The organism is Priestia sp. YIM B13551 (assembly GCF_042787905.1).
In the GTDB taxonomy this organism is placed as follows: Bacteria; Bacillota; Bacilli; order Bacillales; family Bacillaceae_H; genus Priestia.
In genome coordinates this window covers 1,181,116-1,238,786 of record NZ_JBHZOX010000002.1, presented here as the reverse complement: position 1 = coordinate 1,238,786, position 57,671 = coordinate 1,181,116, and the positions used below count along the sequence as shown (strand labels likewise).

Sequence of the window (57,671 nt, the reverse complement as noted above, 5' to 3'; positions counted from 1 at the left end):
ACACAGAGCATAAAAACCAGCTTTTAAAGAAAACGCTAAAGCATTCTTTAAAGAAAAAGCAAATGGTTTCTCAAATCGAACTAGACCATGAAGCCTGTATAAGCTGGGTTCGTGATGTATTTCAAACGTTTAACGAAACGGCGCATACAAACCAGGTATTACACTTTGTTTTAGAGGCGTTAGATAAATCACGTACCTATGTCGATTTCTTTGCTCATTTGGTTACCACAATGTTCGCAGAGTCAGGTCTTATTTTAATGGATGCAGCCTCTAAAGAAGTGCGCAGCATTGAATCTTCTTTCTTTGTGACGTTAATTGAACAAAATGACAAATTATCGTCAGCCGTCATGGAACAGCAAACAGAGATTCAAAAACAATACGGACGAATGATTGAAGTGGGAGAAGAAACGGCTCATCTCTTTTATTCACACAACGAAAACAGAGTACTTTTAGAAAGAGATGCAGAACAAGAGCAGTTTGTTGGAAAGCAAAATGAACTCGCGCTGTCTAAAGAAGAGCTGGTTCAAATTGCTAAACAAACGCCTGAGCTTCTTAGTAACAACGTTGTGACTAGACCCCTTATGCAGGAGTACTTACTTCCTACCCTTGCGTTTATTGCAGGTCCCGGGGAAGTAGCGTATTGGGCAGAGCTTGAAAAAGCATTTTCTTTATTTAGCTTTAAAATGCCTCCCGTGGTCCCTAGGTTATCCTATGCAATCGTAGAAAGACATATCGAGAAGTATATGGATGAACTTCAGTTAGACCTTTCGAACGTAGTGAACGAAGGCGTAGATGCAGAGAGGGAGCACTGGCTTAAGACGGAAGTTCACAACCCATACGAAATGTATTTTGAAAAAGCGAAAGAAGATTTCGAAAAAATTCATAAAACTCTTCGTGAAAATATTCAAAAAGAAGACAAAACATTTGATGAAGTCATGCTTAAAAATCGAGGGATTATTCAAAAGCAGTTTGAAACCATTCAAAAGATTGTCGAATCCAAACAGCTAATTAAGCACGATGTGAAGCATTCAAAATATGCTCAAGTTGAACTTGCTCTTCGTCCCTACAACGCTCCACAGGAACGCATGTGGAATATTATGTATTATTTAAACGGTTATGGTATGCAATTTGTGTCAGATTTACTAAGTGCTGAAGTCGAATTAAATCACCAGTTAAAAGTCTGTTATGTCTAATAAAATCCTGCTGAAAAGCAGGATTTTTATTTTGGAAAAGAGAAAAAGTCTACAAGGTGAATGTCAACCAATTGAATCCTTATAAGGTATTTATTTCTAATTGCGCAAAAAAACCTTATATTCCTTACATTTTATTCTACGAATATGTCCTACTTTTAACAAAATGACACTATTTGTGACAAAAAGACAAAATTCTACTTAATTCTTATATAAATAGCTGAAATAATGTTGAACTTTGATATATAATATAAACGTGTATATATATCAAAGAAAAACACCGTTTTTTGCTTTTTGTATACATAACTAAGTAGTTTAGAAAGAAGTAGGTGTCATAATGTTTAATCACACAACTGTTTTGCTTAAAGAAGCAGCGGAAGGCTTAAATATTAAGCCGGATGGAGTATATGTCGACTGCACGCTTGGCGGAGCAGGTCATAGTGAATATATCGTAAAACAGCTATCAGAAAAAGGGAAATTAATTGCGTTTGATCAAGACGATGTCGCTCTTGCAAATGCAAAAGAGAAATTGGCCCCGTATCTAGACAGAGTTATTCTAATCAAAAGTAATTTTCGCTATTTAAAAGAGCAGCTAATGAAACATGGAATTGAAGAAGTAGACGGAGTATTGTTTGACCTCGGAGTCTCGTCTCCTCAGTTGGATACACCAGAGCGAGGGTTCAGCTTTCATCATGATGCCCCGCTTGATATGCGCATGGATCAAAACTCAATGTTTTCTGCGTACAACGTAGTAAATGAATGGCCTTATGAAAAACTTGTAAAAATCTTTTTCCAATACGGAGAAGAAAAGTTTTCGAAACAAATTGCCCGCAAAATTGAAGCGTATCGAGAGTCTAAACCAATTGAAACAACGCTAGAGCTGGTTGATCTTATTAAAGATGGTATTCCAGCGCCAGCTAGACGAACGGGTGGACATCCGGCAAAACGAATTTTCCAGGCTATTCGAATTGCTGTAAATGATGAGCTTCAAGTATTTGAAGATGCAATTGAACAGGCTATGGATGTGATCAAAAAAGGTGGACGTGTAAGTGTTATTACCTTCCACTCACTTGAAGATCGAATTTGTAAAGTTGCGTTTAAAAATGCAAGCACGGTTCCGCAGCTTCCGCATGGACTGCCAATTATTCCAGAAGAATTTAAACCTAAAATGAAAGTTATTACAAGAAAACCTATTTTACCTTCAGAAGAAGAGATAGAAGAAAATAAGCGCGCGCGTTCGGCAAAGCTTCGAATTGTTGAGAAATTAGTGTAATTAAAGGGTTTTATCAAAGAGGAGGGGACGAGAATGAACAATGTAGCATACAAAGTAAGAGAGCAAGATCAGCAGCAGAAGCAGCAAAAGACGGTACGTCAAGTTGTTCGGAAGACAAAAAGAAAAATCACGGTTGGTGAAAAAATTGTGTATTCTGGATTTGTCGCACTCATGCTGTTTGGGTCTGTGCAAATCATTTCAAATCAATCTTCGCTTTATAGCATCAGTGAAGAAGTGCAATCACTCGATGGAAAGATTGACAAGCAAGAAGCAAAAAACAATGAGTTAAAATTACAGGTAACAGAGTTAAGTGCATACGATCGTATTTGGACAAAAGCAAAAGAACTTGGACTAAAATTGAATGAAAATAACGTAAAAGTCGTTAACGATTAATTGCGATGACTACGCCAAGAAAAAATAGCAATATTAGTACAGGAGCAGCAATATTAATTTTAATATTTGCATTGCTCTTTTTTGTATTAGCCATCAGGTTCTTTTACATCCAAGCGACGGGCAAAGCAGACGGAGAAGCTTTAGCCGAAATTGCACAAAAACAGCATACGCGAACGTCTAAAATTGAAGGACAGCGCGGTACGATTTACGATCGAAACGGAGAAGCAATCGCCCAAGACACGGGTGCTTATACGGTTGTGGCGATTTTAGATAAAAAACAAACAAAAGACAAAGATCATCCGCAGCACGTGGTAGACCCTGAAAAGACGGCTGAAAAATTAGCCCCATTATTAAAGATGGACGAATCGAAAATTGACAGCATGTTAACGAGAGGAATTAAACGTGGTACCTTCCAAGTCGAACTTGGCCCAGGCGGACGTGACATTGATAACGTGCTAAAGCAAAAAATTGAAAAACTAAATCTCCCAGGCATCACGTTTTTACGCGATTCGAAGCGCTTCTATCCAAACGGTGTATTCGCCTCAAGTATTTTAGGATACGCACAAAAAGATGATACGGGTAAAATCGTAGGGAAAATGGGAATTGAAAAAGTATTTGATAAGCAGCTTTCTGAAGAAGATGGATATGTAAAATACGAAGCTGCTAAAAATGGAATTAAGCTTCCGGATCCAAAAGAGTCAATTGTAGCTCCAAAAAATGGAGACAGCGTCACGCTTACAATTGATGAAAAAATTCAAACGTTTTTAGAGGATGCAATGACAGCTGCTGCTAAAGAATATAAACCAGAAGAGCTAATGGCAACGGTAGTGAATCCGAAAACCGGTGAAATTTTGGCAATGTCAAACCGCCCTTCATTTGACCCAAATATTCGTGATATCACGTCTTATCGTAATCCGTTTGTCGAAAACAGCTATGAACTTGGTTCAACGATGAAAATCTTTACGCTAGCAGCCGCGATTGATGCAGGGGTCTATAACGGCGAAGACCGCTATCAGTCGGGATCTTATAAAGTAACGAAAAACAGCGTTCCGATTAACGATCACAACGGCGGAGTCGGCTGGGGAGCTATTACATTTAATGAAGGAATTCAAAGGTCTTCAAATGTAGCGGTTGCCATTTTAGCCAACGAAAAATTAGGTACCGACCGTTTGTATAAATACTTGGACAAGTTTGGCTTTATGGATAAAACGGGAATTGACTTGCCAAACGAAGCTTCTAGCAAGTTAGTGACGAAGTACCCGAGAGACCGCGTAACCACTGCGTTTGGACAGGCGTCTGCTTTTACGCCTATTCAAGAAATTCAAGCGGCTACTGCGATTGCAAATGACGGGAAAATGATGAAGCCTTACGTGATTAAACAAGTAGTCGATGAAACAAATAAGAAAACGATTAAGAAAACGAAACCTACCGTAGTGGGACAACCTATTTCTAAAAAAGCAGCGAACGAAACGCTAGATATTTTAGAAACCGTTGTTTCTTCTGATGACGGAACAGGGAAACCTTACGCGATTGAAGGATACGATGTCGCTGGAAAGACGGGAACAGCTCAAATCCCTGGTCCTAACGGAGGCTACTTGCATGGACACGGGAAAAATTTCATTTCCTTTATGGGCTTTGCACCTGCTAAAGATCCAAAGCTGCTTGTCTATGTAGCTGTTAAAAATCCAACTCTCACGCCTCAAGAGACGGGTACTGCACCGCTTACAGCCGTATTTAATCCGGTGATGAAAAACAGTCTGCAGTACTTAGGGGTGGAGCCTGAAAAAACAGACGAAGATGGAAAGAAAACAGAAGAGAAAAAGGTAGATTCAGAAATTACGCTTAAATCTTACGTTAACGAATCAGTTGACAGTGCCGTGAAAGACTTAAAACAAAAAGGACTTGTTCCTGTTGTAATAGGTAAAGGAGATACGGTAGAAAGCCAATCACCTACTTCTGATACCATTGTCACTGGTCAACGCGTGTTCATTAAGACAAATGGAAAAGCCACAATGCCTGATTTAACAGGTTTTTCACATCGTGATGTTATTCGCTTTAGTGAATTTGTCAACGTTCGACCTAGCGCACTTGAAAATGGTTATGTTGTAAGTCAAAGTATTAAAGCAGGCGATCCGCTAAAAGCAGGAACGTATCTGAAAGTGGAACTTGAAACGCCTAAAGAGTTTTCAAGCACGTTAAATAAGTTAAAAGAAACGGAAAAAAGTGAGTCTGATAGTAAAAAAGACGATAAGCAACTTGACTAGAAAATAAGTTCTAGTGAATCCTGTACAAGCATATATTGGAACGAGCCGATTCAGAGGAGGTTCTAATATATGCGGGTATCAGGAGTCACAGTTCGTAAAAGGCTAGCCATTGTTTTGTTTGTCGGTTTTATTGTGTTTTTGATTATTGATACAAGGCTTGGATATGTACAGTTGCTGACTGGGGATACGCTAACTGAAAAAGCCAAAGACTTATGGAGTCGGAATATTCCTTTTGAACCTGAAAGAGGAAAGATACTAGATCGCAATGATGTGGCACTTGCTACAAATAAAAGTGCACCGACCGTTTTAGTTATGCCAAGACAAGTTGAAAATCCAGCTGTTACGGCTGAAAAGTTAGCAAAAGTGCTGGGAGCATCAAAAGAAAAAGTATATGAACAAATAACAAAAGCTTCTTCTAGCGTGTATTTGCGTCCTGAAGGAAGAAAAATTTCACATGCGAAAGCAAATGAAGTGCGAAATTTAAATTTAAAAGGCGTATATATAGCTGAGGATTCGAAGCGGTACTATCCGTTTGGAAGTTATTTGTCGCATGTATTAGGCTTTGCGGGAGTAGATAATCAAGGGTTAACAGGCCTTGAATTATATTATGATAAAGAGCTAAAAGGACAAAAAGGTTCAGTTAAATTGTATTCTGATGCTAAAGGTAAAAAGATGCCCAATATAGCCGATGACTACACAGCACCTGTGGACGGGCTGGATTTGAGATTGACCATTGATTCACGTGTGCAAACGATCATGGAGCGTGAGTTGGATAATGCTCAGACAGCCTATAATCCAGATGGTATGATTGCTATTGCCATGAATCCTAAAAACGGTGAAATTTTAGGTATGTCAAGTCGTCCGGGCTTTGATCCTACGGATTTTAAAAATGTGAAGCCTGAGGTGTATAATCGCAATCTTCCAATCTGGAGCGTATATGAGCCCGGATCAACGTTTAAGATTATTACACTGGCAGCTGCTCTTGAAGAAAAGAAAGTGGATTTACTAAAAGATCAATTTTACGATGATGGAGCCGCGGAAGTTGGCGGAGCGAGACTTCGCTGCTGGAAAAAAGGCGGACATGGACAGCAGTCTTTTTTAGAAGTTGTACAGAACTCATGTAACCCTGGTTTTGTGGAGCTGGGGGAACGTTTAGGAAAAGAGAAATTGTTCAAATACATTAAAGAATTTGGCTTTGGTCAAAAAACAGGTATTGATTTACAAGGGGAAGCAAAAGGAATTTTGTTCCCGCTTGAGCGAGTAGGGCCGGTTGAACAAGCTACAACAGCTTTTGGGCAAGGGGTTGCTGTTACGCCTATTCAACAAGTAGCTGCTGTTTCAGCAGCCGTAAACGGTGGAACGCTTTATGAACCTTATATTGCAAAAGAGTGGGTGGATCCAACTACCGGAAAAGTTGTAAGCAGTCATAAGCCGGTTGCTAAGCGAAAAGTTATTTCCGAGGAAACGTCTAAGCAAGTGCGTTTTGCTCTTGAAAGTGTAGTAGCACAAGGAAGCGGAAAAGGAGCTTTTGTGGAAGGGTACCGCGTTGGAGGAAAGACGGGTACTGCGCAGAAAGCTCAAAATGGAAAGTATTTAAAAAATAATCACATCGTTTCTTTTATCGGTGTTGCACCAGCAGATAACCCTGAAATTGTCGTGTATGTTGCGGTTGATAATCCAAAAGGCACCATTCAGTTTGGTGGAGTTGTAGCAGCTCCGATTGTAGGTAAAATGATTGAAGACAGTTTGCGTGTGATGGACGTTAAACCGCGTAAAGGACAAATTGAAAAAGAGTTAACGTGGCTGGACACACCAATGATAAAAGTACCAAATGTCGTAGGAATGTCAAAAAAAGAGTTACAAGAACAGCTACTTAATTTAAAATTAGATGTGAGTGGCGAAGGAGATAAAGTGGTCAAGCAGTCTCCTGCAGCCGGAACGAAAGTTAAAGAAGGCGAAACGGTTAGAATTTATATGGGAAAATAAAAATCTCTATAAACCACTATTCTTCCTTGCATGATAATCAGCAGGTTACTCTGCGTGTGAACATGAAATCAACAAATAAGCCTTGGGGGTGTTCCCTCCGGGCTTCTTTTTCTGTAAAATGTAATAGGTTAGGTGCTAGAAAAAGAAGAATAGTTGCCATAGCGTCTTATAACAAACGTTTCACTTTACAAATAGAGAGGACATGGTAGGAATGGATTTACGAGAACTACTAACACATTTACATGATTTTGTTCAGCTTCCTGAACAGAATATTGATATTACGTCAATTGAAATGGATTCAAGAGAAGTTAAGCCCGGAGCATTGTTCATTTGTATAGACGGCTATACAGTTGATGGCCATAGCTTTGCACAGATGGCTGTGGAAAAAGGGGCAGTAGCAATCTTAACGGAAAAGCCTGTGGATGTAGAAGTACCTGTTGTACGCGTAAAGAGTACAAAACGAGCAATGGCAGTGCTAGCGGATGCTTTCTACAATCAGCCCACACAAAAAATGCATTTAATTGGTGTAACAGGCACAAATGGAAAAACAACGATTACACATTTAATTGAGCATATCTTTAAATCACAACATAAAAAGACGGGTCTAATTGGAACGATTGAAATTCGTATTGGTGATACGTCTTATGATGTGAAAAACACAACGCCTGAATCGCTTACGCTCCAAAAAACATTTCACCAAATGGTGGAAGAGAATGTAGAAGTAGCGATGATGGAAGTATCATCTCATGCACTTGACTTAGGACGCGTACACGGGTGCGACTTTGACGTGGCAGTATTTAGTAACTTAACGCAAGATCACCTGGACTATCATCATACAATGGAAGATTATCGTCGTGCGAAAGGGTTGCTATTTGCACAGTTAGGAAACGCTTATAACCATAATCGTCCTAAATTTGCTGTTCTTAATGCTGATGATGCGGCAACCGAGGAATATATTAAAAACACGGCTGCTACAGTGATTACCTATGGCATTGACCGTGACAGTGATATTCGTGCAACAAATATTCAAATTACAAACAGCGGCACAACGTTCGACTTGACAACACCGACAGAAACGGTTCGTGTAGAAATGAAGCTTATTGGGAAATTCAGCGTCTACAACGTATTAGCGGCTACGGCTTCATGTTTAGTGTCAGGTATTCCTCTGTCAGTTATTGTCGAGGAAATAAAAGTGTTAGAAGGCGTGTCTGGGCGTTTTGAAGTGGTTGATGCGGAGCAAGATTTTACGGTTATCGTTGATTATGCCCACACGCCGGACAGCTTAGAGAACGTGTTAAAAACTGTAAAAGAATTCGCAAAACGCAATATATATGTTATTGTTGGTTGTGGCGGAGATCGAGATCGTACAAAACGACCAATCATGGCTCGGATTGCAGCTGAATACAGTACACAAGCTATTTTGACATCTGATAATCCACGAAGTGAAGATCCATTGGCTATTTTAAAAGATATGGAAGAAGGTTTGGATACAGATAACTATGTGACGATTGCTGATCGTGCAGAAGCTATTCGCTATGCAGTGGAAGCAGCGCATGCAGATGATGTTGTTGTCATTGCTGGAAAAGGGCACGAGACCTATCAAATTATTGGTAAAAAAGTATTTGATTTTGACGATCGAGAAGTAGCACGCAAAATGATTGAGGAGCGAAAGTAGTAATGAAATGGGTAGAGAACAAAATGAGTCGGAATGAGTTGGAAGTTAAGGAGGGAACATCGTGCTAGAACAATCAATTTTATTGACAATCGGCGTAGCCTTTTTGATTACGGTTGTATTGTCGCCGATTTTTATTCCCTTCTTAAGAAGATTAAAGTTTGGTCAAAGTATTCGTGATGAAGGCCCGAAATCTCACCAGAAAAAATCAGGTACACCTACAATGGGCGGTATCATGATTTTATTATCTATTATTGTGGCAACTCTTATTATGGTCAATCAGTATGCAGAACTTACATATAAGACGTTTCTATTATTATTTGTCACAATCGGATTTGGTTTATTAGGATTTTTAGATGATTTTATAAAAGTAGTGTTAAAGCGTAACCTTGGATTAACATCTAAACAAAAGTTTTTAGGTCAGGTTGTCATTTCAATTATTTTTTACTTTATTGCAAGACAGTTTGAGTTTTCAACTGAAGTGACGATTCCTGGAATTAAAGACCCAATCGATTTAGGTTGGTTTTATGTTGTTTTCCTCATCATCTGGCTTGTTGGTTTTTCAAACGCGGTTAACTTAACGGATGGATTAGACGGACTTGTATCTGGTACAAGTGCGATTGCTTTTGGTGCATTTGCAGTTCTTGCCTGGAATGCAGAGCAGTTTGAGCTATCTATTTTCTCAGTTGCTGTAGTAGGAGCTGTGTTAGGATTTTTAGTTTTTAATGCCCATCCTGCAAAAGTATTTATGGGAGATACGGGTTCTTTAGCGCTAGGAGGAGCTATCGCTACGGTGGCTGTCTTAATGAAAATGGAATTCTTGCTTGTTATTATCGGTGGTGTGTTTGTTATTGAAACACTATCTGTTATTATTCAAGTCGCATCTTTCAAAACAACAGGAAAACGTGTGTTTAAAATGAGCCCGCTTCATCACCATTACGAGCTAAGCGGCTGGTCGGAATGGCGCGTAGTTATGACTTTTTGGGCTGTAGGACTATTATTTGCAATGCTTGGAATTTATATCGAGGTGTGGATTTAAATGAAATCAGTCAATACGTATCAAGGTAAACAAGTACTTATTTTAGGATTAGCCAAGAGCGGTTTAGCAGCCGCTCAGTTAGTTAAACAGCTTGGTGCTAAAGTAGTCGTTAATGATCAAAAACCGTACGAAGAGAACGTAGCAGCACAGGAATTAGAAAAAACGGGCATTGAAGTTGTCTGTGGACATCATCCGCTTGAGCTTTTAGACAAAGCGGATGTTATTGTAAAAAACCCTGGGATTCCGTATTCAAATGTTTTATTGCAAGAAGCATTAAAGCGAAATATTCCGATTTTAACAGAGGTAGAATTGGCTTATGAAATTAGCGAAGCTCCTTTTATCGGAATTACGGGAAGCAATGGGAAGACAACAACAACAACGCTAATTTATAAAATGTTAGAAGAAGATCAAAAGCAGCCGTTGATTGCTGGAAATATTGGAACAGTAGCTTGTGAAGTGGCGCAAAAAGCAACAAAGGACAATGTAATTGTAACGGAGCTTTCTTCTTTTCAGCTGATGGGAATTGAAAAATTCCGTCCGAAAATCTCTTTATTATTGAATTTGTTTGATGCTCACTTAGACTATCATGGCACAAAAGAGGAATATATCAAAGCGAAAGCAAATCTCTTTAACAATCAAACAAGTGAAGACTTTGCCGTTATTAATGCGGATGATGAGCTAGTGATGAAAGCTAGTGCAGATGTTAAAGCGACAAAAGTACCTTTTTCTGTTACAGCTCAAACGACAGAAGGAGCGTATATTAAAAACGAAACGATTTTCTTTAAAGATGAAGAAGTGATGTCGTTAAAAGATGTGGTGCTGCCAGGCAAACATAATCAAGAAAACATTTTAGCAGCTGTATCCGTTGTGAAGCTGTACGGTTGTTCAAATGAAGCTATCTACCGCGTGCTCACAACGTTTGCTGGTGTTAAACATCGCGTTCAATATGTCACGACAATCAACAAACGTAAGTTTTATAATGACTCTAAAGCTACGAATATGCTTGCTACAAAAGTAGCTCTTTCCGCTTTTTCGCAGCCGACGATTCTACTTGCAGGTGGACTCGATCGCGGCAATGAGTTTGATGATTTAAAAGAAGAGTTTAAAAATGTGAAAGCTGTGATTACGTTTGGTGAAACGGCTCCTAAAATTGAACGCGTAGCAAAAGAAGCGGGAATACAAATTGTAAAACGTGTCGATAATGTTAAACAAGCAGTTTCAGAAGCATATGCTTGTTCAGATGAAGAAGATGTTATTTTATTATCTCCTGCTTGTGCAAGCTGGGATCAATTTAAAACTTTTGAAGAACGTGGTGACATCTTTATTGAATCTGTGCATAAACTGAAATAAGGGCTTGTCTAAACACCTAGAAAATACACTAGCCCTAATCTATTTTTAGAGGTGTGTGACAGTGTCGACAAAAAGGTCTACCCCAGATTTTTTTCTCATAATCGTTACGCTTTCCTTGCTAACCATCGGCCTTATCATGGTATACAGCGCAAGTGCGGTATGGGCTACATACAAGTTTAATGATTCTTTTTTCTTTGCTAAACGCCAGCTCTTATTTGCAGGGCTTGGAGTATGCGCAATGTTTGTCATCATGAATATTGATTATTGGATGTGGCGTACTTGGGCGAAGCCAATTGTAATCATTTGCTTTGTTATGCTGGTACTTGTATTGATTCCGGGAGTAGGGCTAGTACGGAATGGGTCGCAAAGTTGGATAGGAGTTGGAGCGTTTTCGATTCAGCCTTCAGAATTTATGAAGTTTGCTATGATTATATTTTTAGCGAAATATTTATCGGAAAACCAGAAGAAAATTACATCTTTTAGAAAAGGAATGTTACCGGCGTTATTACTGGTTTTCTTACCGTTTGGCATTATTATGATGCAGCCGGATTTAGGAACGGGAACGGTGCTTGTTGGAACTTGTTTAGTCATGATTTTTGTTTCAGGAGCAAAAGTAAGTCACTTTGCAGGTCTTGGGTTGCTTGGCGTTGCCGGTTTTGTAGGGCTTGTTTTATCGGCTCCTTATCGGATTAAACGCATTACCTCATTTTTAAATCCTTGGGAAGATCCGCTTGGAAGCGGGTTTCAAATCATTCAATCTCTTTATGCAATTGGGCCGGGGGGATTGCTTGGATTAGGGTTAGGGCAAAGTAGACAAAAGTTCTTTTATCTGCCGGAGCCTCAAACTGATTTTATTTTTGCTATTCTAGCAGAAGAGCTGGGTTTCATCGGTGGAACGCTTGTTCTGCTTTTGTTTAGCTTATTGCTTTGGAGAGGAATTAAAGTAGCGCTCGGAGCTCCTGATCTTTACGGAACGTTTTTAGCCTTAGGAATTATTTCAATGGTTGCGATTCAAGTCATGATTAATATAGGCGTGGTAACAGGTCTTATGCCTGTTACGGGAATTACGCTTCCATTTTTAAGTTACGGCGGATCATCGCTGACGCTCATGCTGGCAGCAGTTGGAGTTTTGTTAAATGTTAGTAGATATTCTCGCTATTAATTGAAAAAAATTGTATAATGTCAAGTAGGCAATGGTCTACTGAAGTAAACCGTCATCTTAAATCCAAGTGCACGCCGGATTTTGTTGGCGGTTTATTTTCGATTTTTTACAGGTAGATGATATTTTTGTATGAAATGTTTTTAAAATGTAATGTTGTGATAACCAATTTTGAGTCCAACTATGGTATGATGTGTAAGGTTAAATGTTTTATCTTAGTGAGTAAGTGAACGTATGTGCACTTATGAGCGTAGCGTTTTTTTATGACTGTCAGCATGTGTTTAACTTCTAAATGAAAAACGATAAAAAAACAATCAAAATTACTTTATATAGCAGATGAACGTACATTCTATGGGTGAATGTCATACGATAAATAAAAATGATGAAATTGACAACAGAATAGAGTGCCTTCGTAGAAAAAAGGTATCTTACAAGGTGCTGCTGCTTAGTTATGAATCTGTTCTTATTATTCTTATGCATTAGAAGTAAGGGCGCATTGACATGAAAGTTTTATAACAGCAAAGAGGGTTTTAGGAGGTTCTTATGGAAGCGTTAGTAAAAGAGTTAGTCGAAGCGAATATTGGAAAGGTTCGTGAAAATGAACCGCTAGCAAAACATACAACAATGAAAATTGGTGGTCCAGCAGATGTGCTTGTAGAACCTGATTCTGTTGATCACTTAAAAGTTACAATGGATATTATTAAAAAACACGGCGTGAAATGGAGAGCGATTGGTCGAGGATCTAATCTTCTTGTTTCTGATAAGGGAATTGAAGGTGTGGTCATTAAGCTCGGAGCCGGATTAGATGATTTAACAGTAGATGGAGAGACGGTTACTGTAGGTGGGGGATACCCTAGCATCAAGCTTGCAACAGTTATTACAAAACAAGGTCTGTCTGGACTGGAGTTTTCAAGTGGAATTCCTGGATCCGTGGGAGGCGCTGTTTATATGAATGCAGGTGCCCATGGTTCTGATATGTCTCATGTAGTCGAAAAAGCGCTGATTTTATTTGAAGATGGCACTCTTGAGTGGCTGACAAATGAAGAGCTTCAATTTTCGTATCGTCATTCAATTCTACAAAAAGACCGTCCTGGAGTATGTGTAGAAGCCGTGCTGCGTTTGAAAAAGGGAACGAAAGATGATATTGTGGCGGTCATGCAGAAAAATAAAGACTATCGCCGCGAAACACAGCCTTGGAATTTCCCTTGTGCAGGAAGTATTTTTAGAAATCCACTTCCAAATTATGCAGGAGACTTAATTGAAAAGTCCAACTTAAAAGGTTTTTCAGTAGGCGGGGCGCAAATTAGTGAGCAGCATGCGAACTTCATTGTCAACACAGGAGATGCAACGGCTTCAGACGTGCTGAATTTAATTGCTCACGTTAAGAAAACAATTAAAGAGAAATTCGATATTGATATTCATACAGAAGTTGAGATTATCGGTCGCTAATTACCCAGCCCGTGGCTGTATGGTTATGCGTGAAAAGGTAGCTTTTATGTGTTTATTCTATGCTATAATGGGGATATTCTCACGAAGCAAAGATTGGAAATAAATGGATGGTAATTCCTCGTTTATTTTCTCAAATGGATAAGGGTGAAAAAAATGGAAAAAGGTAAGTTAATTGTTTTAGAAGATCGGGTACCGAAGCTGCAAGAACAGCGAAAGCAAAAAGCAAATAGACGGCTTATTTTGTATTTATCACTCTTTTTCATCCTTATTTTATTTATTGTATATTCTCAATCTTCTCTGAGTAATGTTTCTAACATTGAAGTACAAGGGAATAAACATGTAAGTGATAAGGATATTGTCAAAGCGAGTGGTCTGTCCAAAAAAACCAGCTACTGGAAAGCTGATGCTGATCAAATTCAAGAAAAAGTCGAAAAAAACCCTGAGGTAAAGGAAGCTGTCATTCACAAAACATTTCCTAATAAGGTCGTAATCGACGTAAAAGAGTACGCAAGAATTGCATATGTAACCTCGGGGAATAAATATTTCCCTGTGAATGAAAATGGAAAAGTTTTAAAAGAAGTAAGTGCTAAGAAAGTGTCATCCGAAGCTCCGTTGTTAATTGACTGGAAAGACGGAGAAGCTATACAAAGCATGGTTCAAGAATTAGCTAAAACGCCTAAGAGTATAAAAGGGGCTATTTCTGAGATTTACTATGCGCCGACAAAATCAGAACCTCTTCACATAGAGGTATTTATGAATGATACGCGTGAAGTAAGCGGGAAAATTAGTAACTTCTCTGATAAAATTGTTCATTACCCAGCTATTGCAAGTAAATTGAGGGATGATCAAAAAGGTATTATTGATTTAGAAGAAGGATATGCATTTAAACCTTATAAAAAGAGCAAGCAGTAATTATTTTTTATAAGTGTTAATTAAAGGAAATAGATGAGTTGAGACTGGCAAACTAGCCCTTGTACATTGTATAATCACATGCAAGTATTCTGCATACATATGATTTTCTTCTCCGGTGCTGTGAAATGGAAATGTAATATTTGTTCTAGGTAAGTTTCGCTTTTCTCAGTGTACATCTTAGTGTAGACTTGTAGTTAAATAGCTTTTTTTCAGTGAATTTTAGGCTTAAATCTAAAAAAAAGTCAAAACAAGAACGTTTTGTTCTTTGAAAGAGATAAAGTCTGTGAAAAACTTGAAAAAAATTGATTTTACAAAAGGGAAACAGATGTATTTGTTGAATATTTTCATATAATAAAAAATTAATATTGTTGTTCTTCTTAATTTATTAAGATGACATGTGCAGAAAGAAAAAGGAGGTGCCAAAGAATGAACAGCAATGAAATATACGTTAGTTTAGACATCGGTACATCCAGTGTGAAAGTAATCATCGGAGAGATGAGTAACGATTCATTGAATATCATTGGTGTAGGGAATGTTAAATCACACGGACTAAAAAAAGGTTCTATCGTTGATATAGATGCAACAGTTCAATCTATTAGAAAAGCAGTAGAACAAGCTGAACGAATGGTAGGCATTACAATTAAAAAGGTTGTAGTGGGCATAAGCGGAAATCATGTATTTTTACAGGATTGTCACGGAGTAGTAGCCGTGTCAAGCGAGAATCGTGAAATTACAAACGAAGATATTCATCGAGTAATTGATGCTGCTCAAGTCATGTCTATCCCGCCAGATCGTGAAATCATTGATGTTATTCCAAAGCAATTTATTGTAGATGGCTTAGAAGGTATTAACGATCCTAGAGGTATGATTGGGGTACGTTTAGAAATGGAAGGCACAATCATAACAGGATCTAGAACGGTTTTACATAACTTATTACGCTGTGTAGAAAGAGCTGGTTTAGAAATCAGTGATATTTGTTTACAGCCTCTAGCCGCTGGTTCAATTGCATTATCTCGTGATGAAAAAAACTTAGGTGTCGCACTGGTAGATATCGGTGGAGGTTCAACAACGGTTGCGATCTTTGACCAAGGACATTTGAAAGTAACAAATGTACTAGCTGTTGGTGGAGAGCACATTACCAAGGATTTATCGATTGGCCTTCGCACATCGACTGAAGATGCGGAAAATATTAAGATAAAGCATGGACATGCTTTCTACGATCATGCTTCTGAAGAAGAAGTATTTAGTGTACCGATCATTGGAAGCGATCAGCATCAGCAGTTTAATCAGCTCGAAATCTCTGATATTATTGAAGCTAGATTAGAAGAGATTTTAGATATGATTACGCAAGAGGTAAATCGCCTAGGATACAAAGATATTCCAGGAGGATTTGTTTTAACAGGCGGAGTAGTAGCGATGCCTGGTATTCTTGAGCTAGCTCAAGTAATTTTAAAGAATAACGTGCGCATAGCAGTGCCTGATTATATTGGAGTACGTGAGCCGCATTATACAACAGGCGTAGGATTAATAAAATTTGCATACAAAAATGCTAAAATACAAGGCCGGGAAATTGGAGCGCCAGTTGTGGAAGAAGAGCCGATTGAGCAAGAAATGATCAAACCTAGCCCGAAACCACAGCAGCCGCAACAATCAGCTGAGCAGCCGAAAAAGAAAAATGACCAAAATTTAATGAAGAAGTTTTTTGGATACTTCTTTGATTAACGTTACGGATTGGTAATTTCGAAGAATTAGGAGGAACTATCATGTTGGAGTTTGATACAAGTGTAGACCAATTAGCGACGATTAAAGTAATCGGTGTCGGAGGCGGCGGTAACAACGCGGTTAACCGAATGATTGAACATGGCGTCCAAGGTGTAGAATTTATTGCAGTTAATACAGATGCACAAGCATTAAATTTATCAAAAGCTGAAACAAAAATGCAAATCGGCGCTAAATTAACAAGAGGATTAGGTGCAGGTGCTAATCCAGAAGTTGGTAAAAAAGCAGCTGAAGAAAGTAAGGAACAAATCCAAGAAGCACTAAAAGGTGCAGATATGGTTTTCGTAACAGCTGGTATGGGTGGAGGAACTGGAACTGGTGCAGCTCCAGTCATTGCCCAAATTGCTCGTGAGCTAGGAGCACTAACGGTAGGTGTTGTTACTCGTCCGTTTACGTTTGAAGGCCGTAAGCGTTCTACTCAAGCGGCAGGCGGCATTGCGTCAATGAAAGAAGCAGTGGACACGCTGATTGTTATTCCAAATGATCGCTTATTGGAAATCGTTGATAAAAACACGCCAATGCTAGAAGCGTTCCGTGAAGCGGATAACGTATTGCGACAAGGTGTGCAAGGTATTTCAGATTTAATCGCAGTTCCTGGATTAATTAACTTAGACTTCGCTGACGTGAAAACAATTATGTCTAACAAAGGATCTGCACTTATGGGGATCGGTATTGCAACTGGTGAAAACCGCGCTGCTGAAGCGGCTAAAAAAGCTATTTCAAGTCCACTTCTTGAAACATCTATCGATGGAGCTCAAGGTGTATTAATGAACATCACAGGCGGTACAAACCTAAGTCTTTACGAAGTACAAGAAGCTGCAGATATCGTTGCTTCGGCTTCTGACCAAGAAGTGAACATGATCTTTGGATCTGTTATTAACGAAAACCTAAAAGACGAGATTGTTGTTACAGTTATTGCAACTGGCTTTAGTGACCAAGATTTATCACAGCCAAAACCAGGTCGTCCTTCGTTATCGGCGAATCGCATGCAGCAATCGACACAGCAGCCGGCCCCACAGCCGAAGCGTGAAGTAAAGCGTGAAGAACCTGTACAGCAAGAATATACGCGTCCATCTCAGCCACAGTCTGAAGATGCGCTAGATATTCCAACATTCTTACGAAACCGTAATCGTAGACGCTAAGAAAATAAAAAGCCAAGACCTCTGTTTTATACAGAGGTCTTTTTTTATGCCATGAAGCTAGAAAACTCCAAAAGAATATAAAAAACATTCGACATGGTCAATATGATGCCTTCAAAGGGTTTGTGTTTTCTTTCTAAAAGTGGTGTGACAAATATCGAATGATTTCCTCAAAAATACTGCTTGTTTCTCGGCATGAACTGACAGACTTTCTAATAGGATGTACTATATACTAATTTTTAACAGAAAAATTCAGAAAGAATGGAGAGGTTATAAACATTGCCAATCTATTTAGATTTAATATGGATGCTGAATTTTGGGTTAGATACGATTTTACTAATGTTATGTGCAGTTGTACTTAAACGGAATTACAAGTGGTGGCGGCTTTTGCTTGGGGGCTTTATCGGTTCATTGATTGTCCTTCTTATGTTTACGCCTTTTTCTCATCTTATGGTTCACCCTGCTATTAAAATTTTATTCTCTTTTTTTATGGTATTGATGACGTTTGGTTATAAACGACTGCGCTTTTTCTTTGAGAATTTATTAACGTTTTATTTTGCAACCTTTGTTGTGGGTGGAGGATTAATGGGCGTTCACTTTTTATTTCAAGATCAGTTCCTTGTTCTTAATCAAATGGTTGATACGAAATCTCCACAGTTTGGTGATCCTATTAGCTGGATATTTGTTCTTATCGGTTTTCCGCTATTATCTTATTTTTCAAAAACACGAGTTGATGATTTGCGAATGAAAAATATTACATTTGATCAGCTGGTAGATGTGGAAATTATTTTAAACGAACAGACGCTGTCGATGAAAGGACTTATTGATAGTGGAAACCAGCTTGTAGATCCGCTGACGAAAACCCCGGTTATGATTGTTACAGCAGATTCTTTAAAAGAAATATTGCCTGAAGGCTTAATGGAATTAAGCAAAAATGTCCAATCCTTTTCACACAGCGAAGATATTGATCAAGAGTGGTATTCAAAAGTCCGCTTTGTCCCTTATCGAAGCGTGGGCCAAGCCAATCAGCTGCTGCTTGCTCTAAAGCCAGATATGGTAAGGCTTGTGCATCAGTCTAACACGATTGAAGTCACTAAAGTATTAGTAGGTATTAGTCATACAACGCTTTCAGTGGAGAAGCAATATGAGTGTATTGTTCATCCGAAGCTTATTGTTATTGGAGAAGTAAGTTCCGCATCGTAAAAGGTGTGAACAAATAAAGGAGGATACAGAATGGCTACATATCGAATTCGATTTCAATTATGGTGGTACAAATTATTAATTAAACTTAAGCTAAAAACAGATGAAGTGTACTATATAGGAGGAAGTGAAGCTCTTCCACCCCCTTTAACAAAAGATGAAGAAGAAGTGCTCTTAAAAAAACTTCCATCAGGAGATGAAGCAGCACGTTCGCTGTTGATTGAGCGTAATTTGCGACTTGTTGTTTATATTGCCCGCAAGTTTGAAAATACGGGAATCAATATTGAGGATTTAATTAGCATCGGCACCATCGGTTTAATTAAAGCAGTAAACACGTTTAATCCTGAAAAGAAAATTAAGCTAGCGACGTACGCCTCTCGCTGTATTGAAAATGAAATTTTAATGTATTTGCGCCGCAACAATAAAATTCGATCTGAAGTTTCATTTGATGAGCCGTTAAATATTGATTGGGATGGAAACGAACTGTTATTGTCTGACGTGATGGGAACCGAAGAAGATATCATCACAAAAGACCTAGAAGCCAATGTAGATCGAAAACTCTTGTTGAAAGCACTGCACCAATTAAATGATCGTGAAAAGCAAATTATGGAGCTGCGTTTTGGGCTAGCCGGCGGGGAAGAAAAAACGCAAAAAGATGTAGCTGATATGCTAGGCATTTCTCAGTCTTATATTTCAAGGCTTGAAAAACGAATTATTAAACGGCTGCGAAAAGAATTTAATAAAATGGTTTAAGTAAAAAAGCTGATTGTATAAGGGCTGAGAAGCATCTTATACAATCAGCTTTTTTAGTGGAGAATTGTCAGAATTGTAAAAGTGCATATTTTTTCCTTCTGAGGAGATACTGAATTCAGAACATCATCTCCTGTTAGGAGGGAAAGAGTTGACAAGAAATAAAGTAGAAATTTGTGGAGTAGATACTTCGAAACTTCCCGTATTAAAAAATGAAGAAATGCGAAAGTTGTTTAAACAAATGCAGGCTGGAGATGGAACAGCAAGAGAAAAGCTAGTAAGCGGAAATTTACGTCTCGTACTCAGCGTGATCCAACGTTTTAACAATCGTGGAGAATTTGTTGATGACTTATTTCAGGTTGGATGTATTGGATTAATGAAATCCATTGACAATTTTGATTTAAGTCAAAACGTGAAGTTTTCTACATATGCTGTCCCAATGATTATAGGGGAAATTCGCCGCTATTTACGTGACAATAATCCAATCCGCGTTTCTCGTTCCCTTCGTGATATTGCTTATAAAGCTCTTCAAGTTCGTGAAAGGCTTATGAGTGAAACATCCAAGGAACCTACAGCTGAGGAAATTTCAAAAGTCCTAGAAGTACCGCATGAAGAAATTGTGTTTGCTTTAGATGCTATCCAAGATCCGGTTTCTCTATTTGAACCTATTTACAATGATGGTGGAGACCCAATCTATGTCATGGATCAGCTAAGCGATGAACGCAACCGTGATTCAACTTGGATTGAAGAAATTGCTTTGCAAGAAGGTATGAGAAGATTGAACGAGCGAGAAAAATTAATTTTACGAAAGCGCTTCTTTCAAGGTAAAACACAGATGGAAGTGGCTGAAGAAATTGGTATTTCTCAAGCGCAAGTTTCTCGTTTAGAAAAAGCTGCTATTAAACAGATGAATAAAAATATTCAAAGTTAACAAAAGCTATCTAAACTGGCAGCTGCTCGCGTTCATACAATTAATACCATCCACTTTATTTGATGTTCAACTTAATAAGCATCGTGTCTATAAAAACAGACACGGTGCTTATTTTGTATGTATCGATGTATAATACATGACCAAAAGATATTCATATCAGATTTCCTATTGCTGTGAGGACTTCTAGCTACTCATTGAGAATGTCTCTTGCTAAAAAGCTGTGTAATTAGTAAACAAAATGCCTATAGAAAGAGAATGGCAGAGAAAAAATAAGCTTTTCCTTCATGAAATGAAAATTTGAAAATATATATAGGCTAAGGAATAAAGTTGGCTATAGGAGGAGAGAGCATGTTAAAGATTTCAGAATTTCAGCTGAAAGATGTAGTGAATGTAGCTGATGGCAAAAAACTTGGAAATGTAGGGGATATTGATATTGACTTAACAACGGGAAAAATACAGGCCGTCATTATCGGAGGCTCTCGTGTATTGGGCTTCTTTGGAAAAGATGATGAAATTGTGATTCCGTGGAAAAATATTGTGAAAATTGGTTCTGATGTCATTTTAGTACGTTATAAAGACGCATTTCAGCCTGAAGAGAATTAGTTTTTTGTCAACAGCACCTAGCAATCTGTGGTACAATATGTGAGAACAAATGAAACAAGGGATGTGTCACATACATGAATCCTGAGCCATTAAAAAAAAGTCATCACGAGTCGTTTATGTGGCTGAGCCCTTGGGTAGAAAAGAATGATATGCTTGTTGCTGGTTTCACCACAAAAAATGGTGGTGTGAGTAAACCTCCATTTGCTTCTTTTAACCTAGGGCTTCACGTAAACGATAACGTAGAAGATGTTATTACAAATAGAAAAATTTTAGCAGCCGAACTAGACATGTCTTTTGAAAGCTTTGTATGTGCTGAACAAGTACATGAAGCAACTGTTCAAAAAGTAACAAAAGCCGACTGTGCAAAAGGAATCTACAAGTATGAAGAGGGCATAAAAGCAACGGATGGCATTTATACAAATGAATCTGATATTTTGTTAGCTTTATGTTATGCAGATTGTGTTCCGCTGTACTTCTATGCGCCTGATCACCATTTAGTTGGTCTTGCTCATGCTGGGTGGAAGGGAACAGTGAAAGATATTGCAGGAAATATGATTCGACGTTGGGTAGAGCAAGAAAATGTTCCGGTTGAAGATATTTACGTGGCGATTGGCCCTTCGATTGAAGATTGCTGTTATGTTGTCGATAACCGCGTCATTACACAAGTAAACGAAGTAGTTGGCCAAAATGGATATCAAGAAGTAACCCCTGGACAATACGCGCTTAATTTAAAAAAAGTCAATAAGCTGCTGATTCAAAACGCAGGCGTATTGCCGGAACGAATTTTAACATCGTCGTATTGTACAAGCTGTGAAGATGCCCTGTTCTTCTCACATCGCCGCGACCAAGGGAAAACAGGACGCATGTTTAACTTCATAGGCTTTAAGGAGGAGTAATTACATAGTGACAGCTAGCGTAAGTGAAAATCTAGAAGCAGTTCAACAAACAATTGCTGAAGCGTGTAAAAAAGTTAATCGAAATCGAGAAGATGTAGAGCTGATTGCTGTAACAAAATACGTTTCCACAAAACGAGCAGCAGAAGCAGTGGATGCAGGCATTTTACATCTCGGAGAAAACAGGGATGAAGGTCTTCTAGAAAAGTATGAATCAATCGGTGAGAAAGCGACCTGGCATTTTATCGGAAGCTTACAAACAAGAAAAGTAAAAAATGTGATTGATAAAGTTGACTATATTCATTCACTAGACCGATTATCTTTAGCAAAAGAAATTGATAAACGTGCAGAACATCGTATAAAATGTTTTGTACAAGTTAATGTTGCCGAAGAACAATCAAAGCATGGCCTTGCTGTAGAAGATGTAATTCCATTTATTCAATCTCTTGAAGCATTTGCAAATATCCAAGTGGTCGGATTGATGACAATGGCCCCTCACACAGATGATGAGTCTACGCTTCGCAGCTGTTTTAAAGGTCTAAAGAAATTGCAGAATCGCATACAAGAACTAGACTTGCCATATGCACCGTGTACAGAGCTATCAATGGGAATGTCAAACGATTATGCAATTGCAATTGAAGAAGGAGCAACATTCATTCGACTAGGAACCACGTTAGTTGGGAATGAACGTTAAGGAGGTGTAATTCAAGATGAGTATGAAAAATCGCTTTAGAAGTTTTTTTGCTCTTGATGACGATACTGAATATGTAGAAGAACATTACGAAGAAGAAGAGTCGGTAGAAGAGCCTGTACAGCAGTCGAGACCAGCGAAAGCTAGTCAGCAGCCGAATCAGCAGCAAAACGTGATTAGCTTGCAAAGCGTTCAAAAATCATCAAAAATGATGCTTTGCGAACCTCGCGTCTATGCCGAAGCACAAGAAATTACGGATCATTTAAAAAATCGTAAAGTCGTAGTTGTGAATTTACAGCGCATTCAACGAGATCAAGCAGTGAGAATTGTCGACTTTTTAAGTGGTACAGTTTATGCTTTAGGCGGGGACATTCAAAAAATTGGAACCGACATCTTTTTATGTACACCTGATAATGTAGACGTAAGCGGAAGCATTTCAGATATGATGGGAGAACACGATACAACAAACGTAAAGAGGTGGTAGTTTTTGGACATCGTTTTTGGGATTCTTGGGCAATTGATTGGTCTTTACTCATGGGCACTGATTATTTACATTTTGATGTCTTGGGTACCCGATGTAAGGGCATCTAAGTTTGGTCAGCTGCTTGGCAGTATTTGTGAGCCTTACTTAGAGCCTTTTCGTAAAATCATTCCGCCTATTGGCATGATTGATATTTCACCTCTTGTTGCAATCTTTTTACTACGATTTGCGCAAGCAGGTGTACGTTCACTTCACAGTATGGTTGGATTTATTTAAAAAGGAATCGCTGGATTCCTTTTTTACATACCAATAGTAGGAGTAATAATATGTCTATTTATGAACATTTTAGGCAAGAAGAACATGGATTTATTGACCAGGTTCTTCAGTGGAAAGAAGATGTCCTACATCAATACAGCCCAAAATTAACGGACTTTTTAGATCCAAGAGAGCAGCAGATTGTGACGGCTATTGTCGGGACTGAAGGAGAGGTTCAAGTTTCATTTGATGGTGGACAACCGTTTGCTGAACGCAAGCGTGCGCTGCTATACCCGGATTACTATGTACCTGAAAGCGAAGATTTTCAGTTGCATATGTATGAGCTCAATTATCCTAAAAAGTTTGTGACGATTGAACATCCTCAAGTTCTTGGTTCGGCGATGTCCTTAGGACTGCGCCGTTCAAAATTTGGCGATATTTTGGTCGCGGGAGACGATATTCAGCTTGTAGCTGCAGAGGAAATTTCTTCTTATATTGAGATGAATTTAACATCAATTGGAAAAGCCAAAGTTTCACTTTCTTCTATTCAAAGGGAGCAGCTGCATGTGGTAAAAGAAGAGCTGATTGAACACGTTTATACAGTTTCTTCAATGAGGCTTGATGTTTTGCTGTCGACCATTCACAATTTATCAAGACAAAAAGTCCAGCCGTTTATTGCAAATGGAGCGGTAAAAGTAAATTTTAAAGTCATTGAACAGCCTTCTTTTGAATGTCATGAAGGTGATATTTTGTCACTTCGTGGTCACGGCAGAAGTCGTATCGTTTCACTTGAAGGTAAAACAAAAAAAGAAAAATGGCGAATTGTTGTAGGAAAGCAGAAATAAAGAAATCTACTAGCAGGAAATTTTAAAATTATGTCGAATAAACCATTACTAATGACGTAATGAGACAACACGGAGGTGGCCTAGATGCCTTTAACCCCTTTGGATATTCATAACAAAGAGTTTAATCGCGGATTTCGCGGATATGATGAAGATGAAGTAAATGAGTTTCTTGACCAAGTAATTAAAGACTATGAGCTGGTAATGCGTGATAAAAAGGAGTTAGAAGGAAGAGTATCTGAATTAACAGATCGTCTTGGACATTTTACTAACATCGAAGAAACGTTAAATAAATCAATTTTAATTGCTCAAGAAGCAGCGGAAGATGTGAAGCGAAACGCTGAAAAAGAAGCGAAGCTCATTATAAAAGAAGCAGAAAAAAATGCGGACCGTATTATTAATGAAGCACTGTCTAAGTCTCGTAAAATTGCGATGGACATTGAGGAGACGAAAAAGCAGTCTAAAGTATTTAGAACTCGTTTCAAAATGTTAATCGAAGCACAGCTTGAAATGTTAAACAGCGACGACTGGGATCAGTTGATGGATTATGAGATGCCAGCGCTAGAAGAAAAAATTGACTAGTCAAGACATCATCTTGACTTCTCACGTTTTGTTGTCATATAATTTGGTAACAGATGAAATTTCATATCTAACAGTACGGAGACAGGGACAGTAGCTTTTTTAGTTTGTCAAAGCGAATCGAGGATGGTGTGAGCTCGATAACAAACAAAAAAGTGAAAATCACCCTAGAGTACCATTGCTGAACTGATGATAGTAAGCAGTGGCGGTTTATTCACGTTACGAATGCAAAGAGGATTTGCGTGCAGCAAATCTACTAGGGTGGTACCGCGGGAGGCCTTCTCGTCCCTTTTTGGGATGAGGAGGTCTTTTTGTTATGGTACAAAAAGATATGAAATTTACGTTTTTTTTGGAGGGTAAAACATGGAATATAAAGATACATTATTGATGCCAAAAACTGAATTTCCGATGCGTGGAAATTTACCGAACCGCGAGCCTAAAATGCAAGAACAGTGGGCTGAAATGAATATTTATGAAAAAGTACAAAAACGTACGGAAGGCCGTCCGCTATTTGTCCTGCATGATGGACCTCCATATGCGAATGGCGATATTCACATGGGACATGCATTAAATAAAATTTTAAAAGATTTTATCGTTCGCTATAAGTCGATGTCAGGCTTCTGCGCACCTTATGTACCAGGCTGGGATACACACGGTTTGCCAATTGAAACAGCTTTAACAAAAAATAAAAAAGTAAACCGCAAAGAAATGACGGTAGCTGAGTTCCGTAAGCTTTGTGAACAGTATGCTTGGGAACAAGTAAACGGCCAGCGTGAGCAGTTCAAGCGTTTAGGCGTACGCGGAGATTGGGATAATCCATATGTAACGCTTCAGCCACAGTACGAAGCGCAGCAAATCAAAGTGTTTGGTGACATGGCGAAAAAAGGCTACATCTACAAAGGGTTAAAACCTGTGTACTGGTCCCCTTCAAGTGAGTCTGCTTTAGCAGAGGCGGAAATCGAATACTATGACAAGCGTTCAGCTTCTATTTACGTAGCGTTTAACGTAAAAGATGGTAAAGGTGTGCTTGAACAAGATGAAAAATTCATCATTTGGACGACAACACCATGGACAATGCCAGCTAACCAAGGGATTGCTGTCAATCCTGAGCTTCAGTACAGCGTAGTTGAAGCAGATGGAGCGAAATATGTAGTGGCAACTGAACTGATTGAAACAGTTGCTAAAGAAATTGAATGGGCTGACTATAAGACGCTTCGTACGGTAAAAGGTTCAGAACTTGAGCGTGTAGTAGCTGAGCATCCAATCTACAAGCGCGATTCTTTAGTTGTTCTTGGTGATCACGTAACAACCGATGCTGGTACTGGGTGTGTTCATACAGCACCGGGACACGGGGAAGACGACTTTATCGTTGGTCAAAAATACGGTTTGGAAGTTCTTTGTCCAGTCGACAGTAAGGGTCATATGACGAATGAGGCGCCAGGATTTGAAGGATTATTCTATGATAAAGCGAATAAGCCGATTACAGACAAACTAGAAGAAGAAGGCGCGCTGTTAAAATTAAGTTTCATTACCCACTCATACCCACATGACTGGCGTACAAAGAAACCAACAATTTTCCGTGCAACGGCACAGTGGTTTGCGTCTATTAAAGATTTCCGTGAAGATTTATTAAAAGCAGTAGAAAAAACAAAATGGGTGCCTACTTGGGGTGAAACGCGACTTTATAACATGGTGCGTGACCGCGGAGACTGGTGTATTTCTCGTCAACGTGCATGGGGCGTTCCGATTCCGGTATTTTATGCTGAAAATGATGAGCCAATCATTACGGATGAAACAATCGAACACGTATCAAATCTATTTAGAGAGCATGGATCAAACGTATGGTTTGAGCGTGAAGCAAAAGACTTGCTTCCAGAAGGCTTTACTCATGAAGGAAGCCCAAATGGCCGCTTCACAAAAGAAACAGACATCATGGACGTATGGTTTGACTCTGGCTCTTCACATCAAGCTGTTCTTGAAGAGCGTGAAGACTTACAGCGTCCGGCTGATTTGTATTTAGAAGGTTCTGACCAATACCGCGGCTGGTTTAATTCAAGTCTTTCTACAAGTGTAGCTGTAACGGGTGAAGCACCTTATAAAGGGGTACTTAGCCACGGGTTTGCTTTAGACGGTGAAGGTCGCAAAATGAGTAAGTCATTAGGAAACGTTGTAATTCCAGAAAAAGTAATGAAACAACTAGGTGCAGATATTTTACGTTTATGGGTAGCTTCTGTAGATTACCAAGCTGATGTTCGTGTATCTGATAACATTTTAAAACAAGTAGCAGAAGTATATCGTAAAATCCGCAACACGTTCCGTTTCTTACTAGGAAACTTAGCGGACTTTAATCCAACAACTGATGCTGTAGCCGTTGAAGACCTTCGTGAAGTAGACCGCTACATGCTTGTGAAGCTGAACAAATTAATTGATAAAGTGAAAAAATCTTATGATTCATATGAATTCTCAAGCATTTATCACGCAGTGCATAATTTCTGTACAATTGATATGAGTTCATTCTACTTAGACTTTGCAAAAGATGTATTGTACATCGAAGCAGAAAATAATGTAGAGCGTCGCAGCATTCAAACGGTCCTTTATGAAACGTTATTATCGTTAACGAAATTAGTGTCTCCAATTCTTTCTCATACAGCAGACGAAGTATGGGTTCACATTCCAAATGTAACGGAAGAAAGCGTGCAGCTAGTTGATATGCCAGAGGTTCAAGAAATCGAAGGAGCAGATCAATTAGTAGAAAAATGGGATGCATTCATGGAGCTTCGTGATGAAGTATTAAAAGCGCTAGAACAAGCTCGTAATGAAAAAGTAATCGGTAAGTCTTTAGAAGCAAAATTAACGCTGTATCCAACAGCAGATACGAAAGAACTGTTAGCATCTATTTCTGAAAATGTAGGTCAACTCTTCATCGTTTCAGATCTTGAGGTAGCAGAAGGTGAAGCACCTGCTGAAGCACAAAAATTCAGCTATGCTTCAATTGTTGTAAGTAAAGCAGAAGGTGAGAAGTGTGAGCGCTGCTGGGTTGTATCACCAACAGTTGGCGAAGATCAAGATCACCCGACTTTATGTACACGCTGTGCGGATGTTGTAAAAAATCACTACGTTCAGCAGTAATTAACAAAAACACGTCCTTTTTGGGCGTGTTTTTTGCTGTACGAAATTCCCAAATACAATGGTATAAAGCATTTAAAGCCTTAGGAAAAACTTGTGTTGTAGATTCGATGGAAAACTCGGTAAACCTAACATCATTAATACTTCATCTTATCAGCACAGGAGGCGTTTGCATGTATGAAAATTATCTTTCCATTGGACAGGAATTAGCTCTTATTAAAGAAGAATTACAAGATCGCCTAGTGAGATATGCTACAGAACAATCTGGTTATATAGATGAAAAGGAACGTTATGTAATAGAAATGATTAAAGCAGATTTAAAAGATGTAGAACACGCGTTAGCAAAGCTTGACGTTGGTGCGTTCGGAATTGATGAACTAACTGGCGAAGTGATGTCTATTCATAAATTAAAAGTAATGCCGACGGCCCGCACAAACGAAGATTTATTTGTTTTATGGTGAGAAGCGAGAAAAAAAATGAATTATGTGCTAAAATGCTTTAGTATGGATTCGTTTGATTTTATTGCGGGAGGAAAACGTTTGTGTTTTATTATCTTATCGCTTTAGCTGTTATACTTATTGATCAGGTAACAAAATGGATGATTGTAAAAGAAATGTATTATGGACAAAGCATCACCGTAATTGAAAACTTTCTTTACATTACCTCTCATCGTAACAGAGGAGCCGCGTGGGGGATTTTACAAGGACAGATGTGGTTCTTTTATCTCATTACGGTGGTTGTGGTAGTCGGTTTAATAATTTATATTCAAAAGCTCAAAAAACAAGATAAATGGTTCGGTATTGCGCTAGCATTAATGTTAGGCGGCGCCATTGGAAACTTTATTGATCGAGTGGTCCGTAAAGAAGTAGTTGATTTCGTAAATACATACATCTTTACGTATGATTTTCCGATTTTTAACGTAGCTGATTCGGCACTTGTCGTCGGAGTAATCATCATGTTTATTATGACGCTGTTTGAAGGGAAAATGAAGAAGGAGCACAAAGAATGAATGTAATTGAAACAGTTATAAATGAAGAACAAGCAGGAGAACGTATTGATAAAGTACTTTCGACTGTAAATGCAGAATGGTCACGTTCACAAGTGCAGCAGTGGATTAAAGAAGGTCACGCAAAAGTGAACGATAAAACCGTCAAAGGAAACTATAAATGTAAAACAGGAGACGCTATTATTATTGAAGTGCCGGAACTAGAAGAGCTTGATGTGGTAGCGGAAGAAATGGATTTAGATATTTATTATGAAGATCAAGATGTGCTTGTTGTAAATAAACCTCGCGGCATGGTTGTACATCCAGCTCCTGGTCATCATAGCGGCACGCTTGTAAACGGCCTAATGGCTCACTGTAAAGATTTATCCGGTATTAACGGCGTTATGCGCCCTGGTATCGTTCATCGAATTGATAAAGATACATCCGGTTTACTTATGGTTGCAAAAAATGATTTAGCCCATGAATCACTAGTTAGTCAGCTTGTAGCTAAAACAGTGACGCGTCGTTATAAAGCTATCGTTCACGGAGTAATTGCGCACGATCACGGTACAATTGATGCGCCAATCGGCCGAGATAAGCAAGATCGTCAAAGCATGACGGTGACTGATGAAAACAGTCGTGATGCAGTGACGCACTTTACTGTATTGCAGCGTTTTAAAGATTTTTCACTGGTCGAATGTAAGCTAGAAACGGGGCGAACACACCAAATTCGCGTTCATATGAAGTATATTGGCTTTCCGCTTGCCGGGGATCCGAAGTACGGACCGAAAAAAACGCTTCCGATTGACGGACAAGCGCTTCATGCAGGCGTATTAGGCTTTATTCACCCTCGTACAAATGAATATATGGAATTTGAAGCACCGGCTCCAAAAGAGTTTAATGAGATGCTAGAGCTTATTGAAAAAAGAAGTTGACAACTGCCATAAGTGATGGCATACTTGTATTAACTTAATAAGAACCTTTAAGAACAGTCCAGAGAGGCTGAGAAGGAAACGGTGCAGAAAAGGCATACTTATAGCCTTTTTGAAGAAATATGTCTAAAACCAAATCCTCTTGCCTCAAGGCAAGAGGATTTTTTTATGTCAACAACTTGAGGTGAAAAACAGTGAACGTAAAAGCTACCGTACTTGACGAACAGGCTATTCGCCGCGCTTTAACTCGAATTGCACATGAGATTATTGAAAAGAATAAAGGAATCGAAAATTGTGTGCTAGTGGGGATTAAAACGCGAGGTATTTATATCGCAAAACGTTTAGCAGAACGAATTGCACAAATTGAAGGAAATACATTGCCAGTCGGAGAACTAGACATCACGCTTTACCGAGATGATTTATCGAAAGTGACAAGCAATGATGAGCCTCTCGTAAAAGGATCAGATATTCCGACAGATATTGCAAATAAGAACGTCATCTTAGTAGACGATGTGTTATATACGGGCCGTACGGTTCGAGCAGCACTTGATGCACTGATTGATATCGGCCGACCTGAACTCATTCAGCTGGCTGTTTTAGTGGATAGAGGGCACCGCGAGCTGCCGATTCGAGCAGACTATGTTGGCAAAAACGTACCGACAGCTAAAAGTGAAAAAATTGCGGTGCATTTAATGGAAGTAGACGAAAAAGACCACGTGTCTATTTACGAAAAATAAATTATATACCCTTTTAAATGGTAGTCCCGTGAGGCTGCAAAAGGGGGGTCACTATACAAGGAAAACTATACTGCGGTATAGCGTCTTCCTTGTATGCTGAAAACCTCTTTGCCTCTGCGTAAAGAGGTTTTTTAATAGTGATAGGAGGAAAAACATATGAGTCAACAACGAGATTTTGTACTTGATATACATGATAAACCAAAAGCAGTAAATTGGTTAACATTGAGTCTACAGCATTTGTTTGCAATGTTTGGGTCGACGGTGTTAGTGCCGTTCCTAGTCGGGTTCAGCCCGGCAATTGCTTTGATTTCAAGCGGGGTAGGAACGCTTGCTTTCCTGCTCATTACAAGAGGTCAAATTCCTTCTTATCTTGGTTCATCGTTCGCGTTCATCACGCCAATCATTTTCGCAAAAGCTTCGTTTGGACCTGAAGAAACGATGGTTGGCTGTTTCTTAGCCGGACTTGTTTATGGAATTGTTGCTTTGATTATAAAAGGAACAGGAATTAATTGGATTATGAAGCTGCTTCCTCCGGTTGTAGTAGGACCAGTTATTATGGTTATAGGCTTAGGACTAGCTAATACAGCAGTAGGCATGGCTATGAACGATGCAAAAGGAAATTACAGCTTAACTTACCTGATGGTTGCACTTGTGACACTAGCGATAACAGTTGCTTGCTCAATCTTCTTTAAAAATATTATCAGTCTGATTCCGGTACTGATGGGAATTATCGGCGGATACATCTTCGCTTATACACAAGGATTGGTAGACTTTTCAAAGGTAGTGAAAGCAGAGTGGATTGAAGTACCTCACTTCTACGTGCCGTTCGTCACATACACGCCGTCCATTTCATTAGGGATTGTGCTTATCATGGTACCTGTAGCAGTCGTAACACTCTCAGAACATATCGGACACATTCTCGTCTTAAATAAGATTGTGGATCGAAACTATATTGAAAAGCCAGGGCTGCACAGATCGATTTTAGGAGACGGAGTAGCAACTATGCTTGCTGCGCTGATCGGCGGACCGCCAAATACAACATACGGTGAGAACATCGGAGTGTTAGCCATCACAAAGGTGCTTAGCGTATTTGTGATAGCAGGAGCAGCAGTCTTCGCGATTTTGTTCGGGTTTGTCGGCAAAATCAACGCTCTTATTTCAAGTATACCAACGCCGGTCATGGGCGGGATTTCAATTCTCTTATTCGGGATCATTGCTTCATCAGGCTTGCGCATGATGGTGGATGCAAAGGTAGACCTTGGATCAAAACGAAACTTAATGATTGCTTCGATTATCTTAGTGTTAGGAATCGGAGGAGCACACTTAGATATCTCAGAACATGTAAAGATTGATAGCATGGCACTGTCTGCTATCATGGGAGTTCTGCTGAATCTAGTTCTGCCGAAAGAGAAGATAAAAGAAGCAGAAAACGTTCAACAAACGTCAGTACGAAAAATTTCATAGAACGCCTTTTAATTGAAATCCAGAGAGGTTTCTAAGGGTGTGTGAAAAGCGCGTTATAGACGAAGCTTGTTTTCTTACACCCTTTCTAAGTTAGAAAGGGTGTTTTTTATAAAGAAATGCGAGGAAAGCAAAAATGGAGGGAATCGATATGAAACATTTAGTGACAGTCTCAACACTAGAAACAAATGAAATTCTAGAGATTTTAGACAGCGCTGAAAACTATCGAACGAATAAACAAGGATGGAAACCGGAAGAGAAAATGTTTGTTGCCAACTTATTTTTTGAAGCGAGCACGCGTACTCGATGCAGCTTTGAAATGGCAGAACAGCAGCTAGGATTAACAACAATTCCGTTTGAAGTAACAACTTCAAGCGTCCAAAAAGGAGAAACGCTTTATGACACGATTGAAACATTAGCTTCAATCGGCGTTCAGTCAGTTGTTATTCGCCACCCGCAAGATCGTTATTATGAAGCACTGCAGGAAAAAGTATCGATTCCCATCATTAATGCAGGAGACGGATGCGGTCAGCATCCAACTCAGTGTCTGCTTGATCTACTGACGATTCGCCAAGAGTTCGGCTCGTTTAAAGGATTAAAAGTCGCAATAGTCGGAGATTTGCGACATAGCCGCGTAGCGAGATCGAATGCTGAAATGCTGACAAAACTAGGGGCGACCGTATATTTTGCGGGACCTGAAGAATGGAAAGATGAAGAGAACAGACACGGTACATATCTTGATATCGATGAAGCAATCGAAACGGTCGATGTTGTGATGCTGCTGCGTATTCAATTTGAAAGGCATGAAGAGAACACTTCAGAGCTTGCACAGAACTACCACAGCCGCTTCGGATTAACCGTTGAACGAGAGCGGAAAATGAAATCACATAGCATTATCCTTCATCCAGCTCCTGTAAACAGAGGAGTCGAAATTGCAGATGAGCTCGTTGAATGTGAACGATCAAGAATTTTTAAACAAATGCAAAATGGCGTGTACATTCGCATGGCAGTATTAGCAAGAGCGCTACAACCAATTGAAAGGGGACTTAATAATGACAACAATTATCAAAAATGCTACATGGTTAAATGAAGGGGAAATTGAAAAAGTCGAACTGAAAATTGAAAATGGTGTAATTGCTGAAATAGCTTCACACATCGACGTAGAGAATGAAGAAGTCATTGATGCAGGCGGGAACTTCTTATCACCGGGTTTAATCGATGTCCACGTTCACTTGCGCGAGCCAGGGGGAGAAAAGAAAGAAACGATTGAAACGGGTACTCTAGCAGCGGCAAAGGGCGGTTTTACAGCAATTGCTGCAATGCCAAACACGCGTCCAGTTCCGGATACTGTTGAACAAATGGAGTGGGTAAACAAGCGTATTGAAGAAACAGCACATGTTCGCGTATTACCATACGCATCGATTACCACTCGCCAATTAGGAAAAGAACTAACGGACTTTGAAGGCTTAAAAGAAGCGGGCGCATTTGCTTTTACAGATGATGGAGTAGGCGTTCAGTCAACAGGAATGATGCTGGAAGCGATGAAAAAAGCCGCTTCATTAAATAAAGCAATCGTTGCACACTGTGAAGATAATGATTTAATCAACAAAGGCTGCGTCCACGACGGAAAATTTGCAAAAGAACATGGACTAAACGGTATCCCTTCTATCTGTGAAGCCGTTCAAATTGCACGAGATGTACTGCTTGCTGAAGCAGCAAACTGTCACTACCATGTGTGTCACGTAAGTACAAAAGAATCCATTCGCGCCATTCGGGATGCAAAAAAAGCAGGAATTCGCGTAACCGCAGAAGTAACGCCTCATCATTTACTGCTAAATGAGGAAGACATCCCTGGGCTTGATTCAAACTTTAAAATGAATCCGCCGCTTCGAGGAAAAGATGATCAACAGGCATTAATTGAAGCTTTATTAGACGGAACGCTTGATTTTATCGCCACTGATCATGCACCGCACACAGCGGACGAAAAAGCAGCAGGCATGGAGCTTGCGCCGTTTGGGATTGTGGGACTTGAAACAGCTTTCCCGCTTCTTTATACAAACTTGGTATTAAAAGAAGTAATGACGCTAGAGCAGCTAGTATCATATTTAACAAACAAGCCTGCTGGCACGTTCAACCTTCCTTATGGCACCATCGAAGTAGGGAAACCAGCAGATTTAACTATCATTGATCTTGAAACAGAAAAAGCAATTAATCCAGAAGAATTTGTATCAAAAGGTAAAAATACGCCGTTTGCTAACTGGGTATGCAAAGGTTGGCCGGTAATGACATTAGTAGAAGGTAAACGAGTATGGGAGGATGTTAAAGCATGCAACGTCAACTAATTTTAGAAGATGGAACAGTATTTATCGGAAAAGGATTCGGCAGCGACAAAGAAATGACAGGAGAAGTTGTTTTCAACACGGGAATGACAGGATATCAAGAAATTCTATCTGATCCATCATACTGTGCACAAATTGTGACATTAACATATCCTTTAATCGGAAACTACGGTATTAACCGCGATGACTTTGAGTCGATTGAACCAGCTGTACACGGTTTGATTGTAAAAGAAATTTGTGATGCTCCTTCAAACTTCAGAAGCGAACTATCAGTAGATGAATTTTTAAAACAAAAAGATATTCCAGGATTAGCTGGAATCGACACAAGAAAATTAACGAGAAAAATTCGTCAGCACGGTGCGCTTCGCGGACGCGTGTGCAACATGGAAGTCAATGTAGAAGAAGTGGTATCACAGCTTCAAAATCATGAACTTCCGACTGACTCAGTTAAAAAAGTATCAACAGTGAAGCCTTACCCAAGCCCAGGCAGAGGTAAAAAAGTGGTACTCGTTGACTTTGGAATGAAACACGGAATTTTACGCGAATTAACAGCTCGTCAATGCGACGTGATTGTGGTTCCTTATAACGTAACTGCGCAAGAAATTCTTCAATTAAATCCAGATGGCATCATGTTGAGCAACGGACCTGGAGACCCAAAAGACGTACCTGAAGCAATCGAGATGATTCAAGGGGTTTTAGGAAAGGTTCCTCTTTTCGGAATTTGTTTAGGACATCAGCTGTTTGCGCTAGCATGCGGAGCAGATACAGAAAAAATGAAATTTGGTCATCGTGGATCCAACCATCCTGTAAAGGATCTAAAAACCAATAAAGTAGCTCTTACATCTCAAAACCACGGCTATACAGTATGTGAGCCATCTCTTGTCAACACGCCATTAGAAGTGACGCACGTTGCGCTTAACGATGGAACAGTTGAAGGAGTAAAGCATAAAGAATATCCGGCATTTACGGTTCAATATCACCCTGAAGCATCACCGGGACCTGAAGATGCAAACGGATTGTTCAACGAATTTATGGATCTTATGAAAAACAATCAGAAAGTAGGTAATTGCTAATGCCAAAACGTCAAGATATTAACACAATTCTCGTAATCGGATCAGGACCAATCGTCATCGGACAGGCGGCAGAGTTTGACTATGCAGGAGCGCAAGCGTGTATTGCGCTAAAAGAAGAAGGATACAAAGTTATTCTTGTGAACTCCAATCCTGCAACAATCATGACAGACTCAGAAATGGCAGATAAAGTATATATTGAACCTCTAACGGTTGAATTTGTAAGCTCAATTATTCGTAAAGAACGCCCTGATGCACTGCTTCCAACGCTTGGCGGTCAAACGGGACTGAACTTAGCGGTAGAATTACACGAAACGGGTATTTTAGAAGAATTTAATGTAGAAATTCTCGGGACAAAATTATCGGCGATTGAACAAGCTGAAGACCGTGAGCAGTTCCGTTCACTAATGAATGAACTAAATCAGCCTGTCCCAGCAAGTGAAATCATTCATTCGTTAGACGAAGCTTATGCGTTTGTTGAACAAGTAAACTATCCGGTAATCGTGCGTCCTGCTTATACGCTTGGCGGTACGGGAGGCGGAATTTGTAACAACGAGCAAGAGTTGATTGAAATTGTAACAAGTGGATTAAAACACAGTCCTGTAACACAGTGCTTACTTGAGAAAAGCATTGCAGGCTTTAAAGAAATTGAATATGAAGTAATGCGCGATGCAAACGATAATGCGATCGTAGTATGTAATATGGAAAACTTTGATCCGGTCGGTATTCATACGGGAGATTCAATTGTTGTAGCACCAAGCCAAACGCTAAGCGACCGTGAGTATCAGCTGCTTAGAAATGCTTCACTAACAATTATCCGAGCGCTTAAAATCGAAGGCGGATGTAACGTTCAGCTAGCACTAGACCCAGAAAGCTTCCAGTATTACGTAATTGAAGTAAACCCTCGTGTAAGCCGCTCATCGGCTTTAGCATCAAAAGCAACAGGGTATCCAATTGCAAAATTAGCAGCAAAAATTGCGGTAGGCTTAACATTAGATGAAATGATGAACCCGGTAACTGGGAAGACATACGCATGTTTCGAACCGGCACTAGATTACATCGTATCTAAAATTCCACGCTGGCCGTTTGATAAATTTGAATCAGCTAACCGTAAACTCGGTACACAGATGAAAGCAACAGGTGAAGTAATGGCAATTGGCCGCACGTTCGAAGAGTCAATTTTAAAAGCCGTACGCTCACTAGAGTCAAACGTTCATCACTTAGAGCTGAAAGATGCGCATGAATTTGATGATGCAATTATTGAAAAACGTATTCGCAAAGCTGGTGATGAGCGATTATTCTACATCGCAGAAGCGATTCGCCGCGGCATAACGATTCAGCAAATTCACGAGTGGAGCAAAATCGATCTCTTCTTCTTAGTAAAACTTGAAAAAGTGATTGCTTTTGAAAATGTGTTAAAAGAAGAGATTCATAACGTAGAAGTTTTACAGGAAGCAAAAGAAATGGGATTTGCAGACTGTACGATTGCTAAGCTATGGAATCAAACAGAGCGTGAAGTATATGACTTCCGCAAACAAAATGGCGTGATGCCAGTGTACAAAACAGTAGATACATGTGCAGCTGAATTTGAATCTACAACACCATATTTCTACGGTACATTTGAAGATGAAAACGAATCGATTGTTACAGATCGTAAAAGCGTTGTAGTGTTAGGGTCAGGTCCAATCCGCATCGGGCAAGGAATTGAGTTTGACTATGCAACAGTTCACTCCGTGTGGGCGATTAAAGAAGCTGGATACGAGGCGATTATTGTCAATAACAATCCAGAAACAGTATCAACTGACTTCAGTATTTCAGATAAATTATACTTCGAGCCGCTGACGATTGAAGATGTGATGCATATCATCGATTTAGAAAAACCAGAAGGTGTGGTCGTACAGTTCGGTGGTCAAACAGCAATCAACTTAGCAGACGAGCTAGAAGCAAGAGGGGTCAAGATTTTAGGAACGTCGCTTGAAAGCTTAGATGCAGCGGAAGACCGTAAAAAATTCGAAGCGACGCTAGCGCGTTTAGAAGTACCTCAGCCTCTTGGAAAGACGGTTACATCCGTAGAAGAAGCAGTGGTTGTGGCAAAAGAAATTGGTTATCCGGTGCTTGTACGACCTTCATATGTACTAGGCGGACGCGCAATGGAAATTGTGTATAAAGAAGAAGAACTGCTTCACTATATGAAACACGCGGTAAAAGTACACGCTGATCACCCTGTGTTAATCGACCGCTATTTAACTGGAAAAGAAATTGAAGTCGATGCCATTTCAGACGGTGAAACAGTGGTTATTCCAGGGATTATGGAACATGTAGAGCGCGCGGGTGTACACTCAGGTGACTCCATTGCTGTATATCCACCGCAAACTCTGTCACAGGATGTAAAAGATACAATCATTGATTACACAACACGTATTGCAAAAGGCTTAAACATTATTGGACTGCTCAACATTCAGTTCGTCTTATCAAAAGGAGAAGTGTTTGTTCTTGAAGTAAATCCTCGTTCAAGCCGTACGGTGCCGTTCTTAAGTAAAATTACGCGTATTCCGATGGCGAATGTGGCAACAAAAGTTATTTTAGGAACAAGTTTGCGAGAGCTTGGTTATGAATCAGGCATGCACCCTGAAGAAGAAGGTGTCTACGTAAAAGTGCCGGTCTTCTCATTTGCAAAGCTGCGTCGCGTAGATATTACGCTTGGACCTGAAATGAAATCTACTGGAGAAGTAATGGGGCAAGATTCAACGTACGAAAAAGCATTATATAAAGGACTAATTGCGTCAGGTATGTCCATTAAGCCGTACGGTTCAGTACTTATGACAGTAGCGGATAAAGATAAAGAAGAGGCAACAGCGCTAGCGAAGCGTTTTGCTAACATTGGCTACCAGGTGATTGCAACGGAAGGAACAGCTTCAACGTTTACAAAAGAAGACATTCGCGTAAAAGTAGTAAATAAAATTCATCATGAAGATCACAATCTTTTAGATGTGATACGAAAAGGTGAGGCGCAGCTTGTCATCAACACGCTAACAAAAGGAAAACAGCCTGCGCGTGACGGATTTAAAATTCGCCGTGAAGCAGTTGAAAATGGTGTACCTTGCTTAACATCACTTGATACAGCAGAAGCGATTTTACGAGTGCTTGAAACGATCAGCTTCCATACAACACCAATGAAAAAAGTTCGTCCAACTAAAGAGGTGACAACCGTATGATCAAACATGAAATGATGCAAGTCGTCAGTCAGCGACCGTTAACACACAATGTATATGAATTAACCCTTCAAGGCGAGCTTGTTCGTTTCATGAATGAGCCGGGGCAGTTTGTGCATATCCGCGTCAACAACGACTATTTGCCACTGCTTCGCAGACCAATCAGTATTGCAGAAATTGACCAAACGCACGAACAATTTACGATGATTTACCGTGCGGAAGGGGCGGGAACATCGCTGCTTGCCGAAAAACAAGCCGGACAGTCGATTGACGTGTTAGGTCCGCTGGGCCACGGTTTTCCATTAGATACCATAGAGGCAGGTCAAACCGCTTTATTAGTAGGGGGAGGCATTGGAGTGCCTCCGCTCTATGAGCTTTCAAAAAGACTTCGTGAAAAAGGCGTGCAGGTTATTCACGTCTTAGGCTTTCAATCAAAAGCAGACGTATTTTACGAGCGAGAGTTTTTAGCTTTAGGAGAAACATATATTGCAACGGTAGACGGCTCTTACGGAACAAAAGGTTTTGTCACAACGGTGATTGACGAGCAGCAGTTTTCATATGATGTTATGTTTTCATGCGGTCCAACTCCGATGTTGAAAGCACTAGAAAATAATTATACAAACAAGCCGCTTTACATTTCTTTAGAAGAAAGAATGGGTTGTGGAATCGGCGCTTGTTTTGCATGTGTATGCAGAGAAAGTGAAGATTCTACGGCGTATAAAAAAATCTGCAGCGACGGTCCCGTCTTTCAAGCAGGGGAGGTGCTTCTATGAGCATGCTAAAAACGACATTGCCAGGATTAGATTTGAAAAATCCAATTATGCCAGCATCTGGCTGTTTTGGATTTGGACGTGAGTATGCTCAATTTTATTCACTTGATGCACTTGGAGCCATTATGATTAAAGCGACTACTGCTGAAACTCGTTTTGGCAATCCAACTCCTCGCGTAGCGGAAACATCTGCAGGAATGTTAAATGCAATCGGATTACAAAATCCTGGGTTAGAAAAAGTAATGAATGAAGAGCTCGTTTGGCTTCAGCAATATGATGTGCCGATTATCGCGAACGTAGCCGGTGCTTCAATTGAAGAATATGTGCACGTGGCAAAAGAAATTTCAACCGTATCAAATGTAAAAGCACTTGAATTGAATATTTCATGTCCTAACGTAAAAGAAGGCGGAATTGCGTTTGGCGTAGATCCTGTCATTGCTGCTCGTTTAACGAAAGCAGTAAAAGATGTTTCAAATGTTCCAGTTTATGTTAAACTATCACCAAACGTATCCAATATTGTAGACATGGCGATGGCTGTTGAAGAAGCTGGTGCGGATGGCTTAACGATGATCAATACGCTTCTCGGGATGCGTCTGGATTTGAAAACAGCTCAGCCGGTTTTAGCGAACGGCACAGGCGGACTGTCAGGCCCATCAATTAAACCGGTAGCGATTCGAATGGTATATGAAGTGAGCCAAAAAGTGAACATTCCAATTATCGGTATGGGCGGAGTGACGACTGCTGAAGATGCACTTGAGTTCCTATATGCAGGTGCAAGTGCAGTGGCGGTTGGTACAGCAAACTTTGTTGACCCGTATGTATGCCCAACCATCATTGACGAACTGCCAAGGCTATTAACATCATTAGGATACGAGCATGTTTCAGAATGTATCGGAAGGAGCTGGAAAAAGCGTGAAGCAACCGTTAATCATTGCTCTTGATTTTTCATCAATTAACGATGTACAGCAGTTTTTAATGCCTTTTCAACAAGAGTCATTATTTGTGAAAGTAGGCATGGAACTGTTTTATAAAGAAGGGTTATCCATTATTTCTGTATTAAAAGAGCAAAACCACCAAATCTTTTTAGACTTAAAGCTTCATGATATTCCCAATACGGTAAAGCAAGGGATGAAGTCTTTAGCTTCTCTTGAAGTGGATTTGGTTAACGTTCACGCAGCGGGCGGAATGAACATGATGCAAGCAGCCGTTGAAGGACTTGACTTAGGAACCGCTGCCGGCAAAAAGCGCCCGGATTGTATTGCGGTTACTCAGCTAACGAGTACATCTGATGAAATGCTAAAAGAGCAGCAGCTCATTACACATTCGATGCAAGAAGTGGTTACGCATTATGCAGCACTTGCTAAAAAAAGTGGACTTGACGGCGTTGTATGTTCTACTCATGAAGTGCCTTCGATTCGAAAAGCAGCAGGAGAAGACTTTTTGACCGTAACGCCGGGTATTCGTATGGGCACAGATTCAGTAGATGACCAAGTCCGTGTGGCAACACCTCAGCTAGCGAGAGAATATGGCTCAAGTGCCATTGTCGTTGGGCGTTCTATTACTAAAGCAAAAGACCCGCTTAAAGCATATTATGAGATGTTACAGCAGTGGAAAGGGGAGCGTATTACGCGATGACAAAACTACGAAAAGAAATTGCAAAACAATTAATTGATATTGAGGCAGTAAGCCTTCAACCGAACGAGCCGTTTACGTGGGCCTCTGGAATTAAGTCGCCTATTTATTGTGACAACCGTCTAACGCTTAGCTACCCGAAAGTGCGAAAAGAAATTGCAAAAGGTCTGCAGCATTTAATTAAAACGTATTTTGCCAATGCAGAAGTGATTGCTGGTACCGCTACAGCTGGTATCCCTCATGCAGCATGGGTAAGTGAAGCGCTAGAGCTTCCAATGTGCTATGTGCGAAGCAAAGCAAAAGAACATGGCCAAGGAAATCAAATCGAAGGAAAAGTAACAAAAGGTCAAAAAGTTGTTGTGATTGAAGATTTGATTTCAACTGGCGGAAGTGTGTTTACCGCAGTCGATGCATTAAAAGCGCAGGGGTGTGAAGTGCTGGGAGTTGTGTCTATCTTTACATATGAGCTGGAAAAAGCGCGTCAGCTGTTTAAAGAAAAAGAACTTCAAGTTTATTCGCTAACAGACTACTCTACGCTAGTAGAAGCGGCAAACGAAGCGGGATACATTGAAGAAGAAGCTATGGACAAACTATTTAAATGGCGTGAAAATCCTTCAGACCCTTCGTGGATGAACTAAACTAGATCTATATAATAAAAACCCCCTTTCTCTATAGAAAGGGGGTTTTATTATGACTGACGCAGCTTCAGTACAAGTTCTTCGCTAGGCGTTACGTACACCGTTTGCTGGTTATCGTACGTCACAAAACCAGGCTTGGCACCACTTGGTTTTTTTACGTGGCGAATTTTTGTATAGTCCACGGGTACTGAACTTGAATTCTTGGCTTTACTAAAGTAAGCAGCAAGATGAGCCGCTTCTAAAATTGTTTCTTCCGAAGGCTCTTGGCTGCGGATAACAACGTGAGAACCTGGTATATCTTTTGTATGAAACCAAACGTCATCACGAGCAGCAAGGCGATTTGTTAAATACTCATTTTGCTTATTGTTTTTTCCAACTAAAATCGTCGTGCCGTCGCTTGAAACGTATTGTTCAAGTGTAGGCGTGGTGTTTTTTTGTTTTTTCGCTTGTTTTTGCTGACGGTTGCGCAAATATCCTTCTTCCACAAGCTCTTCACGAATCTCTGCAATGTCTTTGTGAGTAGCAGTATCCATTTGCTGAATAAGTGATTCAAAATACTGTACTTCTTCGTTTGCTTTTTCAATTTGTTCGATTACAATCGAAACGGAATTTTTCGCTTTTTGATACTTTGTGAAATAGCTTTGAGCATTTTGAGACGGTGATTTTTGCGGATCTAATGAAATCGTAAGTGTACCGCTATTTTCATCATAATAATTAATAACATCCACTTTCGCATCTCCTTTTTTGACAAGGTGTAAATTTGCGGTAAGGAGTTCACCGGCTAGCTGATAATCAGATGCTTTTTCTGCATTTTGCAGCGTTTGCTCAAGTTTTTTTATTTTTTTCTCATTTTTCTTTTTCTCGGTAGAAATAAACTGTACTAAGTCATGCGCTTGCTGCTTTACACGATCTCGCTCTGCTTTCCCGTAGTAATAGCGGTCAAGCAGCTCGCTGATGGTTGCATACGTTTTTTTCGTACCCTCTAAATGCGTTAATTCCAGTAAATAAAAGTAGTCTTTTTGATTAACGGTTGTCAGAGTTGGTGTAAACTGACCTTCTTTGATCAGCGTCATCGTTTCGACGAATGATTTTGGAAGGGTAGAACGATTCGCTAAGCCAGAGCGAAACACCACTTCATTTGCAATTAAAGGAGAAAGCCCCGAGAAGGTCTGCACTAGCTGGGTGGCTAACTTTCCGCTATTAAAATCAATTTTTTTAACCACGGTTTCTTCATCCGCTTCAAATGGATGAAGCTTATCTTGACTAGGAGGCAGTACGTAAGGTGCTCCAGGTAGAAGCGTACGGTGCCTGTTCAAGGCCATTGGAACGTGTTTAATGCTGTCGATAATCGTTTGTTTTTCTTTATCTACAAGCACAACATTACTATGTCTTCCCATGATTTCAATAATAAGCTGCTTGTACGTCACGTCGCCAATTTCATTTCGTCCTTTTGTTTCAATGACTAAAATGCGGTCTAATCCAAGCTGATATACTTGTTCAATAATGCTTCCTTCTAAATGTTTGCGAAGAAGCATACAAAACATAGGAGGCTCAGATGGATTTTCATAAGGCTCATTTGTAAAATGAACGCGTGAATAGTTAGGGTGAGCTGAGATTAAAAGTTTGCGGTTTTCACCTTTAGCGCGTACTTGTAAAATCAACTCGTTTGGAAACGGCTGATATATTTTTGAAATTCGTCCTGAAACCAAGGTCTCAGATAATTCTTGTAAAATGCCATATGTAAAAATACCATCAAATGACATAGTGCTCACATCCTTAAGTAATTGAAAATTGTCCTATAGAAAAGTATAGCATTTTTTAGGACGAGTCTGAATAAGCATACGATATAAGATTGTAACAATCTAATAGGTGCATTTACAAATAAAAGGGTGTGAAAAGATGCAATGAAATGGTATGAATTAGGTGAAAAAGCAATAGTAGAAGTAACAAAAACAGACAGACAGCATGGTCTTACACACAAAGAAGTAAAAGCACGTCAGCAGCAGCAAGGATTTAATGAATTGACTGAAGGAGAGAAAAAACCGGCCATTCTTGTGTTTGTAGAGCAGTTTAAAGATTTTATGGTGCTGGTTTTACTAGCTGCTACGCTTATTTCAGGTCTTTTAGGCGAATACATCGATGCGATTGCTATTATTGCCATTGTAGTAATTAATGGATTTCTAGGTTTTTTTCAAGAAAGAAAAGCAGAGAAATCTCTTCATGCATTAAAAGAGCTTTCTGCTCCTCAAGTAGCAGCTATGCGTGAAGGGAAATGGGTTAAGTTGCCATCTAAAGAGCTGGTAGTAGGAGACATTGTAAAGTTTTCGAGCGGAGACCGCATCGGGGCTGACCTTCGGATTATGGAAGCCAAAAGTCTAGAAATTGAAGAATCAGCGCTTACGGGAGAGTCTTTGCCAGTTGCCAAGCAAATAAAAGCTTTGCCAGGAGATGAAGTGCCGCTTGGAGATCAGGACAATATGGCTTTTATGGGTACGCTTGTGACGCGAGGAAGCGGAACAGGTATCGTTGTAGGGATTGGAATGAAAACAGCGATGGGACAAATTGCTGATTTGCTTCAAAATGCTGAAGTTATGATTACCCCTCTTCAACGGAAGTTAGAGCAATTAGGTAAAATTTTAATCGTTGTAGCGCTTGCACTTACTGTATTAGTGGTCGGGATTGGCGTGCTGCAAGGCCATGATTTATATAGTATGTTCTTAGCGGGAGTTTCCTTAGCTGTTGCTGCCATACCCGAAGGTCTTCCTGCCATCGTAACCGTGGCGCTATCTCTTGGTGTACAGCGCATGATTAAGCAAAGATCCATTGTTCGCAAACTTCCTGCTGTTGAAACACTAGGATGCGCGTCAGTCATTTGCTCAGACAAAACGGGCACATTAACGCAAAATAAAATGACGGTTACTCACCTCTGGTCAGGAGGAATGACGTGGAGGGTATCAGGGACAGGGTATGAACCTACGGGCGTATTTTCGCGAGAGGAAAGAGAAGTTGATACACGGAGTGAAAAACCGCTTCAGCAGCTTTTGGTGTTTGGTCTGCTTTGCAATCAAACGTCCATTTCGAGAAAAGATAAAGAATATGTCATCGACGGGGATCCTACTGAAGCGGCTTTGCTTGTTGCCGCAATGAAAGCGGGGCTGACAAAAGAAAACATTCAAAAGCAGTTTACGATTATTGAAGAGTTTCCATTTGATTCAACGCGTAAAATGATGAGTGTAGTCATTGAAGACGCATCTAATAAGCGCTATGTCATAACAAAAGGTGCTCCCGATGTGCTGCTTGTAAACAGCAAAAATATTTTGTGGGAAAGCAGACAACAAACGCTGTCGGTAACGGTTCATAATGAAGTAAAAGGAGCGATTGATCAGTTAGCTAGCCAAGCGCTTCGAACCATTGCTATTGCTTATCGTCCGTTAGGAGACCATGAGAGCGTTCATACAGAGAACGAAGCGGAAAAAGACCTGACTTTCCTCGGGCTTCAAGGAATGATTGATCCGCCAAGACCAGAAGTCAAGCAAGCGGTCAAAGAATGCCGAGACGCAGGAATCAAAACCGTTATGATTACAGGTGACCACGTCATTACAGCACAGGCGATTGCAAAACAGCTAGGCATTCTACCGAAAAACGGTCAAGTCTTGGAAGGAACGGATTTATCCAAAATGACGCAGGAAGAGCTAGAAGAAGTAGTGGATGATGTTTACGTATATGCCAGGGTATCACCTGAGCATAAGCTTAAAATTGTTAAAGCTCTTCAAGCAAAAGATCACATTGTAGCCATGACGGGTGACGGCGTAAATGATGCACCTGCTATTAAAGCAGCAGACATAGGCATCGCGATGGGCATCACCGGGACAGACGTAGCAAAAGAAGCGTCTTCACTCGTTTTGCTTGATGATAATTTTGCTACTATTAAATCAGCAATCAAAGAAGGACGAAACATCTATGAAAATATTCGAAAGTTTATCCGTTACTTGCTTGCATCAAATGTAGGAGAAATCTTAGTTATGCTCTTTGCGATGATTTTAGCACTTCCGCTTCCGCTAGTGCCCATTCAAATACTATGGGTAAACTTAGTAACAGACGGTTTGCCTGCGATGGCTCTTGGCTTAGACCAGCCAGAAGATAACGTGATGAAGCGCCATCCAAGGCATCCGCGTGAAGGTATCTTTGCAAGAGGGTTAGGGTGGAAAGTAGTCAGCCGCGGATTTTTAATTGGAGCTGCTACACTTGCTGCATTCATGATTGTTTACGACAATGACCCAGATCGGCTGCAGTATGCACAGACGATTGCATTTGCCACACTTGTTACGGCACAGCTTATTCACGTATTTGACTGTCGAAGTGAAAAATCAATCTTTGATCGCAATCCATTTCAGAACTTATATCTTGTAGGAGCCGTTATTTCATCTATTATCCTTATGCTGGTGGCCATCTACTATCCGCCGCTGCAGCCTATTTTTCATACAATGGCCATTGCACCGCGGGAATGGCTCGTTATTTTAGGACTTGCAAGCCTTCCAACTTTTTTACTTGCCGGTTCACTTTTAACAAGAAAACCTTCATAAATTGTGCTATACTTTAATACAGGCTGTCCCAAATGAGAAAACTCATGAAGGCAGCCTTTACAGGTTGAATAAAGAAGAGAGATTTCTTTTTTTTGCTAACACTTTCTTTTATGATACTTTTTATGTAAGATGTACATAGTGGATGTGATGATAATGATAAAAAGTATGACTGGTTTTGGCCGCGGAAAAGCGGAAGTGGAAAATCGATCAGTGACAGTGGAAATGAAGTCTGTTAATCATCGTTTTTGTGAAATTGTTATTCGTATGCCAAGACAATTAATTGAAATTGAAGATAAAATAAAAAAAATCGTTCAAACATACATAAAACGTGGTAGAGTAGAAGTATTTGTTACTATTTCAGGTGAAGAAATGGCAAAAAAGAAACTGCAGACGGATTGGCAGCTGCTTGAGGAATACATGAATGCGTTGCAGCAAGTACAAGAAAAGCATGGGCTGTCACAATCTGTTCAAATTCAAGACATTTTACACATGCCTGAAGTGATGACAACTTATGAAGAAGAAGCTGATCAGACGAGTATTCATGGTGCAATCTTTGAAGCCGTTGACGCTGCTGTGCATCAGTTAGTGGATATGCGGAAACGAGAGGGATCAGAGCTGTATCACGATTTGATGGGGTACTTACAGGACATTCAAGACATTCGCGAAAAAATTACACAGCTTGCTCCTGAAGTTGCTGAACAATATCGCGAGCGTATTAAAAGAAAGCTGAGCGACTATTTAGAAGGTACTTTCGATGAGCAGCGAGTGCTGACTGAAGTAGCTATTTTTGCTGAAAAAGCAGATATTAGCGAAGAACTTACGCGAATTCAAAGTCATGTTTCACAATTTATTCAAGCATTAAATACACCTGATTCAGTAGGACGCAAGCTGGATTTTCTTGTTCAAGAGCTGAATCGTGAAATGAATACAATCGGTGCGAAGGCAAATAATGGTACTATTGCTCAGTATGTTATTAGTATGAAAGCACAATTAGAACGCATAAAAGAGCAGGTTCAAAATATTGAATAGCCTTCGTGTAAGATAAAGATTATATTGGTATAGCAGGAGGCTTCTTATGAGCGGTAAATTAGTGAACGTTGGATTTGGAAATTTTATTTCTTCTAATCGTATAATCTCTGTCGTTCATCCTGAATCAGCTCCAATCAAACGCATTATTCAAGATGCAAAAGATCGAGGCTCTTTAATAGATGCAACGCAAGGACGTAAAACACGATCTGTTATTGTTATGGATAGCGATCATGTTATTTTAGCTCCTGTACAGCCAGAAACTGTGTCACAGCGACTTATAAACAAAGAAGAATTATTAGAAGGGTAGGTCACTTGAACCGATGATTGAAAGAGGTTTATTAATTGTTCTTTCCGGACCATCAGGTGTTGGAAAAGGAACGGTACGAAAAGCATTGTTTGAGCAAGAAGACATTAAATTGCAGTATTCTATCTCTGCAACAACAAGAAAGCCCCGCGAAGGTGAAGTAGACGGTGTTGACTATTTCTTCAAACCACGCGAAGAGTTTGAGCGCATGATTGAAAACAAGAAATTATTAGAGTGGGCTGAATACGTAGGTAACTACTACGGTACCCCGGTTGATTATGTAGAACAAACGTTATCTGAAGGAAAAGACGTATTTCTAGAAATTGAAGTGCAAGGTGCTCTTCAAGTGAAAGAAGCGTTTCCAGAAGGTTTGTTCATCTTCTTGGCACCGCCGAGTTTGTCAGAGCTTAAAAGTCGTATCGTAAACCGCGGTACTGAAACAGAAGATTTAATCAATAACCGTATGCGCGTGGCAAAAGAAGAAATTGAACTTATGGACGCCTACGATTATGTTGTAGAAAATGACAAAGTAGAAAATGCTTGTGCTCGCATCCGTGCTATCGTAACGGCTGAACACTGCCGTCGTGATCGTATTTCTGCGCGCTATAAAAGAATGCTGGAGGTAGAATAAACATGCTTTATCCATCAATTGATTCCCTAATGGAAAAATTAGATTCTAAGTACACGCTTGTGACAGTAGCTGCAAAACGTGCACGTCAATTACAGCTTCACAATGATACGCCGATTGAAAAGCCGGTTTCTTATAAGTTTGTAGGCTGTGCTTTAGAAGAAATTAATGCTGAACAATTAAGCTATAAGCAAGGTGTAGCAGAAGAAGATTCTAAACATCAGTAAGTGAAAAAATAACAACCTACTTTATAGGTTGTTATTTTTTTGGTGCTTTTATCTGTGTTCAAGCAGGATAGTGAATGTCTCACTACAAAAATGGTATAATAATTAAATTGAAAAGCTTTAGATAGTTACCCGAGTAAACAAGCGGATGCTGGTTGAGCGGGATAAATAGATGGGGGCATAATGATGAAGGGAAAACGAATTTTATTATGTGTTAGCGGCGGAATCGCCGTATATAAAGCTGCAGCTTTAACAAGTAAATTAGTACAAGCGGGAGCGGAAGTTAAAGTAATGATGACTGCTTCAGCATGCGAGTTCGTAACGCCGCTTACGTTTCAAGCTCTGTCTCGAAACCCAGTTTATACAGATACGTTTGATGAAAAAGATCCATCTGTGATTGCACATATTGATTTAGCAGATTGGCCTGATTTAATTTTAGTAGCTCCTGCTACGGCAAATATGATAGGGAAAATAGCAAATGGTCTTGCAGATGATATGATTTCCACAACGCTGCTGGCTGCTACTGCACCTGTGTGGATTGCACCTGCAATGAATGTTCATATGTACGATCATCCAGCTGTTAAAAAAAATATGAGCACTCTTTCATCATTTGGTTACTCTTTTGTAGAACCTGGAGAAGGGTATTTGGCATGCGGTTATGTAGGAAAAGGTCGTCTTGAAGAGCCAGAAACAATTGTTTCACTAATCGGATCTTATTTTTCACAAGCATCACATACACAAAAGATCCTTGAAGGTGTTAATGTATTGGTTACAGCAGGACCTACGGTAGAACGCATTGATCCCGTCCGATTTTTTACCAATCGCTCTACTGGGAAAATGGGCTATGCCCTTGCAGAACAAGCTGCTAAATTAGGCGCATCCGTAACACTTGTAACGGGACCGACGAATTTAGAGTATCCAAAAGGAGTGCAGGTTGTTCAAATTGAAAGTGCACAGCAGATGCTTGAAGCTGTTATGCAGCGTTATCATGAAGCAGATGTTGTCATTAAATCAGCCGCAGTGGCAGATTACCGACCAAAGCATGTGTTTGATCAAAAGATGAAAAAGCAGCCTGGTGAAGCAGTACTAGAGCTAGAGAGAACAACAGATATTTTACGCACGCTTGGAGAGCGAAAAGAACACCAGCTTTTAGTCGGCTTTGCAGCAGAAACAGAACAAGTGGATGAATATGCACAAAAGAAACTTGCATCTAAAAACTTGGATATGATTGTAGCCAATAACGTGACGACAGAAGGAGCAGGTTTTGGGACGGACACAAATATTGTAACGCTCTATAAGCGAAGCGGAGAGTCTAAAGAACTTCCCATTCTTTCAAAACACGATGTAGCTACCGAGGTGTTAAAAGAAGTGAAGGAAATGTTAGAAGGGCTGAAAAAATGAGTGTAGCTAGTGTAATTGTGGACGTGGCTGCTAAGCAAACAGATCGAGCTTTTGACTACGCTATTCCCGACAAATGGAAAGGAATTATTGTTCCGGGTATGCGAGTTGTCGTTCCGTTTGGTCCTAGAAAAGTTCAAGGGTTTGTGGTGGCTCTTAAAGAAGAGGCTGAAGTTAAGCGTGTTAAACCAATCGCTGACCTGCTTGATTTAACGCCGGTTCTGACTCCCGAACTGTTAGAGATTGGGCACTGGCTAACCGAAAAAACGCTTTGTTTTATGATATCGGCTTTTCAAGTTATGCTGCCTGCGGCGATGAAAGCAAAATATGATAAAGAACTGTCACTCCTTTCAAAAGAGGCACACGAACAGCTTCATGAGCAAGTAAAGCCGTTTTTTCAGTCAAGATCCTCGCTGAAGTGGAGTGAAGTAGAAAAAACAGCCGCTGCTCCTGCTTTTCACCGTGATATTCAAAAAGGTCTAATTGAAGTCGTCTACGTCGTTAAAAACAAAGGAAACAAAAAAACGGCAAAAGGCGTAAAACTGAATCAAAGCCTTGAAGAAATTCAGCAGTTTATGAGCGAGTTAAATAAGCAGGCAGAAAAGCAAAAACAAGTGCTGTCTTTTATGCTGAATCGAAATGAAGAAGTAGCCATAAAAGAAATAGCGGAAGATTTGCAGATTACCTCCGCTCCTATAAAAGCGCTGATTAACAAAGGACTCTTAGCGGAAACGGAAATTGAAATATACCGTGATCCTTATCAAGATCGATACTTTACACCATCACAGCCATTTCAATTGACCGATGAACAAGCTGAGGCAATCGCACCGATTCTGCATGACATCGAAGAAAATCTTCACGATGTGTTTTTAATGTACGGAGTAACCGGAAGCGGAAAAACAGAAGTGTATCTCCAATCAATTGATCAAGTGCTAAAAAAAGGGAAAGAAGCGATTATGCTTGTTCCGGAGATTTCACTTACCCCTCAGATGGTCAAACGTTTTAAAGAGCGATTCGGCTCAAAAGTTGCTGTGCTCCATAGCGGCTTGTCTACTGGAGAAAAATACGATGAATGGCGAAAAATTCAGCGGAAAGAAGTATCCGTTGTAGTAGGGGCCCGCTCTGCTGTATTTGCGCCATTTGAAAATTTGGGCCTTCTTATTATCGATGAAGAACATGAGACGAGTTACAAACAAGAAGAAAACCCCCGTTATCATGCTAGAGATGTAGCCATTTACCGAGGGCAGCATCATCAGTGTCCAGTCATTTTAGGAAGTGCAACCCCAACGCTTGAGTCCTTTGCAAGAGCGCAAAAAGGTGTGTATAAGCTACTGACGTTAAAGCAAAGAATGAATAAGTCATCAATGCCGTCGGTGGATATCGTTGATATGAGAGAAGAGCTTCGCAGCGGCAATCGCTCTATGTTTTCAACTATGCTGTTTGAAAAGATGAAAGACCGTTTGGAAAAAGGGGAGCAAATCGTTTTATTTTTAAATAAAAGAGGTCATTCTTCTTTTGTTATGTGCAGAGACTGCGGTTACGTTCCGACATGTGAGCACTGTGAAATTTCACTAACGTATCACCGCTATCAAAATAAATTAAAATGCCATTACTGCGGACACGAAGAACATGTCCACACTGATTGCCCAGAATGCCACAGTGAACATATCCGCTTTTTCGGATCTGGTACACAAAAAGTGGAAGAAGAATTAACAAAAGTGCTGCCCGAGGCTAGGGTCGTTCGAATGGATGTTGATACGACAAGCCGAAAAGGCGCGCATGAAAAGCTCCTGAATAAGTTTGCAAGTGGAGAAGCGCAAATTTTATTAGGGACGCAGATGATTGCGAAAGGACTCGACTTTCCAAACGTCACGCTTGTAGGCGTTTTAACAGCAGATACGATGCTGAATTTACCTGACTTTCGTGCATCTGAAAAAACGTTTCAGCTTTTAACACAAGTAAGCGGAAGAGCAGGACGCCACAAACTTCCAGGAGAAGTAGTGATTCAAACGTACACGCCTGAACACTACAGCATTCAACTTGCGAGTCAGCATGATTACGATGCGTTTTATAAGCAGGAGATGGAAATTCGTAAAATGCATAAATATCCGCCTTTCTTTTACTTGGCGCTTGTAACGGTATCTCATGAAAATATTGCAAAAGTGGTGTCTGTTACAGACAAAATTTCGCAGTATCTGAGTCAGAAACTTTCGCCGCAAACAACGATCTTAGGGCCAGTCGCATCTCCGATTGCTAAGATAAAAGATAGATATCGCTATCAATGCATGTTAAAATACAAGCTGGAACCAAGCCTGATTCCGCTGTTGAAATATATATTAGAACGTCATCAAGCGGAAATGCAGAAGGAGAATTTAACGATCACTATTGATTTGAATCCATACTCGATGATGTAACTAGTCGTCTTGATGGCGTTAAAGAAGAAGCTTTTTGGATATAAATAGAAAGAATAAAGGAGGTGCCTATTTGGCTAAGCTTAAGCTTGTTTACCATCCTAATGAAGTACTTGAACAAGAATGTGAAGTCGTTAAAAACTTTGATAATAAATTAGCGAAATTACTAAACGGCATGTATGATTTAATGCTTGAAGCAGACGGTGTGGGTCTAGCTGCTCCTCAGGTAGGAGTTCTGCAGCAAGTGGCAGTGGTAGACGTGGATGACCGACACGGTAAAATTGAGTTAATTAATCCGGTAATTATTGAGCAACGAGGCGAACAAATCGGTCCAGAAGGCTGCCTAAGTTTTCCGGGCCTTTTTGGTGACGTGGCTCGAGCTGATTATGTGAAAGTACGTGCGCAAAACCGTAAAGGAAAACCTTATTTTATAGAAGCAAAAGGTTTTTTAGCACGAGCAATTCAGCATGAAATTGATCATTTACACGGTGTATTGTTCACGGAAAAAGTAACAAAGTATTACGAAGAGGATGAACTAGAAGGGTAGGTTTTACACGATGAAAGTCGTATTTATGGGAACGCCGGATTTTTCAGTGCCGGTTTTACAAACATTACTTAAAGATGGATATGAAGTGGTCGCAGTGGTTACACAGCCGGACCGACCAAAAGGACGCAAGCGCGTATTAACACCTCCTCCTGTAAAAGTTGAGGCGTTAAAGCATGAAATACCTGTACTGCAGCCAGAAAAGATTCGTTTAGAAGAAGAATATCAGCAAGTGTTAGCGTATGAGCCTGACCTAATTGTAACAGCGGCTTTTGGTCAAATTTTACCAACCCCTATTTTAGAAGCGCCTAAATACGGCTGTATTAACGTGCATGCTTCTCTGTTACCTGAACTGCGCGGAGGCGCGCCGATTCATTATTCAATTCTACAAGGTAAGCCGAAAACTGGTGTTACAATTATGTATATGGTAGAAAAATTAGATGCAGGTGATATCTTAACACAGGTAGAAGTTCCGATTGAAGAACGTGATCACGTTGGCACACTTCATGATAAACTCAGCGCTGCTGGTGCAAAATTGCTTTCAGAAACCATTCCTTCTCTTGTAAAAGGTGAAATTACGCCGGTTAAACAAAACGATGACGAAGCGACATTTGCTTCTAACATTAAGCGTGAACAAGAGAAAATTGATTGGGCCCGTACAGGAGAAGAAATTTATAACCATATCCGCGGACTTCACCCTTGGCCCGTTGCTTATACAACAGCAGACGGTCAGGTCATGAAAATTTGGTGGGGAGAGAAAGTATCCGCATCAGGCAAACCGGGTACCGTTTTATCACTTGAAGAGGATGGATTTATAGTAGCAACTGGAAACGAAACAGCTATTAAAGTGACGGAACTTCAGCCGGCTGGAAAAAAACGTATGGATGCAGCGCAGTATTTACGAGGTACATCCGTTGAAGTCGGAACAGTATTAGGGGATGTCAATGAGTAAGTACAACGTTCGAGACATAGCTTTAGATATTTTACTAGCTATTGAAAAAAATCAGGCATTCAGCAATCTATTGTTAAATAACAGCATACAAAAACGGGGTATTCAAGGAAAAGATGCAGGACTGTTAACGGAAATTGTGTATGGAACGATTCAAAGACGTGATACGTTAGATTACGGGCTAGCGCCTTTCTTGAAAAATCCAAAAAAGCTTCAGCCTTGGGTGCGAGTGCTGCTTCGTTTATCTCTTTACCAAATGGTATATTTAGACCGGGTGCCGGACCGGGCAATCCTTCATGAAGCAGTAGAAATTGCCAAAAAACGCGGTCACAAAGGAATTGCCTCAATGGTAAACGGCGTTTTACGAAATATTCAGCGCAGCGGCACGCCTTCTTTAGAAGAAATACAAAATCCTGTGGAGCGCTTGGCGATTGAAACGAGTCATCCATTGTGGCTTGTAAAACGCTGGGTGGAACAATATGGATTGGACAAAACACGCGGAATCTGTTTAGCTAATTTAATGGCCCCCAAACAAACAATCCGAGTAAACAGTGCACGCTTTACGCAAAATGAAGTAAAAGAAGCGCTTGAAAAAGAAGGGATTGTTGTAGAACCAGGCCATTTTGTAGAAGAAGCGCTAGAAGTTCAAAAAGGAAATGCAGCTCATACACAAGCATTTCGTGAAGGAATGTTTACCGTTCAAGATGAAAGCTCTATGTTAGTGGCTCATGCGCTCGGTGCAGAGGCAGAAGAGCTAATTTTAGATAGCTGTGCTGCACCGGGAGGAAAATCAACTCATATTGCAGAGCAGCTTAAAAACAGTGGTAAAGTTATTTCCTTGGACATTCATGACCATAAAGTAAAGCTGATTGCCCAGCAGGCAGAGCGTCTGCATCTTACCAATATTGAGCCGACGGTTCAAGACAGCCGCAAAGCGGGCGAACAGTTTGATAAAGAAATGTTTGACCGCATCTTAGTAGATGCCCCGTGCTCAGGTTTTGGTGTAATGAGACGAAAACCTGATTTGAAATATACAAAAACTGAGCAAGATGTAAAGCAGCTGGCGCGTATTCAACAAGATATTTTAAATGCGGTTGCGCCTTTATTAAAAAAAGGTGGGACCCTTGTATATAGTACATGTACAATTGACCGAGATGAAAATGGGGATGTTGTAGCAGCATTTTTAACAGATCATGCTGATTTCCAAAAAGATGAAACACTTGCTGCACGGATGCCGCAAAAGCTTAAACAAAACGTAAAACATGGTGAAATTCAATTGCTGCCAGATGCACAAAGCGATGGATTTTATATTGCATGTTTACAGAAGAAGGTGTAAAAATGGAAGAAGTAGCTAAAAGAAAAGCAAAAGCAGAAGAAAAACCGCAAAAACCATCTATTTATTCATTAGAAATGCACGACCTAGAAAATTGGTTAGTAGAACACGGAGATAAGAAGTTCCGTGCTAAACAAATTTTTGACTGGTTATATGTTAAACGCGTAACGGACTTTGACGATATGTCAAACTTATCTAAAGGATTACGTGAACAATTAAAAGACAAATTTGCATTAACGACATTAAAAACAGTTGTTCAGCAAACGTCTGGGGACGGCACGATGAAGTTTTTATTCGAACTCCATGACGGTTATACGATTGAAACAGTGCTTATGCGTCATGAATACGGAAATTCTGTCTGCGTAACGACTCAAGTTGGCTGTCGCATCGGCTGTACGTTCTGTGCGTCTACTCTTGGAGGTTTAAAGCGTAATTTAGAAGCTGGAGAAATCGTAGCGCAAGTAGTAAAAGTACAAAAAGCGCTAGATGAACAAGGAGAACGCGTGAGCTCTGTCGTAATTATGGGTATTGGGGAGCCGTTTGATAACTATGATGAAATGATGCGCTTCTTAAAAACAATTAACAGTGATGATGGATTAAATATTGGTGCACGTCATATCACAGTATCGACAAGTGGAATCATTCCGAAAATCTATAAGTTTGCTGATGAAAAAATGCAAATCAATTTTGCAATTTCACTTCACGCTCCAAACAATGACATCCGCTCACGCTTAATGCCAATTAACCGTGCGTACAAACTTCCTGATTTGATGGAAGCTATTAAATATTATACGGATAAAACGGGAAGACGTATTAGCTTTGAGTATGGTCTATTCGGAGGAGTAAACGATCAAGTAGAGCATGCCGAGGAATTAGCGGATTTGATTAAAGACGTTAAATGTCACGTGAACTTGATTCCGGTAAACTATGTGCCTGAGCGTGATTATGTTCGTACACCGCGTGAACAGATTTTTGCATTTGAACGTACGCTTAAAAAGCGTGGCGTTAACGTGACTATTCGACGTGAGCAAGGTCATGATATCGATGCAGCTTGTGGCCAATTACGTGCGAAGGAGCGTAAAGAAGAGACGAGGTGATTGTATGGCAACTGTCTTCATGACAGACCGAGGGAGAGTTAGACAACACAATGAAGATAACGGAGGGGTATTTTTGAACCAACACAATCAGCTGCTTGCAATTGTGGCTGATGGTATGGGAGGTCATCGAGCTGGCGACGTCGCCAGTGAGATGGCGGTTCAAAAATTGCAAATAGCGTGGGAAGAAGCGGACAAAGTAACGTCTCCTGATGAGGCAACGCAGTGGATTCGTACGCATGTTTCGCAAATTAATCAAGATATTTATCAGTATGCTCAGGAGCATGAAGAGTGTAAAGGTATGGGTACAACAGTTGTACTTGCTTTATGCGCCGATACGTTTTGTGCGATTGGTAATATAGGAGACAGCAGATGCTATATTTCAAATGAATATGGATTTCAACAAGTAACAGAAGATCATTCTCTTGTGAATGAACTCGTAAAAAATGGTCAAATCACAAAAGAAGATGCTGAGCATCATCCACGAAAAAATATCTTATTGCGAGCACTAGGTACCGAAGAAAATGTTAGTTTAGATGTAAAAACAATTGAAGTGGAAAAAGAAGATCGATTATTATTATGTTCAGATGGACTGACAAATAAGGTAACGGAACAAAAGCTGAACGAAACGTTATCAACAAGTTCATCACTTCACGAAAAGGGTACGAGCCTGATTCAATTAGCAAATGAGCTTGGTGGAGAAGACAATATTACACTTGCAATTGTGGACTTTACATCTGAAAGTGGGTGAGAGTGTTGCTAATAGGTAGACGGCTAAACGACCGTTATAAGGTATTGCAAGTAATTGGTGGAGGCGGAATGGCAAACGTCTATTTAGGTCGCGACATGATTTTGGATCGTGATGTGGCAATTAAAGTGCTTCGTTTAGACTTTGCAAGTGACGATGCTTTTATAAAGCGTTTCCATCGAGAAGCACAATCTGCTACGAGTATTGCTCATCCTAATATTGTCAGCATTTATGATGTTGGAGAAGAAGAAGATATTTACTATATCATCATGGAATATGTACCGGGTATGACATTAAAGCAATACATTCTGCAAGAATCACCACTATCTCTTGATAAAGCCATACATATTATGACGCAGATTACATCAGCTATTGCCCATGCTCATCAGTACGGAATTATTCACCGGGATATTAAGCCTCAAAATATTTTAATTGATCATGATGATACCATTAAAGTTACTGACTTCGGCATTGCCGTAGCACTAAGTTCTACAACCATTACGCATACTAATTCTGTTTTGGGCTCTGTTCATTATTTATCTCCTGAACAGGCAAGGGGAGGGCTTGCGAATAAGCGGTCTGATATTTATTCGCTTGGCATCGTCCTATTTGAATTGCTAACGGGTCGAGTCCCTTTTTCTGGGGAATCGGCTGTGTCAATTGCATTAAAACATTTACAGACAGAAACACCTTC

Annotated in this window: 51 protein-coding genes and 1 other annotated feature (2 of these 52 only partly in view); of the genes, 50 read left to right on the top strand and 1 reads right to left on the bottom strand. The window is 40.0% G+C overall.

Going from position 1 to position 57,671, the window contains the following annotated elements:
• The 37 genes from bshC to pyrE form a co-directional block, all read left to right on the top strand.
• On the top strand, window positions 1-1,193 hold the 3' portion of the coding sequence (gene bshC, locus ACFX4N_RS15915; protein WP_057273976.1) for a bacillithiol biosynthesis cysteine-adding enzyme BshC. It extends 433 nt beyond the left edge of the window; 1,193 of the gene's 1,626 nt are visible here — the last part of the coding sequence; its start codon lies beyond the left edge, outside the window; the stop codon is at window positions 1,191-1,193.
• Window positions 1,194-1,527: 334 nt separating this feature from the next.
• Window positions 1,528-2,463, top strand: coding sequence for a 16S rRNA (cytosine(1402)-N(4))-methyltransferase RsmH (gene rsmH / locus ACFX4N_RS15910; RefSeq protein ID WP_013058966.1), 936 nt, complete (start codon window positions 1,528-1,530; stop codon window positions 2,461-2,463).
• 33 nt (window positions 2,464-2,496) lie between these two features.
• On the top strand, window positions 2,497-2,856 hold the full coding sequence (gene ftsL / locus ACFX4N_RS15905) for a cell division protein FtsL (protein ID WP_013058965.1): 360 nt from the start codon (window positions 2,497-2,499) through the stop codon (window positions 2,854-2,856).
• Between the two features lie 5 nt (window positions 2,857-2,861).
• Window positions 2,862-5,120 (top strand): penicillin-binding protein, encoded by a 2,259-nt coding sequence (locus ACFX4N_RS15900; protein ID WP_057273975.1) that lies wholly within the window; start codon window positions 2,862-2,864, stop codon window positions 5,118-5,120.
• A gap of 69 nt (window positions 5,121-5,189) precedes the next feature.
• Window positions 5,190-7,106: a stage V sporulation protein D gene (locus ACFX4N_RS15895; RefSeq protein WP_013084856.1), complete on the top strand. Its 1,917-nt coding sequence runs from the start codon at window positions 5,190-5,192 to the stop codon at window positions 7,104-7,106.
• 211 nt (window positions 7,107-7,317) lie between these two features.
• Window positions 7,318-8,781 carry a UDP-N-acetylmuramoyl-L-alanyl-D-glutamate--2,6-diaminopimelate ligase gene (locus ACFX4N_RS15890; protein ID WP_192100018.1) on the top strand — a complete coding sequence of 488 codons (1,464 nt, stop codon included), beginning with the start codon at window positions 7,318-7,320 and terminating at the stop codon, window positions 8,779-8,781.
• A gap of 61 nt (window positions 8,782-8,842) precedes the next feature.
• Window positions 8,843-9,817 (top strand): phospho-N-acetylmuramoyl-pentapeptide-transferase, encoded by a 975-nt coding sequence (mraY, locus tag ACFX4N_RS15885; protein ID WP_013058961.1) that lies wholly within the window; start codon window positions 8,843-8,845, stop codon window positions 9,815-9,817.
• Window positions 9,818-11,167, top strand: coding sequence for a UDP-N-acetylmuramoyl-L-alanine--D-glutamate ligase (gene murD / locus ACFX4N_RS15880; RefSeq protein ID WP_013058960.1), 1,350 nt, complete (start codon window positions 9,818-9,820; stop codon window positions 11,165-11,167). It begins immediately after the preceding gene.
• Between the two features lie 61 nt (window positions 11,168-11,228).
• Complete coding sequence (gene spoVE, locus ACFX4N_RS15875; RefSeq protein WP_013058959.1) at window positions 11,229-12,329, top strand: stage V sporulation protein E; 1,101 nt, start codon at window positions 11,229-11,231, stop codon at window positions 12,327-12,329.
• Between the two features lie 540 nt (window positions 12,330-12,869).
• A complete protein-coding gene (murB, locus tag ACFX4N_RS15870; RefSeq protein WP_013058958.1) occupies window positions 12,870-13,775 on the top strand; it encodes a UDP-N-acetylmuramate dehydrogenase in 906 nt (301 codons plus the stop codon).
• A 153-nt stretch (window positions 13,776-13,928) separates the two neighbouring features.
• On the top strand, window positions 13,929-14,687 hold the full coding sequence (locus ACFX4N_RS15865; protein ID WP_057273974.1) for a cell division protein FtsQ/DivIB: 759 nt from the start codon (window positions 13,929-13,931) through the stop codon (window positions 14,685-14,687).
• A gap of 426 nt (window positions 14,688-15,113) precedes the next feature.
• A complete protein-coding gene (gene ftsA / locus ACFX4N_RS15860; RefSeq protein ID WP_013058956.1) occupies window positions 15,114-16,409 on the top strand; it encodes a cell division protein FtsA in 1,296 nt (431 codons plus the stop codon).
• A 41-nt stretch (window positions 16,410-16,450) separates the two neighbouring features.
• The gene (gene ftsZ / locus ACFX4N_RS15855; protein ID WP_013058955.1) at window positions 16,451-17,608 is read left to right on the top strand and encodes a cell division protein FtsZ; all 1,158 of its coding nucleotides are present in this window, start codon (window positions 16,451-16,453) and stop codon (window positions 17,606-17,608) included.
• Between the two features lie 276 nt (window positions 17,609-17,884).
• Window positions 17,885-18,808: a sigma-E processing peptidase SpoIIGA gene (gene spoIIGA / locus ACFX4N_RS15850; protein ID WP_053487710.1), complete on the top strand. Its 924-nt coding sequence runs from the start codon at window positions 17,885-17,887 to the stop codon at window positions 18,806-18,808.
• A gap of 30 nt (window positions 18,809-18,838) precedes the next feature.
• Window positions 18,839-19,558, top strand: coding sequence for an RNA polymerase sporulation sigma factor SigE (gene sigE / locus ACFX4N_RS15845; protein WP_013058953.1), 720 nt, complete (start codon window positions 18,839-18,841; stop codon window positions 19,556-19,558).
• Between the two features lie 148 nt (window positions 19,559-19,706).
• Entirely contained in the window at window positions 19,707-20,486 is a 780-nt protein-coding gene (gene sigG, locus ACFX4N_RS15840; protein WP_013058952.1) for an RNA polymerase sporulation sigma factor SigG, read from the top strand.
• Window positions 20,487-20,834: 348 nt separating this feature from the next.
• Window positions 20,835-21,089 (top strand): YlmC/YmxH family sporulation protein, encoded by a 255-nt coding sequence (locus ACFX4N_RS15835; protein ID WP_013058951.1) that lies wholly within the window; start codon window positions 20,835-20,837, stop codon window positions 21,087-21,089.
• A gap of 74 nt (window positions 21,090-21,163) precedes the next feature.
• Entirely contained in the window at window positions 21,164-21,985 is an 822-nt protein-coding gene (gene pgeF, locus ACFX4N_RS15830; protein WP_057273973.1) for a peptidoglycan editing factor PgeF, read from the top strand.
• Between the two features lie 7 nt (window positions 21,986-21,992).
• On the top strand, window positions 21,993-22,676 hold the full coding sequence (locus ACFX4N_RS15825; RefSeq protein ID WP_057273972.1) for a YggS family pyridoxal phosphate-dependent enzyme: 684 nt from the start codon (window positions 21,993-21,995) through the stop codon (window positions 22,674-22,676).
• A 16-nt stretch (window positions 22,677-22,692) separates the two neighbouring features.
• A complete protein-coding gene (locus ACFX4N_RS15820; RefSeq protein WP_013058948.1) occupies window positions 22,693-23,157 on the top strand; it encodes a cell division protein SepF in 465 nt (154 codons plus the stop codon).
• A 3-nt stretch (window positions 23,158-23,160) separates the two neighbouring features.
• Window positions 23,161-23,430, top strand: coding sequence for a YggT family protein (locus ACFX4N_RS15815; protein WP_014458382.1), 270 nt, complete (start codon window positions 23,161-23,163; stop codon window positions 23,428-23,430).
• 50 nt (window positions 23,431-23,480) lie between these two features.
• Window positions 23,481-24,254 carry a YlmH family RNA-binding protein gene (locus ACFX4N_RS15810; RefSeq protein WP_013058946.1) on the top strand — a complete coding sequence of 258 codons (774 nt, stop codon included), beginning with the start codon at window positions 23,481-23,483 and terminating at the stop codon, window positions 24,252-24,254.
• Window positions 24,255-24,338: 84 nt separating this feature from the next.
• On the top strand, window positions 24,339-24,833 hold the full coding sequence (locus ACFX4N_RS15805; protein ID WP_013058945.1) for a DivIVA domain-containing protein: 495 nt from the start codon (window positions 24,339-24,341) through the stop codon (window positions 24,831-24,833).
• A gap of 69 nt (window positions 24,834-24,902) precedes the next feature.
• Window positions 24,903-25,123, top strand: a binding site (T-box leader).
• 70 nt (window positions 25,124-25,193) lie between these two features.
• Window positions 25,194-27,959 carry an isoleucine--tRNA ligase gene (gene ileS, locus ACFX4N_RS15800; RefSeq protein WP_013058944.1) on the top strand — a complete coding sequence of 922 codons (2,766 nt, stop codon included), beginning with the start codon at window positions 25,194-25,196 and terminating at the stop codon, window positions 27,957-27,959.
• A 170-nt stretch (window positions 27,960-28,129) separates the two neighbouring features.
• The gene (locus tag ACFX4N_RS15795) at window positions 28,130-28,417 is read left to right on the top strand and encodes a conjugal transfer protein TraR (RefSeq protein WP_013058943.1); all 288 of its coding nucleotides are present in this window, start codon (window positions 28,130-28,132) and stop codon (window positions 28,415-28,417) included.
• Between the two features lie 80 nt (window positions 28,418-28,497).
• On the top strand, window positions 28,498-28,965 hold the full coding sequence (gene lspA, locus ACFX4N_RS15790; protein ID WP_013084844.1) for a signal peptidase II: 468 nt from the start codon (window positions 28,498-28,500) through the stop codon (window positions 28,963-28,965).
• Entirely contained in the window at window positions 28,962-29,876 is a 915-nt protein-coding gene (locus ACFX4N_RS15785; protein ID WP_013058941.1) for an RluA family pseudouridine synthase, read from the top strand. Before lspA ends, ACFX4N_RS15785 begins: the two co-directional genes overlap by 4 nt.
• Window positions 29,877-30,067: 191 nt before the next feature.
• The gene (gene pyrR / locus ACFX4N_RS15780; RefSeq protein WP_013058940.1) at window positions 30,068-30,610 is read left to right on the top strand and encodes a bifunctional pyr operon transcriptional regulator/uracil phosphoribosyltransferase PyrR; all 543 of its coding nucleotides are present in this window, start codon (window positions 30,068-30,070) and stop codon (window positions 30,608-30,610) included.
• Between the two features lie 156 nt (window positions 30,611-30,766).
• Window positions 30,767-32,074, top strand: coding sequence for a uracil-xanthine permease family protein (locus tag ACFX4N_RS15775; RefSeq protein ID WP_013058939.1), 1,308 nt, complete (start codon window positions 30,767-30,769; stop codon window positions 32,072-32,074).
• 148 nt (window positions 32,075-32,222) lie between these two features.
• Complete coding sequence (locus ACFX4N_RS15770) at window positions 32,223-33,161, top strand: aspartate carbamoyltransferase catalytic subunit (protein ID WP_013058938.1); 939 nt, start codon at window positions 32,223-32,225, stop codon at window positions 33,159-33,161.
• Entirely contained in the window at window positions 33,124-34,413 is a 1,290-nt protein-coding gene (locus tag ACFX4N_RS15765; RefSeq protein WP_057273970.1) for a dihydroorotase, read from the top strand. The genes ACFX4N_RS15770 and ACFX4N_RS15765 overlap by 38 nt, the downstream gene beginning before the upstream one ends.
• Window positions 34,398-35,483 carry a carbamoyl phosphate synthase small subunit gene (locus tag ACFX4N_RS15760; RefSeq protein ID WP_013058936.1) on the top strand — a complete coding sequence of 362 codons (1,086 nt, stop codon included), beginning with the start codon at window positions 34,398-34,400 and terminating at the stop codon, window positions 35,481-35,483. Before ACFX4N_RS15765 ends, ACFX4N_RS15760 begins: the two co-directional genes overlap by 16 nt.
• A complete protein-coding gene (gene carB / locus ACFX4N_RS15755; protein ID WP_057273969.1) occupies window positions 35,483-38,695 on the top strand; it encodes a carbamoyl-phosphate synthase large subunit in 3,213 nt (1,070 codons plus the stop codon). Before ACFX4N_RS15760 ends, carB begins: the two co-directional genes overlap by 1 nt.
• Window positions 38,692-39,465, top strand: a complete 774-nt coding sequence (locus ACFX4N_RS15750; protein ID WP_013058934.1) for a dihydroorotate dehydrogenase electron transfer subunit — start codon at window positions 38,692-38,694, stop codon at window positions 39,463-39,465. Before carB ends, ACFX4N_RS15750 begins: the two co-directional genes overlap by 4 nt.
• A complete protein-coding gene (locus tag ACFX4N_RS15745; protein ID WP_013058933.1) occupies window positions 39,462-40,403 on the top strand; it encodes a dihydroorotate dehydrogenase in 942 nt (313 codons plus the stop codon). Before ACFX4N_RS15750 ends, ACFX4N_RS15745 begins: the two co-directional genes overlap by 4 nt.
• Window positions 40,375-41,097 carry an orotidine-5'-phosphate decarboxylase gene (gene pyrF / locus ACFX4N_RS15740; protein ID WP_377261765.1) on the top strand — a complete coding sequence of 241 codons (723 nt, stop codon included), beginning with the start codon at window positions 40,375-40,377 and terminating at the stop codon, window positions 41,095-41,097. Before ACFX4N_RS15745 ends, pyrF begins: the two co-directional genes overlap by 29 nt.
• On the top strand, window positions 41,094-41,732 hold the full coding sequence (gene pyrE / locus ACFX4N_RS15735; RefSeq protein ID WP_013058931.1) for an orotate phosphoribosyltransferase: 639 nt from the start codon (window positions 41,094-41,096) through the stop codon (window positions 41,730-41,732). Before pyrF ends, pyrE begins: the two co-directional genes overlap by 4 nt.
• Window positions 41,733-41,782: 50 nt before the next feature.
• Here the strand turns inward: pyrE and ACFX4N_RS15730 are convergent, their stop codons facing one another.
• Entirely contained in the window at window positions 41,783-43,495 is a 1,713-nt protein-coding gene (locus ACFX4N_RS15730) for an Rqc2 family fibronectin-binding protein (RefSeq protein ID WP_025750356.1), read from the bottom strand.
• Between the two features lie 141 nt (window positions 43,496-43,636).
• Between ACFX4N_RS15730 and ACFX4N_RS15725 the strand changes: the two genes are divergently transcribed.
• From ACFX4N_RS15725 to pknB, 13 genes are all read left to right on the top strand, one after another.
• A complete protein-coding gene (locus ACFX4N_RS15725; protein WP_377261762.1) occupies window positions 43,637-46,315 on the top strand; it encodes a calcium-translocating P-type ATPase, SERCA-type in 2,679 nt (892 codons plus the stop codon).
• A gap of 153 nt (window positions 46,316-46,468) precedes the next feature.
• Entirely contained in the window at window positions 46,469-47,344 is an 876-nt protein-coding gene (locus tag ACFX4N_RS15720; RefSeq protein ID WP_029320527.1) for a YicC/YloC family endoribonuclease, read from the top strand.
• Window positions 47,345-47,390: 46 nt separating this feature from the next.
• Complete coding sequence (locus ACFX4N_RS15715; RefSeq protein WP_013084831.1) at window positions 47,391-47,651, top strand: DUF370 domain-containing protein; 261 nt, start codon at window positions 47,391-47,393, stop codon at window positions 47,649-47,651.
• A 13-nt stretch (window positions 47,652-47,664) separates the two neighbouring features.
• Complete coding sequence (gene gmk, locus ACFX4N_RS15710; protein WP_013058927.1) at window positions 47,665-48,279, top strand: guanylate kinase; 615 nt, start codon at window positions 47,665-47,667, stop codon at window positions 48,277-48,279.
• Between the two features lie 2 nt (window positions 48,280-48,281).
• Window positions 48,282-48,503: a DNA-directed RNA polymerase subunit omega gene (gene rpoZ / locus ACFX4N_RS15705; RefSeq protein ID WP_013058926.1), complete on the top strand. Its 222-nt coding sequence runs from the start codon at window positions 48,282-48,284 to the stop codon at window positions 48,501-48,503.
• Window positions 48,504-48,683: 180 nt separating this feature from the next.
• Window positions 48,684-49,901, top strand: a complete 1,218-nt coding sequence (gene coaBC / locus ACFX4N_RS15700) for a bifunctional phosphopantothenoylcysteine decarboxylase/phosphopantothenate--cysteine ligase CoaBC (RefSeq protein ID WP_013058925.1) — start codon at window positions 48,684-48,686, stop codon at window positions 49,899-49,901.
• A complete protein-coding gene (gene priA / locus ACFX4N_RS15695; protein ID WP_057273968.1) occupies window positions 49,898-52,312 on the top strand; it encodes a primosomal protein N' in 2,415 nt (804 codons plus the stop codon). Before coaBC ends, priA begins: the two co-directional genes overlap by 4 nt.
• 70 nt (window positions 52,313-52,382) lie before the next feature.
• A complete protein-coding gene (gene def / locus ACFX4N_RS15690; RefSeq protein ID WP_013084828.1) occupies window positions 52,383-52,856 on the top strand; it encodes a peptide deformylase in 474 nt (157 codons plus the stop codon).
• 10 nt (window positions 52,857-52,866) lie between these two features.
• Complete coding sequence (fmt, locus tag ACFX4N_RS15685; RefSeq protein WP_013058922.1) at window positions 52,867-53,805, top strand: methionyl-tRNA formyltransferase; 939 nt, start codon at window positions 52,867-52,869, stop codon at window positions 53,803-53,805.
• Window positions 53,798-55,138, top strand: a complete 1,341-nt coding sequence (gene rsmB / locus ACFX4N_RS15680) for a 16S rRNA (cytosine(967)-C(5))-methyltransferase RsmB (RefSeq protein ID WP_029320537.1) — start codon at window positions 53,798-53,800, stop codon at window positions 55,136-55,138. The genes fmt and rsmB overlap by 8 nt, the downstream gene beginning before the upstream one ends.
• A gap of 2 nt (window positions 55,139-55,140) precedes the next feature.
• Window positions 55,141-56,232: a dual-specificity RNA methyltransferase RlmN gene (gene rlmN, locus ACFX4N_RS15675; protein ID WP_013058920.1), complete on the top strand. Its 1,092-nt coding sequence runs from the start codon at window positions 55,141-55,143 to the stop codon at window positions 56,230-56,232.
• 4 nt (window positions 56,233-56,236) lie between these two features.
• Window positions 56,237-56,980: a Stp1/IreP family PP2C-type Ser/Thr phosphatase gene (locus ACFX4N_RS15670; protein ID WP_013058919.1), complete on the top strand. Its 744-nt coding sequence runs from the start codon at window positions 56,237-56,239 to the stop codon at window positions 56,978-56,980.
• Window positions 56,981-56,985: 5 nt separating this feature from the next.
• Window positions 56,986-57,671: the start of a Stk1 family PASTA domain-containing Ser/Thr kinase gene (gene pknB / locus ACFX4N_RS15665; protein WP_192100472.1), read on the top strand. Its footprint extends 1,360 nt past the window's final position; 686 of the gene's 2,046 nt are visible here — the first part of the coding sequence; its start codon is at window positions 56,986-56,988; its stop codon lies off the right edge, out of view.

What these genes read in the sequence shown, in the direction of transcription:
- rsmH (WP_013058966.1), top strand. Translation starts at nt 1,528, where the DNA reads ATGTTTAATCACACAACTGTTTTGCTTAAAGAAGCAGCGGAAGGCTTA.
- ftsL (WP_013058965.1), top strand. Translation starts at nt 2,497, where the DNA reads ATGAACAATGTAGCATACAAAGTAAGAGAGCAAGATCAGCAGCAGAAG.
- ACFX4N_RS15900 (WP_057273975.1), top strand. Translation starts at nt 2,862, where the DNA reads ATGACTACGCCAAGAAAAAATAGCAATATTAGTACAGGAGCAGCAATA.
- ACFX4N_RS15895 (WP_013084856.1), top strand. Translation starts at nt 5,190, where the DNA reads ATGCGGGTATCAGGAGTCACAGTTCGTAAAAGGCTAGCCATTGTTTTG.
- ACFX4N_RS15890 (WP_192100018.1), top strand. Translation starts at nt 7,318, where the DNA reads ATGGATTTACGAGAACTACTAACACATTTACATGATTTTGTTCAGCTT.
- murD (WP_013058960.1), top strand. Translation starts at nt 9,818, where the DNA reads ATGAAATCAGTCAATACGTATCAAGGTAAACAAGTACTTATTTTAGGA.
- murB (WP_013058958.1), top strand. Translation starts at nt 12,870, where the DNA reads ATGGAAGCGTTAGTAAAAGAGTTAGTCGAAGCGAATATTGGAAAGGTT.
- ACFX4N_RS15865 (WP_057273974.1), top strand. Translation starts at nt 13,929, where the DNA reads ATGGAAAAAGGTAAGTTAATTGTTTTAGAAGATCGGGTACCGAAGCTG.
- ftsA (WP_013058956.1), top strand. Translation starts at nt 15,114, where the DNA reads ATGAACAGCAATGAAATATACGTTAGTTTAGACATCGGTACATCCAGT.
- ftsZ (WP_013058955.1), top strand. Translation starts at nt 16,451, where the DNA reads ATGTTGGAGTTTGATACAAGTGTAGACCAATTAGCGACGATTAAAGTA.
- sigE (WP_013058953.1), top strand. Translation starts at nt 18,839, where the DNA reads ATGGCTACATATCGAATTCGATTTCAATTATGGTGGTACAAATTATTA.
- ACFX4N_RS15835 (WP_013058951.1), top strand. Translation starts at nt 20,835, where the DNA reads ATGTTAAAGATTTCAGAATTTCAGCTGAAAGATGTAGTGAATGTAGCT.
- pgeF (WP_057273973.1), top strand. Translation starts at nt 21,164, where the DNA reads ATGAATCCTGAGCCATTAAAAAAAAGTCATCACGAGTCGTTTATGTGG.
- ACFX4N_RS15820 (WP_013058948.1), top strand. Translation starts at nt 22,693, where the DNA reads ATGAGTATGAAAAATCGCTTTAGAAGTTTTTTTGCTCTTGATGACGAT.
- ACFX4N_RS15810 (WP_013058946.1), top strand. Translation starts at nt 23,481, where the DNA reads ATGTCTATTTATGAACATTTTAGGCAAGAAGAACATGGATTTATTGAC.
- ACFX4N_RS15805 (WP_013058945.1), top strand. Translation starts at nt 24,339, where the DNA reads ATGCCTTTAACCCCTTTGGATATTCATAACAAAGAGTTTAATCGCGGA.
- ileS (WP_013058944.1), top strand. Translation starts at nt 25,194, where the DNA reads ATGGAATATAAAGATACATTATTGATGCCAAAAACTGAATTTCCGATG.
- ACFX4N_RS15795 (WP_013058943.1), top strand. Translation starts at nt 28,130, where the DNA reads ATGTATGAAAATTATCTTTCCATTGGACAGGAATTAGCTCTTATTAAA.
- ACFX4N_RS15785 (WP_013058941.1), top strand. Translation starts at nt 28,962, where the DNA reads ATGAATGTAATTGAAACAGTTATAAATGAAGAACAAGCAGGAGAACGT.
- ACFX4N_RS15775 (WP_013058939.1), top strand. Translation starts at nt 30,767, where the DNA reads ATGAGTCAACAACGAGATTTTGTACTTGATATACATGATAAACCAAAA.
- ACFX4N_RS15770 (WP_013058938.1), top strand. Translation starts at nt 32,223, where the DNA reads ATGAAACATTTAGTGACAGTCTCAACACTAGAAACAAATGAAATTCTA.
- ACFX4N_RS15765 (WP_057273970.1), top strand. Translation starts at nt 33,124, where the DNA reads ATGACAACAATTATCAAAAATGCTACATGGTTAAATGAAGGGGAAATT.
- ACFX4N_RS15760 (WP_013058936.1), top strand. Translation starts at nt 34,398, where the DNA reads ATGCAACGTCAACTAATTTTAGAAGATGGAACAGTATTTATCGGAAAA.
- carB (WP_057273969.1), top strand. Translation starts at nt 35,483, where the DNA reads ATGCCAAAACGTCAAGATATTAACACAATTCTCGTAATCGGATCAGGA.
- ACFX4N_RS15750 (WP_013058934.1), top strand. Translation starts at nt 38,692, where the DNA reads ATGATCAAACATGAAATGATGCAAGTCGTCAGTCAGCGACCGTTAACA.
- ACFX4N_RS15745 (WP_013058933.1), top strand. Translation starts at nt 39,462, where the DNA reads ATGAGCATGCTAAAAACGACATTGCCAGGATTAGATTTGAAAAATCCA.
- pyrE (WP_013058931.1), top strand. Translation starts at nt 41,094, where the DNA reads ATGACAAAACTACGAAAAGAAATTGCAAAACAATTAATTGATATTGAG.
- ACFX4N_RS15730 (WP_025750356.1), bottom strand. Translation starts at nt 43,495, where the DNA reads ATGTCATTTGATGGTATTTTTACATATGGCATTTTACAAGAATTATCT.
- ACFX4N_RS15725 (WP_377261762.1), top strand. Translation starts at nt 43,637, where the DNA reads ATGAAATGGTATGAATTAGGTGAAAAAGCAATAGTAGAAGTAACAAAA.
- ACFX4N_RS15720 (WP_029320527.1), top strand. Translation starts at nt 46,469, where the DNA reads ATGATAAAAAGTATGACTGGTTTTGGCCGCGGAAAAGCGGAAGTGGAA.
- ACFX4N_RS15715 (WP_013084831.1), top strand. Translation starts at nt 47,391, where the DNA reads ATGAGCGGTAAATTAGTGAACGTTGGATTTGGAAATTTTATTTCTTCT.
- gmk (WP_013058927.1), top strand. Translation starts at nt 47,665, where the DNA reads ATGATTGAAAGAGGTTTATTAATTGTTCTTTCCGGACCATCAGGTGTT.
- rpoZ (WP_013058926.1), top strand. Translation starts at nt 48,282, where the DNA reads ATGCTTTATCCATCAATTGATTCCCTAATGGAAAAATTAGATTCTAAG.
- coaBC (WP_013058925.1), top strand. Translation starts at nt 48,684, where the DNA reads ATGATGAAGGGAAAACGAATTTTATTATGTGTTAGCGGCGGAATCGCC.
- priA (WP_057273968.1), top strand. Translation starts at nt 49,898, where the DNA reads ATGAGTGTAGCTAGTGTAATTGTGGACGTGGCTGCTAAGCAAACAGAT.
- fmt (WP_013058922.1), top strand. Translation starts at nt 52,867, where the DNA reads ATGAAAGTCGTATTTATGGGAACGCCGGATTTTTCAGTGCCGGTTTTA.
- rsmB (WP_029320537.1), top strand. Translation starts at nt 53,798, where the DNA reads ATGAGTAAGTACAACGTTCGAGACATAGCTTTAGATATTTTACTAGCT.
- rlmN (WP_013058920.1), top strand. Translation starts at nt 55,141, where the DNA reads ATGGAAGAAGTAGCTAAAAGAAAAGCAAAAGCAGAAGAAAAACCGCAA.
- ACFX4N_RS15670 (WP_013058919.1), top strand. Translation starts at nt 56,237, where the DNA reads ATGGCAACTGTCTTCATGACAGACCGAGGGAGAGTTAGACAACACAAT.